47 protein-coding genes and 2 pseudogenes (1 of these 49 running past the window's edge) are annotated in these 57,671 nt (G+C 70.2%); 27 read left to right on the top strand and 22 right to left on the bottom strand.

The genetic code is table 11. The features are described from left to right. The 6 genes from ACIQD6_RS35290 to ACIQD6_RS35265 all read right to left on the bottom strand — a co-directional run. Positions 1–155, bottom strand: the start of a protein-coding gene (locus ACIQD6_RS35290) for an ABC transporter ATP-binding protein (RefSeq protein WP_401890898.1). 1,765 nt of this gene lie to the left of the window's left edge; the window shows 155 of its 1,920 coding nt (coding positions 1–155); the start codon lies at positions 153–155; the stop codon falls past the left edge of the window. Between the two features lie 80 nt (positions 156–235). Then, on the bottom strand, positions 236–1,528 hold the full coding sequence (locus ACIQD6_RS35285; protein WP_401890894.1) for a glycosyltransferase: 1,293 nt from the start codon (positions 1,526–1,528) through the stop codon (positions 236–238). Next, positions 1,525–2,334: an alpha/beta fold hydrolase gene (locus tag ACIQD6_RS35280; RefSeq protein ID WP_401890891.1), complete on the bottom strand. Its 810-nt coding sequence runs from the start codon at positions 2,332–2,334 to the stop codon at positions 1,525–1,527. Before ACIQD6_RS35280 ends, ACIQD6_RS35285 begins: the two co-directional genes overlap by 4 nt. Before the next feature lie 3 nt (positions 2,335–2,337). Then, positions 2,338–2,709, bottom strand: coding sequence for an acyl carrier protein (locus tag ACIQD6_RS35275; protein ID WP_401890889.1), 372 nt, complete (start codon positions 2,707–2,709; stop codon positions 2,338–2,340). Between the two features lie 104 nt (positions 2,710–2,813). After that, a complete protein-coding gene (locus tag ACIQD6_RS35270; RefSeq protein ID WP_401890886.1) occupies positions 2,814–7,376 on the bottom strand; it encodes a beta-ketoacyl synthase N-terminal-like domain-containing protein in 4,563 nt (1,520 codons plus the stop codon). A 5-nt stretch (positions 7,377–7,381) separates the two neighbouring features. Then, positions 7,382–14,572, bottom strand: coding sequence for an SDR family NAD(P)-dependent oxidoreductase (locus ACIQD6_RS35265; RefSeq protein ID WP_401890883.1), 7,191 nt, complete (start codon positions 14,570–14,572; stop codon positions 7,382–7,384). An 812-nt stretch (positions 14,573–15,384) separates the two neighbouring features. Between ACIQD6_RS35265 and ACIQD6_RS35260 the strand changes: the two genes are divergently transcribed. From ACIQD6_RS35260 to ACIQD6_RS35250, 3 genes are all read left to right on the top strand, one after another. Next, on the top strand, positions 15,385–16,371 hold the full coding sequence (locus ACIQD6_RS35260) for a glycosyltransferase family 2 protein (protein WP_401890882.1): 987 nt from the start codon (positions 15,385–15,387) through the stop codon (positions 16,369–16,371). Between the two features lie 92 nt (positions 16,372–16,463). Further along, positions 16,464–18,017, top strand: a complete 1,554-nt coding sequence (locus ACIQD6_RS35255) for a DUF6056 family protein (RefSeq protein WP_401890879.1) — start codon at positions 16,464–16,466, stop codon at positions 18,015–18,017. A gap of 50 nt (positions 18,018–18,067) precedes the next feature. Next, positions 18,068–18,445, top strand: a complete 378-nt coding sequence (locus ACIQD6_RS35250; RefSeq protein WP_401890877.1) for a hypothetical protein — start codon at positions 18,068–18,070, stop codon at positions 18,443–18,445. 120 nt (positions 18,446–18,565) lie between these two features. On the opposite strand, the gene ACIQD6_RS35245 is transcribed toward ACIQD6_RS35250, so the two are convergent. After that, a complete protein-coding gene (locus tag ACIQD6_RS35245; RefSeq protein WP_401890874.1) occupies positions 18,566–20,119 on the bottom strand; it encodes a DEAD/DEAH box helicase in 1,554 nt (517 codons plus the stop codon). A 175-nt stretch (positions 20,120–20,294) separates the two neighbouring features. Next, entirely contained in the window at positions 20,295–20,498 is a 204-nt protein-coding gene (locus ACIQD6_RS35240; protein WP_069779708.1) for a cold-shock protein, read from the bottom strand. A gap of 484 nt (positions 20,499–20,982) precedes the next feature. Here ACIQD6_RS35240 and ACIQD6_RS35235 point away from each other — a divergent pair, with 484 nt between their 5' ends. From ACIQD6_RS35235 to ACIQD6_RS35220, 4 genes are all read left to right on the top strand, one after another. After that, entirely contained in the window at positions 20,983–21,618 is a 636-nt protein-coding gene (locus ACIQD6_RS35235; RefSeq protein ID WP_401890928.1) for a DUF6629 family protein, read from the top strand. A gap of 180 nt (positions 21,619–21,798) precedes the next feature. Beyond that, positions 21,799–22,206: a hypothetical protein gene (locus ACIQD6_RS35230; RefSeq protein WP_401890870.1), complete on the top strand. Its 408-nt coding sequence runs from the start codon at positions 21,799–21,801 to the stop codon at positions 22,204–22,206. An 81-nt stretch (positions 22,207–22,287) separates the two neighbouring features. Then, positions 22,288–24,198, top strand: a complete 1,911-nt coding sequence (locus ACIQD6_RS35225) for a glycoside hydrolase family 15 protein (RefSeq protein ID WP_401890867.1) — start codon at positions 22,288–22,290, stop codon at positions 24,196–24,198. A 193-nt stretch (positions 24,199–24,391) separates the two neighbouring features. Next, entirely contained in the window at positions 24,392–25,114 is a 723-nt protein-coding gene (locus ACIQD6_RS35220; protein ID WP_401890865.1) for a VOC family protein, read from the top strand. A gap of 40 nt (positions 25,115–25,154) precedes the next feature. Here the strand turns inward: ACIQD6_RS35220 and ACIQD6_RS35215 are convergent, their stop codons facing one another. Next, positions 25,155–26,336 carry a DUF475 domain-containing protein gene (locus tag ACIQD6_RS35215; RefSeq protein WP_401890862.1) on the bottom strand — a complete coding sequence of 394 codons (1,182 nt, stop codon included), beginning with the start codon at positions 26,334–26,336 and terminating at the stop codon, positions 25,155–25,157. 715 nt (positions 26,337–27,051) lie between these two features. Here ACIQD6_RS35215 and ACIQD6_RS35210 point away from each other — a divergent pair. The 6 genes from ACIQD6_RS35210 (at position 27,052) to ACIQD6_RS35185 (ending at position 31,745) form a co-directional block, all read left to right on the top strand. Further along, positions 27,052–28,641: an ATP-binding protein gene (locus ACIQD6_RS35210; protein ID WP_401890859.1), complete on the top strand. Its 1,590-nt coding sequence runs from the start codon at positions 27,052–27,054 to the stop codon at positions 28,639–28,641. 2 nt (positions 28,642–28,643) lie between these two features. Further along, positions 28,644–29,054, top strand: a complete 411-nt coding sequence (locus ACIQD6_RS35205) for a roadblock/LC7 domain-containing protein (RefSeq protein ID WP_401890856.1) — start codon at positions 28,644–28,646, stop codon at positions 29,052–29,054. Next, positions 29,051–29,416, top strand: a complete 366-nt coding sequence (locus ACIQD6_RS35200) for a DUF742 domain-containing protein (RefSeq protein WP_401890854.1) — start codon at positions 29,051–29,053, stop codon at positions 29,414–29,416. The genes ACIQD6_RS35205 and ACIQD6_RS35200 overlap by 4 nt, the downstream gene beginning before the upstream one ends. Continuing rightward, entirely contained in the window at positions 29,394–30,002 is a 609-nt protein-coding gene (locus ACIQD6_RS35195) for a GTP-binding protein (RefSeq protein ID WP_401890853.1), read from the top strand. The genes ACIQD6_RS35200 and ACIQD6_RS35195 overlap by 23 nt, the downstream gene beginning before the upstream one ends. Continuing rightward, on the top strand, positions 29,999–31,273 hold the full coding sequence (locus tag ACIQD6_RS35190) for a cytochrome P450 (RefSeq protein WP_401890851.1): 1,275 nt from the start codon (positions 29,999–30,001) through the stop codon (positions 31,271–31,273). The genes ACIQD6_RS35195 and ACIQD6_RS35190 overlap by 4 nt, the downstream gene beginning before the upstream one ends. A 112-nt stretch (positions 31,274–31,385) precedes the next feature. Next, positions 31,386–31,745 carry an SH3 domain-containing protein gene (locus ACIQD6_RS35185; protein WP_401890848.1) on the top strand — a complete coding sequence of 120 codons (360 nt, stop codon included), beginning with the start codon at positions 31,386–31,388 and terminating at the stop codon, positions 31,743–31,745. A 142-nt stretch (positions 31,746–31,887) separates the two neighbouring features. On the opposite strand, the gene ACIQD6_RS35180 is transcribed toward ACIQD6_RS35185, so the two are convergent. Next, the gene (locus tag ACIQD6_RS35180) at positions 31,888–32,382 is read right to left on the bottom strand and encodes a DUF5954 family protein (protein ID WP_401890846.1); all 495 of its coding nucleotides are present in this window, start codon (positions 32,380–32,382) and stop codon (positions 31,888–31,890) included. Between the two features lie 212 nt (positions 32,383–32,594). Between ACIQD6_RS35180 and ACIQD6_RS35175 the strand changes: the two genes are divergently transcribed. Next, positions 32,595–33,437 (top strand): class I SAM-dependent methyltransferase, encoded by an 843-nt coding sequence (locus ACIQD6_RS35175; protein ID WP_401890844.1) that lies wholly within the window; start codon positions 32,595–32,597, stop codon positions 33,435–33,437. Between the two features lie 54 nt (positions 33,438–33,491). Here ACIQD6_RS35175 and ACIQD6_RS35170 read toward each other — a convergent pair whose 3' ends face one another. Beyond that, positions 33,492–34,751 carry an FAD-binding protein gene (locus tag ACIQD6_RS35170; RefSeq protein ID WP_401890841.1) on the bottom strand — a complete coding sequence of 420 codons (1,260 nt, stop codon included), beginning with the start codon at positions 34,749–34,751 and terminating at the stop codon, positions 33,492–33,494. Between the two features lie 317 nt (positions 34,752–35,068). On the opposite strand from ACIQD6_RS35170, the gene ACIQD6_RS35165 reads away from it, so the two are divergent. Then, a complete protein-coding gene (locus ACIQD6_RS35165) occupies positions 35,069–35,758 on the top strand; it encodes a YoaK family protein (protein ID WP_401890839.1) in 690 nt (229 codons plus the stop codon). Positions 35,759–35,829: 71 nt separating this feature from the next. On the opposite strand, the gene ACIQD6_RS35160 is transcribed toward ACIQD6_RS35165, so the two are convergent. After that, positions 35,830–36,399: an NUDIX hydrolase gene (locus tag ACIQD6_RS35160; RefSeq protein ID WP_401890837.1), complete on the bottom strand. Its 570-nt coding sequence runs from the start codon at positions 36,397–36,399 to the stop codon at positions 35,830–35,832. Positions 36,400–36,594: 195 nt separating this feature from the next. Here ACIQD6_RS35160 and ACIQD6_RS35155 point away from each other — a divergent pair, with 195 nt between their 5' ends. From ACIQD6_RS35155 to ACIQD6_RS35140, 4 genes are all read left to right on the top strand, one after another. Next, positions 36,595–37,422 carry a sulfite exporter TauE/SafE family protein gene (locus tag ACIQD6_RS35155; RefSeq protein WP_401890835.1) on the top strand — a complete coding sequence of 276 codons (828 nt, stop codon included), beginning with the start codon at positions 36,595–36,597 and terminating at the stop codon, positions 37,420–37,422. Between the two features lie 50 nt (positions 37,423–37,472). Next, on the top strand, positions 37,473–38,636 hold the full coding sequence (locus tag ACIQD6_RS35150) for an ABC transporter permease (RefSeq protein WP_401890833.1): 1,164 nt from the start codon (positions 37,473–37,475) through the stop codon (positions 38,634–38,636). A 202-nt stretch (positions 38,637–38,838) separates the two neighbouring features. After that, positions 38,839–39,366, top strand: coding sequence for a DUF4232 domain-containing protein (locus ACIQD6_RS35145; protein ID WP_401890830.1), 528 nt, complete (start codon positions 38,839–38,841; stop codon positions 39,364–39,366). 326 nt (positions 39,367–39,692) lie between these two features. Further along, positions 39,693–40,460, top strand: a complete 768-nt coding sequence (locus ACIQD6_RS35140) for a VOC family protein (RefSeq protein WP_401890925.1) — start codon at positions 39,693–39,695, stop codon at positions 40,458–40,460. A gap of 60 nt (positions 40,461–40,520) precedes the next feature. Here the strand turns inward: ACIQD6_RS35140 and ACIQD6_RS35135 are convergent, their stop codons facing one another. Beyond that, a complete protein-coding gene (locus ACIQD6_RS35135; RefSeq protein ID WP_401890922.1) occupies positions 40,521–40,955 on the bottom strand; it encodes a UBP-type zinc finger domain-containing protein in 435 nt (144 codons plus the stop codon). A gap of 297 nt (positions 40,956–41,252) precedes the next feature. On the opposite strand from ACIQD6_RS35135, the gene ACIQD6_RS35130 reads away from it, so the two are divergent. Then, positions 41,253–42,164, top strand: coding sequence for a hypothetical protein (locus ACIQD6_RS35130; RefSeq protein ID WP_401890828.1), 912 nt, complete (start codon positions 41,253–41,255; stop codon positions 42,162–42,164). Positions 42,165–42,195: 31 nt separating this feature from the next. On the opposite strand, the gene ACIQD6_RS35125 is transcribed toward ACIQD6_RS35130, so the two are convergent. After that, entirely contained in the window at positions 42,196–42,582 is a 387-nt protein-coding gene (locus tag ACIQD6_RS35125) for a MerR family transcriptional regulator (protein ID WP_401890920.1), read from the bottom strand. A 212-nt stretch (positions 42,583–42,794) separates the two neighbouring features. Here ACIQD6_RS35125 and ACIQD6_RS35120 point away from each other — a divergent pair, with 212 nt between their 5' ends. Further along, positions 42,795–44,300, top strand: coding sequence for a SulP family inorganic anion transporter (locus ACIQD6_RS35120; protein WP_401890825.1), 1,506 nt, complete (start codon positions 42,795–42,797; stop codon positions 44,298–44,300). Between the two features lie 93 nt (positions 44,301–44,393). Here ACIQD6_RS35120 and ACIQD6_RS35115 read toward each other — a convergent pair whose 3' ends face one another. Next, positions 44,394–45,185 (bottom strand): polysaccharide deacetylase family protein, encoded by a 792-nt coding sequence (locus tag ACIQD6_RS35115; protein ID WP_401890822.1) that lies wholly within the window; start codon positions 45,183–45,185, stop codon positions 44,394–44,396. A gap of 519 nt (positions 45,186–45,704) precedes the next feature. On the opposite strand from ACIQD6_RS35115, the gene ACIQD6_RS35110 reads away from it, so the two are divergent. Beyond that, positions 45,705–47,426: a PHP domain-containing protein gene (locus tag ACIQD6_RS35110; RefSeq protein ID WP_401890820.1), complete on the top strand. Its 1,722-nt coding sequence runs from the start codon at positions 45,705–45,707 to the stop codon at positions 47,424–47,426. A gap of 303 nt (positions 47,427–47,729) precedes the next feature. After that, positions 47,730–48,215: a hypothetical protein gene (locus tag ACIQD6_RS35105; RefSeq protein ID WP_401890817.1), complete on the top strand. Its 486-nt coding sequence runs from the start codon at positions 47,730–47,732 to the stop codon at positions 48,213–48,215. 24 nt (positions 48,216–48,239) lie between these two features. Here the strand turns inward: ACIQD6_RS35105 and ACIQD6_RS35100 are convergent, their stop codons facing one another. Next, on the bottom strand, positions 48,240–48,569 hold the full coding sequence (locus ACIQD6_RS35100) for an alpha/beta fold hydrolase (protein ID WP_401890815.1): 330 nt from the start codon (positions 48,567–48,569) through the stop codon (positions 48,240–48,242). 194 nt (positions 48,570–48,763) lie between these two features. Between ACIQD6_RS35100 and ACIQD6_RS35095 the strand changes: the two genes are divergently transcribed. Both ACIQD6_RS35095 and ACIQD6_RS35090 read left to right on the top strand, forming a co-directional pair. Beyond that, positions 48,764–49,288 (top strand): DUF4158 domain-containing protein, encoded by a 525-nt coding sequence (locus ACIQD6_RS35095; protein ID WP_401890917.1) that lies wholly within the window; start codon positions 48,764–48,766, stop codon positions 49,286–49,288. Positions 49,289–49,380: 92 nt separating this feature from the next. Further along, a complete protein-coding gene (locus tag ACIQD6_RS35090) occupies positions 49,381–49,713 on the top strand; it encodes a hypothetical protein (RefSeq protein WP_401890813.1) in 333 nt (110 codons plus the stop codon). Positions 49,714–50,109: 396 nt separating this feature from the next. On the opposite strand, the gene ACIQD6_RS35085 is transcribed toward ACIQD6_RS35090, so the two are convergent. The 6 genes and pseudogenes from ACIQD6_RS35085 to ACIQD6_RS35060 form a co-directional block, all read right to left on the bottom strand. Then, positions 50,110–50,826 carry a TIGR03619 family F420-dependent LLM class oxidoreductase gene (locus tag ACIQD6_RS35085; RefSeq protein WP_401890810.1) on the bottom strand — a complete coding sequence of 239 codons (717 nt, stop codon included), beginning with the start codon at positions 50,824–50,826 and terminating at the stop codon, positions 50,110–50,112. 143 nt (positions 50,827–50,969) lie between these two features. Next, entirely contained in the window at positions 50,970–51,827 is an 858-nt protein-coding gene (locus tag ACIQD6_RS35080; RefSeq protein ID WP_401890807.1) for an MBL fold metallo-hydrolase, read from the bottom strand. A gap of 298 nt (positions 51,828–52,125) precedes the next feature. After that, on the bottom strand, positions 52,126–52,626 hold the full coding sequence (locus tag ACIQD6_RS35075; RefSeq protein ID WP_401890914.1) for a zinc-binding dehydrogenase: 501 nt from the start codon (positions 52,624–52,626) through the stop codon (positions 52,126–52,128). 201 nt (positions 52,627–52,827) lie between these two features. Then, a pseudogene (locus tag ACIQD6_RS35070) lies at positions 52,828–53,135 on the bottom strand (alcohol dehydrogenase catalytic domain-containing protein); the annotation flags it as partial. Positions 53,136–53,546: 411 nt separating this feature from the next. Next, positions 53,547–54,638 (bottom strand): Gfo/Idh/MocA family protein, encoded by a 1,092-nt coding sequence (locus tag ACIQD6_RS35065; protein WP_401890804.1) that lies wholly within the window; start codon positions 54,636–54,638, stop codon positions 53,547–53,549. Positions 54,639–54,766: 128 nt separating this feature from the next. Further along, on the bottom strand, positions 54,767–55,738 hold the full coding sequence (locus ACIQD6_RS35060; RefSeq protein WP_401890801.1) for an aldo/keto reductase: 972 nt from the start codon (positions 55,736–55,738) through the stop codon (positions 54,767–54,769). Positions 55,739–55,941: 203 nt separating this feature from the next. Between ACIQD6_RS35060 and ACIQD6_RS35055 the strand changes: the two genes are divergently transcribed. Both ACIQD6_RS35055 and ACIQD6_RS35050 read left to right on the top strand, forming a co-directional pair. Next, the gene (locus ACIQD6_RS35055; RefSeq protein WP_401890798.1) at positions 55,942–56,598 is read left to right on the top strand and encodes a MarR family winged helix-turn-helix transcriptional regulator; all 657 of its coding nucleotides are present in this window, start codon (positions 55,942–55,944) and stop codon (positions 56,596–56,598) included. A gap of 102 nt (positions 56,599–56,700) precedes the next feature. Then, positions 56,701–57,581: pseudogene (locus tag ACIQD6_RS35050) on the top strand (transposase); the annotation flags it as partial. Positions 57,582–57,671 lie beyond the last annotated feature (90 nt).

The following is a 57,671-nucleotide window of genomic DNA, read 5'->3' as shown; positions in this document are numbered from 1 at the left end:
ACCAGCCCGGCGGCGCTGGCCGCCAGGACCAGCAGCAGGGTGGCGACCAGTACCGCCCGGTGCGGACGGGCGTAGCGCAGCAGCACACGCAGTGGGGCGGAGGTGGGTGCCGGAGGGGACTCGGCCCCCTCGGAGGATTGTGGAGCCGTTGTCATGGGAGGTCCCGGGGTCGCGGATCGTGAGATGGCCGGTCGGGGGGAGGCGTCCGGTCGGGAGATGTCCCGTCAGGAGGTGTTCAGTGGGGCGCGGGCACGTGCGGGCGGGTGCCGGTGTGCGCGTCTGCGTGCGGGTCCGTACCTGTGCCCGCATACGTGTGCGTGTCCGTGTCCGCGTGGGTCTCCGAGTGCCGCGCGGCGATCCGCTCCAGATGCCCGGCAGCGGCCACATGGCCGCCGGCCGCGCGGAAGGAGCGTCCGAGCGCCTCGGCCGCCGCCCGGTGCCCGCTGTTCTCGTCCAGTACGGTCTCGATCGCCGCGCCCAGCCGGTCGGCGTCCACCCGGTTGAAGCGGACGCGCACACCGGCGCCCGCGTCGGCCACCTGTCCGGCGACGATGGGCTGGTCGTCGCGGATCGGGGCGAGTACGAGCGGCAGTCCGTGCCAGAGCGACTCGCAGACGGTGTTGTGTCCCGCGTGGCAGACGACGGCGTCGACCCGTGCCAGCAGGTCGAGTTGGGGCACATGCTCGCGTACGAGCACACCGGGCGGCACCGGCACCGACGCCTCAGCGAGTGTGCGGCCGGGGTCGACCACCACACCCCGCACCCGGTCGCCGAGCCGGCCGAGCGCGGTGACCGCCTCGGTGAGGAACCGGCCGCCCGCGTCCGCGTTGGCCGTACCGAGCGAGACGAGCACCGTGCCGAGGTCGGGGGCGGGCTCGCGGTCCAGCCATTCCCACGGGAAGTCCGCGTGTGCCGCGCGGGCGGCGATGGCCGGTCCGACCAGGTGCACCCGCTCGTTCGGCAGCGGGGCGTCGCCCAGCAGCTCGCGCCCGGTGAACGCGATGACACCGTACGGGGAGAACCGGGGGTCCACCGTCCGCGCCGGGTCTCCGATCCGTACGCGCAGGTCACCGAGCAGCTCGCTCAGCCAGGCGCCCACCTTGGGCATCCCGGCCAGTGGGTCGATGAGTTCGGCCGAGGTGGTGGCGGAGGTGGCGTACGGAATGCCCCGGCGTTCGGCGACGAGCGCGCCCGCCACGGCGTGCTGGTCGGTGAGGATCACGTCCGGCCGGAACGCGTCGATCGCGGCGTCGATGCCCGGCGCCATCGCATCGGCCAGCGGCACGAAGAACTCCGCCCACAGGAACCGGAACGCGGCGGGCCCGGTCAGTCCCGGTGGCCTGCTCAGTCCCTCTGAGGGCATCGTGCAGTCGAACGCCGTGGCGTCCGCGCCCACGAGGCGGTGGATCTGGTCGGCATGACCCGCCCACGCCACCTGGTGGCCCCGGCCGGAGAGTTCGTTCGCCACCGCGACGAGCGGGTTGACATGCCCGACCAGCGGGGGGACGACGAGCAGGAACCGGGTCACCGCACCGCCTCGACGAGCGTGTGTTCGCGCACCCACTCCAGGACCAGGTCCCGGGTCTCTTCGGTCCGTTCGACCAGCACGGAGTGTCCCTGTTCGGCGAGGACCACGGTGCGGCACGAGAGCAACTTGCTTTCGAGGTCCGGCACTTGTCCGCTCAGGCCCGACTCGTCGCCGAAGATCGCCAGGACGGGGCAGTCGAGAGCGGAGAGATCGTCGTCGATGACACGGCCGGAGGGGACGTCCTCGGCGAGTGTGGTGGTCCGCAGGATACGGCTCGCGCCCCGGGAGAGCCGTGCGGTGTGCGCGCCGTGGTTGTCCGAGATCCAGCCGATGACATCCTCGCGGGAGAGCTGGCGCTTGGCGTCGTCGAGACCGACGGCCATGTGCCGGGTCCACTCCGCGACCGGGGGCTCGGACTCGATCATGGTGACGGTGGCGACCCGGTCGGGGTGCCACGCGGCGGTTCCGGCCGCGATCGTGCCGCCGAAGGAGTTGCCGACCAGATGCACCCGGCGGGTCTCGCCCAGTGCGTCGAGCAACCCGACGAGGTCGCCCACGAAGGACTCCAGCCGGTAGCCGCTGTCCGGCCGTTCGCTGCGTCCGTGCCCCCGCAGGTCGTACATGATCACGTCGAAGCCGGCCGCGGCGAAAGCGGGGCCGAGCGTGAAGTAGTAGCTGGCCAGGCTGTCGGTGAGCAGGCCGTGCACGAACACCACGACCGACGGCTCGCTGCCGTCCGCCGGGCGGTCGGCGGCGGGGAGCCGCTGCACATGGGTGGTGATCTCGCCGGTACGGATCTTGGTCATGGCTCAGACCTGCCCACGGGTATCGGAACCGGCAGCGGTGTCAGCGTTGGCGGTGGCGCGCAGCGATGCCACGACGTAGTCCACCAGCTCGCCGACGGTGAGCGCGATGATCTCGTCGAGTTCGAGATCGGCGATGAAGAGCGCGAGGTTGACCCGGTCGCCGTAGTGCTCGCGCAGCACGCCGGCGAGCGTCACCAGGTCGATGCTCTCCAGTTCGAGATCGTCGTGGAAGGTGGTCTCCCGGGCGATCTCGACGTCGTCGAGACCGCCCTCCTCCAGCAGCTCCCGCAGCATGTCGGTGATGTCGGCCAGCACGGCCGCGCCGTCGCCCCCGCGGGGTTCCGCCGCCGTGAACTCGATCGCCTCAGTGCTCATCAGAACTCTCCTGTCGTCGTGGTGCCGGGTCCGGTGTCACCGGTCTCCGTGTCACTGGTCGTCGCGCCGCTCGTAAGTCTCTTGGCGTTTTGGTCACCCGCGTCTCAGTCACCCACGTCACCGGTCGTCTCCTCGCCGCTGGTCCAGGCGACGATGTACCGCCGCTCGGGCAGACCGTCCGGATTGGCCAACTCCTGCACGCTCACCTCGTACGGCCGGCCCTCGGTCTCCACCCGCAGCCGGTCCGTGTCGGCGGCCACCACGCGGAAGTCCGTCGGACGACCGCGCAGACCGGTGCCCCGCGCCTTGGCGACGGCCTCCTTGGCCGTCCAGAACCGGGTGAACCAGACCGGTCCGCTGCCGGGCGTTCCGGCCACCAGCTGGTCGAGCAGGGCCAGTTCCGGCGCGTCGCACGCCGTCACGGCGGTGGACCTCGGCCGCTCGGCGATCTCCTCGATGTCGATGCCGCACGGTCCACGCCGGGCGACGGCGACACCCATCTCGTGGCGGTGGGCGATCGACACGGTCATCTCGCCCACCGCGCGCCCGTGCACACCCTCGACCAGGGGACGCCCCTCGTCGTCGTTGCGTACGGCGATCTCGGCCGGGTAGATCTCGCCCGCGCCCTCCCGCCACAACAACCCGCGCACCGCGTCCTTGGCGGCGATCCTGCCGAGCAGCCACTGACGCCTGCGGACGGGCGGAAGCTCGCCGTAGCGGGCGCGTTCGGCGCCACCGAGCATGTTGCGCATGATCAGCTCGCGGGTCGCCAGGTCCGGCCAGCGCTCGTGCACCGCCGTCCAGCCCTGGGGCTGCCGCGCGGACAGTGTGTTCTCGCCGGGAAAGCGGTCCACCGCGCGGATGGTGGGGTCGGTGTCGAAGCGGCGGTCCTGCCAGCCGGTGAACTCCGCCCACACCCGGCCGCCGTTGACCAGTTGCATGTCCGCCGTGAGCGTGGTGTCGGTGACGTCGGTGATCCGGATCGTGCAGGTCAGCCGCTCCCCCGGCCTCGGGTCGGGACCGTGGAAGCGGATGCGTTCCATCCCTACGGGGAAGACGGTGGTGCGCTCGGTGAGCGTCGCCATGATCCAGTAGCCCAGCAGCTGGCCGACGTTGTCCAGCAGAGCGCCAGGGGCCTCCGGCGCGGTGAGGATTCCCCGCACATGCCGGTCACCGAGCGCGGTCAGTTCGCTGACGCCCTGGAAACGCGGGCCGTGGAACATCCACCGCTCGCTGTAGAGCTGTTCGGCCCGCATGCCGGGCACTCGCTCGGCGGCCGGGTCGACCGCCCAGGCGTCCGGCGGCGGGGTGTGACGGGCCGCCAGTTCGACCACCGCCCGGGAGAAGCCGGTCAGGCTCACCTCGACCCGGTCGGGAGCCAACTGCCGTACTACCACCAGCACATCGACGGCCGGGATGGCCTCGATCCACTTCAGCAGCCGTACGTCGTGGACCGCGACCGCGCGCATTCCGGGGACCGCCCGTTCGGCGATCTCCATGAGGTGCCCGATCACCGTGGTGGCGGGCACGATCGGCCAGCGGTCGGCTTCGTCGGGCCATCCGGGCCGCTGCCGGAAGAAGCAGTGGTCGAGGAGGTACGGCATCTCGGCGACGTCCACGCGCAGCACCTCGGTGACCTCGCCCGGAGCACGGGCGGGGACCGCGGGTGCCGGTGCTCGGACAGGTGCCGGTGCTCGGACGGGTGCCGGCGGGGCCGCCGCGCGTACGGCGCGGTGCGCGGCACCGGCCCTTGCCCCGCCGTGGGCGTTGATGAGTTCGTTCGCGACAGCGGCGGTGTCGTTCAGGAGCGCGGACAGCTCGGCCGCGACGGGGAACCGGTTCCCCGCCCGCCCCAGCAGGTCCAGTGCCCCACCGTCGGCGACAGCGGGAGCCGGAACGTGGGCGGGAACGGCCGGCCGGGGCACGACCGCGGCGAAAGCCTTCCGGGTCTCCTCCGGCAGCGACACCAACGCCCCGCCGAGATCGAGCCGTACCCCCGGACCCGACGGCCGGACGCTCGCGGCGGCGGTCGTCGCGGCCGTATCCGCCGTGCTTCCGAGCAGCGGGCCGACGTCGGGCGCCGCGCCGTCCACCCACAGCGCGGTGACCACGCGGCGCAGCTGCGCCAGGCTGTCCCGTGCCGTGGAGTGCGCGGAGACCACCAGCCGGTCCTGGCCGGCCAGGGTGTCGTCGATCAGCGAGCCCAGCTGACCCGCGCCCAGCTGGATGAACGCGCGGTACCCCGCGTCGTGCATCGCGGAGATCAGCTGCCGGAACCGCACCGGTTCGAGCAGGTGCCGGACGAACAGCTCCCGTACGGCGCCGGGTTCGGCGGGGTAGAGCGCGGCGGTCGTCGCCGACCACACCGGTGTGCTCTGCGGGTGCAGCGTGTAGGTCTCGGCGGCCCGCCGGATCGGGGCCAGGTACGGCGCGAGCATCGGGGTGTGGAATCCGGAGCGGAACGGCAGCACCTGCCCGATCACACCCCGCTGCCGGAGCCGTTGGACAAGGTCGCCGACGGCTTCCTGCGGACCGCAGATCATCGACTGGTTCGGTGCGTTGTCGTGCGAGAGCACCACATCGGTACGGTCGGCCAGCTCGGCGAGCACCTGTTCGGCGGGCATGCCGAGAACGCCGAACACCGCGCCGGGCACGCGCAGCGCGTCCGGGTCGAAACCGGCGAGGAAGGTGTCGACCTCGTCCGCGGCGTGGATGCCGCCGCAGGCCATGGCGGTCCACTCCCCCACACTGTGCCCGGCGACCGCGTCGGGCACCACGGCGAGCCTGCGCAGCGCGGTGTCGAGCAGGCGTCCGAGCTGGAACACCGCGGCGCCGTGCCGCCCCACATCGCCGACCCGGGCGTCCTCACCGGTCGTCCAGGCGAGGCCGAACCGCTCGGCCAGTCCGCCCACTTGGGCCTCGAACTCGGCTTCGAGTCCGGGGAAGACGAACGCGGTCCGCCCGCCGCCCGGTCCGAGCAGGGGGCTCGGGGTGAACCACACATCGCTGCGTCCGCGCCAGGCGACGCCCTTGCCCACGGCCTTGCGTGCCAGCTTCAGCCGGCGCGCGGTCGGGTCGACGATGCCCAGGCGGACAGGGCCGGCCGCGGCCGGGTCCGCGCGCTCGTCGAGGCCGCCGGCCAGGACCGCCGCGTCGTCGGCGGCCAGCAGAGCGGCCAGCTCCGACGGATGGTCCGCCGCGAGCCGCAGCACCCGTTCCGGCTCGGTCACGACCGTACGCGCGGTGCGCGGGACCGGCGCGGTGGCCGGCTGTTCCAGGACGACATGGGCGTTGATGCCGCCGAAGCCGAAGGCGTTGACACCCGCCCTGCGCGGCACACCGGTGGCGGGACTCGCCCACGGCCGGGCCGTCGCGAGCGGGGCGAACCGGGTGGCGTCGAGCGCGGGGTTCGGCTCGTCGCAGTGCAGGGTCGGGGGCAGCACACCGTGGTGGATGGCGAGTGCGGCCTTGATGAGTCCGGCGACACCGGCGGCCGGCATGGTGTGGCCGATCATCGACTTCACCGAACCGATGGCAGCCCGGTCTTCTCCCGCGGCCGGTCCGAACACCTCGGTCAGCGTGGTCAGTTCGGCCCGGTCACCGGCCGGGGTGGCGGTGCCGTGCGCCTCCAGCAGCCCGATGGCGTCGGCCGCGCGCGGGTCGAGGCCCGCCGCGTGCCAGGCCTGCCGGACCGCGCGGACCTGACCGCCCGGGTCGGGGTTGAACAGGCTGGCGGAACGGCCGTCCCCGGCGACACCTGTCCCGGACACCACGGCATAGATCCGGTCGCCGTCGCGCTCCGCGTCCGCCAGCCGCTTGAGCACCACGACGCCGGTGCCCTCACCGATGAGGACGCCGTCCGCGTCCCGGTGCAGCGGCCGGATCCGCTCGCTCGGCGACAACGCCCCGAGCTGGCTGAACACACTCCACAACGTGATGTCGTGGCAGTGGTGCACACCTCCGGCCAGCATCACGTCGCAGCGCCCGGTGGCCAGTTCACGTACCGCGTGGTCCACCGCCACCAGTGAGGAGGCGCAGGCGGCGTCCACGGTGTAGGCGGGACCGCGCAGATCGAGCCGGTTGGCGACCCGCGAGGCGGCCAGGTTGGGTACGAGCCCGATCGCCGACTCCGGCCGTTCGGGGCCGAGTTGTCCGGCGAAGGCCGTCCGTACCTCCTCGATCCGGTCCTCGCCGAGTTCGGGCGCCACCTCACGGAGCGTACGCACGAGCTGGTTCGCGGTCCGCACCCGCTGGTCGAGCCGGACGAGGCCGGGCGTCAGATAGCCGCCCCGGCCCAGGACGATCCCGACGCGCTCCCGGTCGGTGGGGAGTACGGAGTCGCCTCCGGCGTCCGCGAGCGAGCCGTGGGCGACCTCCAGCGCGATCAGCTGGTCCGGCTCGGTCCCCGGTACGGAGGTGGGCATGATGCCGAACCGGGTGAGGTCGAACTCGGCGTCCTGGTCGACGAATCCGCCGCGCCGGCAGTACATCCGGTCGCTGCGCCGGGGCCCGTCGGGTGCGTAGAACTCCTCGTCCCAGCGGTTGGCGGGCACCTCGGTGATCGAGTCGACGCCGTTGACGATGTTGTGCCAGTAGCTGTCCAGGCCTCTGGCACCCGGGAAGAACACATCCATGCCGACGATGGCGACCGGCGTGCGGGAGTCCACCGTGATCACCAGCCCGACGCGGTGTAGACCGTCGCGTGCACCGAGGGTGCGCCCCAGGCGAGTTCGCGCAGCAGGCTCAGCGGCCCCTCGTCGGGGTCGATCAGCTTGATTCCACGGGCCGCGTACGAGCGCATCAGCTCGGGCGTCACCATGCCGCCGTTGGTCTCCGCCGCCGCCCACGGCCCCCAGTGCACGGTGAGGCCCCGGCGCTCCTCGGTGGACCAGCGCCGTCCCAGCTCTTCCAGCGCGTCGTTGGCGGCGGCGTAGTCGGACTGGCCCCGGTTTCCCAGCGCGGCGGCGATGCTGCCGAACAGGACGGCGAAGCGGGGTCCGTCGGGCAGCGCGTCGACCGCGTCGAGCACCACCCGCGCGCCGCCCACCTTGGTGGTGAAGACCCGGCGGAACGAGTCGACCGGCTTTTCGGCGATCAGCTTGTCCTCGATGACTCCGGCCGCGTAGACGACACCGTCGAGCCTGCCGTGCTCCGCGTGGATGTCCTTCACCGTGGCCCGTACCGCCTCCGCGTCGAGCACGTCGACGCAGTGGTAACGCACCTCGCTGCCGAGCGCCCGCAGCCCGTCGACCGTGCCGCGCACCTCGCGTTCCGTCAGCACGGCGGACACCTTTCGCTCGACCTCGGCGGGCGAGGTGAGCCCGGCGGCGAGGAAAGCGGCTCGCAGCCCGCCCCGGTCCACGGCCCCGGCGGTCGCCGGGTCCTCCGTCCCGGCGGGTACCGGCGTACGGCCCATCAGTTCGATCCGGCACCGGCTGACGGCCGCGATCGTACGGGCGAACCGCGCCGTGATCCCACGGGCGCCGCCGACCAGCAGGACGACCGCGTCGCGGTCGAGTCCGGCGGCCTCGGCCTCCGCGACGCCGTCACCCGCCGGTCCGGCGCCGGTGGCGGCCAGCGGGCCCAGGTCGGTGGGGGTCAGCCGCAGCGCGCGCCGGGCGCCCCCCTCGGTGAGGACGACGGGCTCGCGGTCGGTGGCGGCGAGTTCGGTGACGAGTGCCCCGGCCACCTCCTCCGGGCCGGCGTCCGCCCCGACCTCGACCAGGGTCGCGGTGAGGTCCGGGTACTCACGGGCGACGCTGCGGAAGAAGCCGCGCAGTCCGCTGGCGGCGCCTTCGGTCCTGCGCTCGACGGCGAGCAGCCGGCGGGGAGCGCCGGCCAGCACGGCCTGGAACAGCGGGAACGCTTCGGGCAGGGGCGAGTCGGCGGCGTCGAGGGCGTCCAGGTGAATCACCGCGTCGGCGGTGGTTCCCGTCTCCGGCAGCGCTCCGGCCGGTACGAGTTCGGGCTTGGCACCGGCGGCGCGCAGCCGCTCGGCCAGGACCGGGGCCAGTTCGCCGCCGCCCAGCAGCAGGACCGTACTGCCGCTCTCGACGGTGCCGGTCACCTCGGGCAGGTCGGCCTCGGTGAACTCCAGCCGCTGCGGGGCCACGATCTCGGCCTCGGGCCCACTGGTCGCGGGGGCCGCGGGGCTTCCCGGGGGGACATCCGCCGGGCCGGTGCTCGCCCCGGGTGCGGCCGGGCCGCCGAGCCGGGTGAGGAGCAGTGTGGCGATGCTCGAAGCGGTACGAGCGGCGCTCAGCCCGTCCAGATCCGCACCGGCGTCCATCGACAGGCCCAGGCGAACCGCGAGTTCACCCGCGATCTCCGTCCGCTTGATCGAATCCACACTCAGATCCGCCTCCAGATCCAGATCCGGCTCGATCATGTCCACCGGATAACCCGTACGCTCCGCCACCACCCCCAACACCGACGCCAGAACCGACTCACGATCCGGCGCGGAACTCACCGGAGCCGCCACAGCCGCGACCGGAGCCGGTGTGGCCCGCTCGCCGAACGCGGTGACGAGCAGTGTGGCGATGCCCGAGGCGGTACGTGCCGCGCTCAGGCCGTCCAGATCCGCACCGGAATCCATCGACAGGCCCAGGCGAACCGCGAGTTCACCCGCGATCTCCGTCCGCTTGATCGAATCCACACTCAGATCCGCCTCCAGATCCAGATCCGGCTCGATCATGTCCACCGGATAACCCGTACGCTCCGCCACCACCCCCAACACCGACGCCAGAACCGACTCACGGTCCAGCGCGGGACTCACCGGAGCCGCCACGGGCGAGGCCGGAGCAGTGGGTACGGCGAGAGCCGTACCCGGGGCGGGCTCGGAGTACGCGGCGGGAAGGGCCAGGGGAGCGGCGGCCTGGGCGAAGGGCGCGAGGGGCTGCCCGGCCGGGGCCGCCACGGGGCCACCCAGGTAGCTGAGCATCACATCGCGCTGCGCCGCGACCAAGTCCCTGCTGGTGCGCAGGAATTCGGCGACGAGTGCGTCCGGGCCGGACACCGGCGCACCGTGGGGGGTGTGGTTCTCCGGCACGATCAGCTCCGTAACGGTTCGGGCGGGGTGCAGGGCGTTGGGGGGAATGGTTCCGTCGGCGCGCCGGAGGAGCTGGCCGTCCACGGTCCAGCCGGCGGGCCGGTCGGGGGTCGTGGTCTCCGGGTCCACCGCGTCGCGGCCCTGGAAGAGCCGGCCGGTGCGGACGTCGACGCCGCTGACGGCGAGTCGGGCCAGTGCGGTGAGGAGGCCGGGCAGTCCGGCTCCGCGGCCGCCGTCCAGGGGGATCGCGTGGTGCGGGCGGTCACCGAGGACGGCGGAGACCAGCCCGGTCAGTACGCGGCCGGGCCCCACTTCGGCGAAGACCCGGGCGCCCGCCGCGTACATGGCCTCGATCTGTTCGGCGAACCGTACCGGCGCGCCGATCTGCTCGGCGAGTCCGGCCCGTACCGCCGCCGGATCCGCCGGGTACGACGCGGCCGTGCGGTTGGCCCAGACGTCGAAGCCCGGCTCGTACACGGTCATGCTGTCCAGCCGCTCGGCGAACGCGTCGCCCGCGCCTGCCAGCATCGGACTGTGGAAGGCGCAGGCCACCTGGAGCTGCTTGGCCGGGTAACCGGCGTCCCGCAGGCGTGCCACGGCGGCGGTCATCGGTTCCGTCGGTCCGGAGATGACGGTCTGCTGGGGCGAGTTGCGGTTGGCGGCGACGACGTCCTCGGCGAGCCCGGCCTGCCGCAGGACCTCCTCGACCTGCTCGGGCGTGGCGGTGACGGCGGCCATCGTGCCGGCGTCGCGCCCCTCCACCTGGGCCAGGATGGCTTCGGCTCGGGCGGCGCTGGCGCTGAGGACGTCACCCGGCGCGAGCGCGCCGGCCACACCGAGCGCGACGAGTTCGCCGTAGCTGTGTCCTGCCGCCATGGCCGGCCGGACGCCCAGTGTGGCGAGCAGCTCCGCCGAGGCGAGTTCGACCACGCCGAGTGCGGGCTGGGCGACGGCCGTGTCGGTGATGCGGGCCAGTTGGCCGGCCTTCCCCTGCTCGTCGAAGGCGGCCGGAGGGTAGAGCGCGTCCGCCCAGCGCGCGCCGAGCTGGAGGTAGCGCTGCAACTCGGGGAAGGTGACGAAGAGTTCGGCGAGCATGCCCGGGCGCTGGCTGCCCTGTCCGGGGAAGAGGAAGGCCAGTTCGCCGGTGCCCGTGTCCTCGGTGATGCCCGTGTCGTCGCCGGTGCCCGTTTCCTCGGCGGTCGCGGCGTGGATGCCGCTCACCGGGTCGTGCTCTCCGTCGGCCGCCCGGCGCAGCAGTTCCGGCAGCCCGGCGAGGCTGTCCGCGACCACGGCGATCCGTACCCGTTCACCCCGGACGGCCGCCTGGTCACTGCGGCGGGACGTGTGAGCCGCGTAGTCCCGCAACCTCCACTGCCCGCCGCGCTGTACGAGGTCCAGCAGGGCGCGCGCGGCCCGCCGGGCCGCCTCGGCGTCCCGGCCCCGGAAGGTGAAGAGCTCGGCCGGCCACGCGTCCAGTGTGTGCGCGGGCGGCGGCTGGTCGTAGGCGCGCAGGACCACATGGAAGTTCGTGCCGCCGAAGCCGAAGGCGCTCACGCCGGCGACACGGTCCGCGGGCTCGGCGGCCCACGGCCGGGCGGCGGTGTGGAAGGCGAAGGGGCTGCTCTCGCCGTCCCAGGCCGAGTTGGGCTGCCGCAGGTGCAGGGTGGGCGGTTTCACCCCGTGGTACAGCGCCAGGGTGGTCTTGATCAGTCCGGCCAGTCCCGCCGCGCACTTGGTGTGGCCGATCTGGGACTTCACCGAGCCGACCGCACAACTGCCGGGCCGGGCCCCGGATTCGGTGAACACCTCGGTCAGAGTGGCCAGTTCGGTACGGTCGCCGACGACCGTGCCGGTGCCGTGCGCCTCGATCAGACCCACGTCGGCGGGGGAGATCCCGGCGTTGCGGTAGGCGCGGGTGAGCGCGGCGCGCTGTCCGGCCGGCCGGGGCGCGGTCAGCCCCAGGGCGCGGCCGTCGCTCGCGCTGCCGACGCCGTCGATGACGGCGTAGATCCGGTCCCCGTCGCGCTCGGCGTCGGTCAGCCGCTTGAGGACCACGCAGGCCACGCCCTCGCCGAGCGCGATGCCGTCGGCGTCGCCGTCGAAGGTGGCGGAGCGGCCCGTCGGGGACAGCGCGTGCACGGACGAGAACAGCAGATAGTCGTTGATGCCGTTGTGCAGGTCGGCGCCGCCGCACAGCACCAGGTCACTGGTGCCGGTGACCAGTTCCTTGCAGGCCACGTCCACGGCGGTGAGCGAGGACGCGCAGGCGGCGTCGACGGTGTAGTTGGCGCCTCCGAGGTCGAGCCGGTTGGCGATCCGCCCGGCGATGACGTTGGCGAGCATCCCGGGGAAGGAGTCCTCGGTCAGCCGGGGCAGCTGCTCGTCGAGCGCGGGCGGGATGGTGCCGAGGTAGCCGGGGAGCACCGTGCGCAGGGTGGTCGCGTTGGACAGGTCGCTGCCCGCTTCCGCGCCGAACACCACGGAGGTACGGGCGTGGTCCGTGCCCGCCCCCTCGTAGCCCGCGTCGGACAGCGCGCGCCGCGCGGCCTCCAGTGCGAGCAGTTGTACCGGTTCGACGGCGGCCAGCGAGGCCGGCGGTATGCCGTAGCGCAGCGGGTCGAAGGGGATCTCGGGCAGGAAGCCTCCCCAGCGCGACGGGGTGCGTTCGCCGTCGCCGTCCGGCGCGTAGTACCGCTCCGGGTCCCAGCGGTGGGCCGGGACCTCGGTCACGCAGTCCTTGCCCGCGACGATGTTGGCCCAGAACTCGGCCACGTCCGGCGCGCCGGGGAACATGCCCGCCATGCCCACCACGGCGACGCGCAGCGGCTCGGGGGCGGTTTCCTCAGTGTCGGTGGTGGTGTCGAGGCCCAGTTCGCCGCGGAGTTCGGCGGCCCGGGTGCGCAGCCATCCGGCGGCGCCGTCGGCGACGGACGTGTGGAGCGCGGCGACGGTGGTGCGGGAGTCGCGCAGCACGCAGACCTCTCCCGCCATGAACATGCCTTCGTCTGCCTGACGCTCCTCGTCGACCGGCCGCAGTTCGTCGCCGACCCGTTCGATCCCCTTGCTGGCGAGGCGCAGCCGGCCGACGTTGAACTTCTCCAGGTGTTCCCAGATCTCGCGGTCGGGCACGCCCTGTGCGCGCAGTTGGTCCTTGAGACCGGCGAAGTCCTCGGTGATGGCGCTGTGCGCGCAGCGGGTGGCGTGGCCCGGCGCGGTCTCCAGCAGATCGGTCCGCTCCGCGTCGACGATCCGCCGCTGGAAGAGCGGTTGGATGGCGCCCGCGTCGACCGCTTCCTCGGTGAAGAGGTACGCGGTGCCCATCAGCACTCCGAAGCCGGCTCCGGCGCGGGTCAGCGGGGCGGCGAGGGCCGCGGCCATCGCCGCCGAGCGTTCGTCGTGGATGCCGCCCGCGAACAGCACCGTCAGTCCGGCGGCCGCCTCCGCGCCGGCCTCCGCGATGAAGTCGAGCAGGATGTCGGTCTGGGCCTCCCAGAGCGGGAAGCTGTTGCGCGGCCCCACGTGGCCGCCGCACTCGGCGCCCTCGAAGATGAATTTCCTCGCGCCGGCCGCGAGGAACTGCCGTAGCAGCCCCGGCGAGGGGACGTGCAGGAAGGTGGTGATGCCTTCCGCCTCCAGGGCCGCGGCCTGGGCCGGCCTGCCGCCCGCGATGATCGCGTGGGTCGGCCTCAGCTCCCGTACGACCTCCAGTTGGGCGGCCTTGATCTCCTCGTCGGCGAAGCCGAGCACACCGACGCCCCACGGGGCGTCCCCGAGGGCGTCGCGTGTGCGCTCCAGCATCGTCCGGGTACGGTCCGCGCTCGCGAGGGCCAGCGCGAGGAACGGCAGCCCGCCCCCGGCCGCGACGGCCGCGGCGAAGTCGGGCTCGTCGCTGACCCGGGTCATCGGCCCCTGGGCGATCGGCAGCCGTGTGCCCAGCGCCTGGGCTCCCGCCGATCCGGCGGCCAGCGCGGCGGCGGGTGCGTCGTCCTCGACCGCGGCGGCGATCGCCGCGCGGATGCCCCGTACCGCTTCCCCCACCGTGGCCCAGCGGCGGGCGAAGGAAGCGGCGAGGAAGACATCCTGGCCGACGGGGAGGAACTGCGTCCGGAGATCGCCGCCGCCGATCCTGGCCGCGAACTCCCCTGCGTCGTCCGGGAGTTCGGGTGTACCTGGGCCACGCCGGCGGAGTACCCGTATCCCGTGGTGCAGCACGGTCTCGGAGCCGTCGAGGCCGGTCAGCGCTCCGGCGATCTCCGTCGGCAGCCCCGCGTCGTCGTACAGCGCGAGCTGGGTGTCGAGCACCACGCCCGCCGCCCCTCCGGCGACAGCGGCGGCGGCGGTGTGCGGCCCGATGCCCCCGCAGGCCCAGACCGGCAGTGTGACGGAGGGATTGGCCAGCACCTGCTGGAGCAGGACGAAGGTGCTCAGCTCACCGGCCCGGCCCCCGCTCTCGGCGCCACGGACGATCAGTCCGGCGGCTCCCGTTCCGGAGGCGTGGAGCGCGCCCGCCAGGTCGGTCGCTTCCACCAGAACCCGACGGCCGGCGAACTCCTCGGGCGACCGCCCGGGGTCCGCGAGCAGGACCGTGTCCACGAGATCGGGCAGGTCGGCGACGGTGACGGTGCAGCCGGAACGTATCCGCACTCCGAACGGCAGTGTCGACCAGCGGCAGGTCCGCTCCAGTGTGTCGGCGACACCCCTGGGGTCACCAACGGGCAGTTCAAGCACGCTCAGTGCGCCGGCACGAGCGGCCACGGCTGTCAGACGTGGTGACGAACGGTGCAGCGGATTGACCGCGATGACCGATTTCGGCATGGCGATCCCAAGGGGCTCGCCGGATCCCGGCATCCGCATTGACGTCTCCCGAATCGAGGGGAAGTTGACTGGTCGGTAGTCAACTGGCTGTGCTCGCTCAGGGTCAACTGGTCACGCTGTGCGACAAGTTACGATCCGCCGATTATCGGTACACATTCCGTAGCAGGCGATATTCAATGAGCGGGCAGTAAACGGACCTTTTCCAGGGCCGACATCCCGGCATCACGCGCGGGATATCGCTCCGACATGCCCGTGAAATGCGAAGTCTTCCCCTGAGGCAAGGACTGTGCTCAAGGTCACAGCAACCATGAGGCCCCATGAGAGCGTCCGCCCGAAGCGCCTACACGGCGTGACACACACCGGTGCACCCCGTGCCACGGAAACACTCGCACGTACACCCGCATGCCAGACGTACCCACCCAGACCAACGGCAACATGACCTGACCACCCATCGGACAGCTGTCGGACCGTTACCGGACAAACCACCATGTGGCCCCGAAGGTACGTTCCAGCCGCCTCCACGCCATGCCGCCGCGACACTTGAGCGGAAGATCGATAAATCCTATGGTTGCCACGGCATCGGATACACGGCGCGAAACCGGAGGAAGAAGAGTGAGGAATAATCCATCACCCCTCTTTCCACGGACCCGCACTCCATCGGCGCCGATACACGCCCGGTGAATCCGAAGGCACTTCGAAGGAACGCCCGCCCCATTCCGTGACACATCCGGATCACGGTGCGAGCGACGCCGGACAACACCCCTCACCTGCTGGGAATGTCAACTGTCACGGGCACGTGGAGCGAGATGACCATGCTTCAGGTTTCAGTCGTCGTACCGTGTTTCAACGAGACCGAGGTGATCGATGCCTTTCACGCCTCGCTGATCACCGCCCTCGAACCGACCGGGCAGACTTTTGAGATCTGCTACGTGGACGACGGCAGCCGCGACCGGACCCGGTGGCAATTGCGGGAGCTCACCCGATCGGACCCACGGGTCCGTTACACCTCCTTCAGCCGCAATTTCGGCAAGGAGGCCGCCATGCTCGCCGGACTGCGGATGTCCCGGGGCCAGGCGGTGGTTCTCATGGACGCCGACCTCCAGCACCCGCCCGAATTGGTCCCCCGCATGCTGGAATTGCACCGGCACGGCTACGACCAGGTCGTGGCACAGCGCGACCGCACGGGCGAGGGCGTCCTGCGCACCGCGCTGAGCAGGATCTATTACCGGCTGGTGCGTCGCTGCATGGACGTGGAAGTGGTCGACGGGGCAGGAGATTTCAGACTGCTGTCGCGCCACGCGGTGGACAGTGTGCTGTCGCTGCCGGAGAGCAACAGATTCTCCAAGGGAATCTTTTCCTGGATCGGATTCGACACGGCCGGCTTCACCTACCGCAATGTCCGACGCGCGGCCGGACATTCCAAATGGGGCGGCCGGAATCTGCTCAACTACGGTATCGACGGGCTGCTCTCCTTCAACAGCCGTCCGCTGCGCCTGGCGATCCACACCGGCCTGTGGCTCTTCCTCTCCGCGCTCGCCTATGCCCTGTGGATCATCACGAACGTCGCACTGAACGGTGTCGACGCACCGGGCTACACCAGTCTGATGACCGGCATCGTGGGGTTGAGCGGAATCCAGCTCGCCACACTCGGCATCATCGGGGAATACGTGGGCCGGATCTATCACGAGACAAAACACCGGCCGCACTATGTCGTCCGCGAAACAGACGCGTCTCCCGGCCCGTTGCCGTCCGGCGGCCCGTCGGCGTCATCCGTCGGGCAAGCGCGTTCGGAGTCATGAGGTCCCCCGATTTCCGCGACGTTCCCACCGGTTCACGGAGCTCACCGAACTCACCGGACCACCCCGAAACAGACGGAAAGGCAGTGGCGCACATGACCGTGGGCACATCCAGCGTCACCGCCGCCGGGGCGCCGCACGAGAGATCCCGGCCCGGAGGCGGGAACAGCCGTGCCGGAAGGGCGCGTTCATGGGCGGCCTTCTGGGTGCTGGGGCTCGCACTGCTGCCCCTCGGGCTCCTCGGCCGCGCCACATGGCTCGGCCGCCATGTCCGCCCCGGCGCGGACGAGTGGTGTTTTCTGCCCAGTGTGCGTGACCACGGCGTCTCCGGTCTGGTCGGACGGTTCTACTTCTCCGACAACGGCCGCCTCGGCAATGGTCTGCTGGTCGGGCTGTACGCGAAGTCCGGGGTCGCCGGCCATCAGTGGTTCGGGCTGGTCAGCGGCGCCCTGATACTGGGTTTGCTGTGGTCCGTGACCGTCCTGTTCCTGCACCTGGCCGGGCGGACGGCACCGCACGGATTCCCGCTGCTCGTCGCGTCCCTGATGACAGCGGTGTTCCTCCTCGCGACGCCCAACACCTACAAGACGTTCTACTGGCCCGCCTCATCCGTCTCGCACACGGTGGCCCCCGTCCTGGCCTGCGCCTGCGCGCTCCCCCTGCGGTGGGCCCGCTCGCGCGGCGGCAGGACGGCCGCGCTCGGAGCCGCACTCGTCACGGGCTGCTTCATCGGCACACTCTCGGAGGAGACCTCGGTCGTCTCATTGGTGGTGCTCGCCGCGGTGGTTCTCCTCAGCGGCACCACCCTCACCGCGCCCGTACGGGCCTACGCGCGCGCCTGGTGTCTGACCGGCATGGCCGGGATCACGCTCGGGACGCTTGTCCTGCTCACATCCCCGGGATCGCTCAACCGGCGTGCGCGGTACGGCGCGGGCACCACCTCCATGTTCGCCCCCGAGTCACTGGCGCGATCCCTGCGAGCGTTCACGGAGATCCTGGGGACTGTCGTCCCGACTTGGCAGTACGCCGGTGTGTTCGCGGCCGGATGGCTGTTGGGACTGCTGGGACCGCCGACCCGGGGCGGGAACCGGGCCGGCCGGGACCGGGAGCAGGGCCAGGGCCTCGGGGCTGCACCGCTCCTGCTGCCGTGCCGGCCGCTCCTCCTGAGCTCCGTCGGTGTCCTCACGTTCCTCGTCTCCGGCTACCTCTGCACCGTCATCACCTACCCCCTCTTCGGTGCCGGGGTGGTGAAGGCGTCACGGACGTGGAACGACTACCTCCTGCTGTACGTCCTGTTGCTCACCGGCGCCGGAGCCCTTCTGGGCCGCGCGGTACGACGCCACGCGTGGCGTACGCGCCTGGTCACGGCGTCCGGGGTGGTGGTGTGCGTGGCCGCGTGCGCCGGACTGGCCGTCCCTCTCGACCACTTGGGCCACGACATGCGCGTACGGGCCGAGCAGTGGGACCACCAGGACCGGTGGCTGCGCACCCGGGCGGCCCACGGCGCTCGGGTACTCCCGTACAAACCGCTTCCGGTAGGCGGAATGGCAGAGCCCTTCCTCGGCGGCGGACACCGGACCTGGCCGGCCGCGTGCGTCGCCGACTACTACCACCTGACGCGGATCACGCGCGCGAAACAACTTCCCTGACCCGGCCGGCCCGGCCCCGATGCCCCGGCCGCGTAGTAGAGTCGGCGCTCATGTCGAAGCCTGATCATCTGCTTGTTGACATCGCCACCACGGTGGAGTCCGAGCAAAGCAATCAGATGTCTCTCACCGTGGTCGTCCAAGGTGCCGTCATCACGGGACGGCTGGCTCCCGAAGTGGTCTGGAGGGAGAGAGTGGCCGAGGTGCTGGCGGACTCGGCGCGTCTGGGCCCGTTCGCCGCCATCTTCACATCGGCCCGTGCCGGCGCCCGCTCGGGGCAGCGGGACGAACCGCCCACCCATCTGCACTTCCACGTCGCGCGCATCCTCCAGGGCAGTGTGGGCATCCCCGAGACCGGTGGGATGTACCGCATCGCCATCAAGGACGTGAGTGCCTGGACGGTAGGAGACTTCAGCTACTCCGACGGCTGAGACCGTCCGTTTCCCCGTCGATCCCCTCCATGAGCAAGTCCGAAGAGCCCCGGTACCGACTGGTACCGGGGCTCTTCGGTGGTTCACGGTGCGGTCCGGGAGACCGGATCGCGCCGGTGCCTATGCGGCGTTGCCGCGCGGGGACTGGGCCGGCGAGGTGCCCGTACGTCCCCTGGACGGCGCGGAGGAGCGGCGGCCCTGGCTACCGGAACGGCCGCCACGGCCACGCGACGAGGAGGAACCGCGCTTGGGCCGCTCGGCGGCCGGCACACTCACGGTGACAGGGACACCCGAGGGCGCCTGAGCACCGGTGATCCGGTTCAACTCGGCCTCGCCGGAGCGGACCTGGGTGGTCTGCGGGGTGATCCCGGCGTCCGCCATCAGGCGGCTCATCTCGCGGCGCTGGTTGGGCAGGACCAGGGTGACGACGCTGCCGGACTCGCCCGCGCGGGCGGTACGGCCGCCCCGGTGCAGGTAGTCCTTGTGGTCGCTCGGCGGGTCGACGTTGACGACGAGGTCGAGGTTGTCGACATGGATGCCACGTGCCGCGACGTTGGTGGCCACCAGCACCGTGACATGGCCGTTCTTGAACTGGGTCAATGTACGGGTGCGCTGGGGCTGGGACTTGCCGCCGTGCAGCGCGGCAGCCCGTACACCGCTGTTCAGCAGGTGCTCGGTCAGCCGGTCCACGGCGTGCTTGGTGTCCAGGAACATCAGCACCCGCCCGTCACGGGCCGCGATCTCGGTCGTGGTCGCGTACTTGTCCGCGCCGTGCACATGGAGGACGTGGTGCTCCATCGTGGTGACCGCCCCCGCGGACGGGTCGACCGAGTGGACCACCGGGTCGTGCAGGTAACGCCGCACCAGGAGGTCGACGTTACGGTCCAGGGTCGCCGAGAACAGCAGCCGCTGCCCGTCGGTGCGCACCTGGTCGAGCAGTTCGGTGACCTGGGGCATGAAGCCCATGTCGGCCATCTGGTCGGCCTCGTCCAGCACGGTGATGGCCACCTGGTCCAGGCGGCAGTCACCACGCTCGATCAGGTCCTTGAGGCGCCCCGGCGTGGCGACGACGATCTCGGCTCCGCCACGCAGCGCGCTGGCCTGCCGCCCGATCGACATGCCCCCGACGACCGTCGCCAGCCGCAGCTTCAGCGAACGGGCGTACGGCGTGAGCGCGTCGGTGACCTGCTGCGCCAACTCCCGTGTCGGGACGAGGACCAGGGCCAGCGGCTGGCGGGGCTGGGCGCGCTGCCCGGCGGTACGGACGAGCATGGCCAGGCCGAAAGCGAGGGTCTTGCCCGAGCCCGTACGCCCGCGGCCCAGGACGTCACGTCCGGCCAGCGAGTTCGGCAGCGTGGCCGCCTGGATCGGGAAGGGCTCGTTCACGCCGAGGCCGGTGAGAACGTCCAACAGCTCGGCCGGCAGGTCCAGTTCGGCGAACGACGCCACCGCGGGCAGGGCGGGGGTGATCGTGACCGGGAGAGCGAATTCCTTCGGCGCCGCCGACCGGCGCCCGTAGCCGCCGGAACGGCCGGGGGCTCCCGAACGGCCCTGCGAACCCGACCGGTTCGGAGCCTGCGAACCGAATCGGCCGCCCCTGCCGGAGCTGGAACCGGCGGGTCCTCCCGTACGCGTACGGGAGGAGCGGTCGTTCGTGCGTGCGGTGCGGTTCATTGAGAACCTTTCTCGATGCGGCACGTATCGAGAATTCCTGGCAGGAACAACCGCACGAAGAATCGCAAGAACGAGCCGGATTACATACAGAAACGGAGTCACGTCGGCGCGCTCCGCACAAAGCAACGAGCTGGGGCCCGCATGTGCGGGCCCCAGCTGCGTCATTCGACCTGCGTCAGGCGGGAACGATGTTCTCCGCCTGCGGGCCCTTCTGGCCCTGCGTGACGTCGAAGGTGACCTTCTGGCCTTCCTGGAGCTCACGGAAGCCCTGGGTCGCGATGTTCGAGTAGTGAGCGAAGACGTCGGCGCCGCCGCCGTCCTGCTCGATGAAACCGAAGCCCTTTTCGGCGTTGAACCACTTCACGGTGCCACTGGCCATGTCTGAATCTCCTTCGGGGCATTGCCCGGGGGCCCGCACTGTGCGAACCCCGCATCGCCGCGATGATTACCCCGTCCGGAAAACAACACCGGAAATACAAAAGCGCACCCACCAGCACATTGAGCCGGTAAGAGCACTTGAAGTCTTTGGGAACCACAAACGCAACTGAGATCAACAGTAGCACGGTGCAAGCGGGCGGGTACGGCAGGTGTTATCGCTCCACCTGTCACGACATAAATCCTCACCGCACATCGGGTTGAATCCTGTAGCGACGACCGTAGATATTCAGGAACCGGCGGAAACGTTAACCTCCCAGGAGAGGCATATCTGTGACCGGCGGACCAGATTTCCGCGCACTGGAGCCGGAGGTTCACACGGAGGTTCCACGGCTGATTCGGACACCGCATCCGGGCACCGGTCGCGGACGGCGCACGATACGCGTTATCTGATGGTCCATCGCTGTTCGATGCTTCTGGGTGGCTTCATGTGCTGGAGCGCGACCGCCGACCTCGTGGCGGGCGCCGGTATCGCCACGATCGGCGTGGTCTGCGTCGCGCGGGTGCGCCGGGCCCGCGACCTGCCGCTCGCCGCGCTGCCGCTGCTCCTCGGCGCCCATCAGATCGTCGAGTCGGTCGTGTGGCGCTCCGGCGGCGGCTCGGGCCCGGCCACCCTCGCGTGGGCCGTCATCGCCCTGCCGCTCCCGCCGGTGTGGGTGCCGCTCGGCGTGCTGCTCGCCGCCCCGGCACGGCTCCGGCGCCGGCTGCTGGTCCCGGCGCTCGCCGGGTTCGTCACCGCCGCGGCGCTCGCGTACTGCCTCGCCACCCGGACGGTCACGGCCGATGTCCGGGGCCACACCGTCGGGTACGCCCTCGACGTTCCGTACGCCCCCCTGGTCGTCGTGGGCTACCTTCTCGCCACCATCGGCTCCCTGCTGCTGGGCGGTGATCCGGCGGTACGGCTGCTGGGCGTGGTCGTGGCGTGCGGCGCGGTCCTCTGCGCCGCGCTCTGGCGCCTGGAGTTCATCTCGACCTGGTGCGCCCTCGCGGCTCTGGCGTCCGTCCTCATGCTCCTACGGGTACGAGGGCGCGGGGCCGGTCCTGCCCCACCGGCCCCCGAATGACGCATCGGACCTGCTGAGGTTCGACCGCGGACCCTGCGTCGGCCCCATCGCGGATCGTCGCCGCGGCGAGTGAACACGCCGGGGGAATTGCCCGTATCCCTCTGCGTACCCCGTATTTGTTCCGCGGTGCGCGGCCTTCCCCGCCAGGTCCCGCCCGCCCGAGACCCAGAGGACCCGCTCATGAATGACCCCGTCAACGGCCACGGCAACGCCCCGCTCCACGCTCTCCCCGGCGGGGAGGCCGAACTCCGTCTGGTGGTGCGGCTGGCGTGGGAGGACGTTGCCGCGCTGGGGCAGGAGGCCAGTCGGCTCGCCGCCCAGATCAAGCGTCCCGTGAGCCTCGACGAAGCCGCGAGCCACCGGCTGCGCACCCGGGCCGCGCACCACGCGAAGCCCGCACAGGACTGGCCGACCACCGCACCGGCCGCCACACCGTCCGCAGCGCTGCCCACCGCCGCGCCGCCCACCGCGGCCTCCACCGTCTCGTCCCTGACGGCCCGGACACCCGGTGAGCACGCGCGGCAGGCGATCGAGAAGATCAACGGCACCGCCGGCGGTGAACCCGGCCACGGGCAGACTTCCGCGTGACGCCCCGCACGGCGTCCCGAAGCCGTACGACGCCCTAGAACCGGCGTGCGGGCGCACGGCCGGTGCGCGAGACTCGACGGGATGAACCACGACGATCAGGAGACGACGTCACGGCCCCAGGGCGAGTGGGGCGAGGAGTATCTGCCGATCGCCGGGCACGGCCTGATCGGGGACCTGCGCACCGCCGCCCTGGTGGGCACCGACGGCCGCATCGACTGGTTCTGTGTGCCCCGCTTCGACTCCCCCAGTGTCTTCGGGGCGCTGCTCGACGCACGCCGGGGCGGCTTCTGGACCATGGAGCCGATGTACGAGAGCGCCACCTGTGACCAGTTCTACTTCCCCGACACCAACATCCTGATCACCCGGATGCTCACCGCCGACGGCATCGTGGAGGTCCAGGACTTCATGCCGATCCGGCGGGAGCGGGACCCCGAGCACCGGCAGCGACTCGTCCGGCGGGTGGTCAACGCACGCGGACGGATGCGGCTGGCGGTGCGGATCGCGCCGCGCATGGACTACGGCCGGGACCGGCACCGGCTGGACCGGACACCCGACGGCGTGCGGTTCACCGGCGAGTCCCTCGCTCTCCTGCTGCGGGCCTCCGTCGGGCTGGACCTCGACGACACCGACGCCTACGCGGAGTTCGACCTGTCCGAGGGCGAGACGGCGCTGTTCGTCCTCGAAACGACCGACGCCTCCGACTGCCCCGGCGCCTCGGACTTCTCGGGCCCCTCGGGCGCCGGTACGGGCACGGTCGACGCGGTGGCCGCCGAGGAGCTCTTCGAAGCCACCGTGGCCTTCTGGCGCCGCTGGCTGAGCCAGTCCATGTACACCGGCCGCTGGCGGGAGATGGTCCACCGCTCGGCGCTGACCCTCAAGATGCTGACCCACGAGCCGACCGGCGCCATCGTCGCCGCGCCCACCCTCGGACTGCCCGAGCAGGTGGGCGGCGCACGCAACTGGGACTACCGGTACGTGTGGATCCGCGATGCCGCCTTCTCGCTGTACGCGCTGCTGCGGCTGGGATTCACCCAGGAGGCCCAGGGGTTCATGGACTGGCTGACCGAGCGCCTGCGCTCGGCGACCGACGGCCGCGAGGGCCCGCTGCGCGTCGTGTACTCCATCGACGGTAACGCCGATCTCCCCGAGGAGACGCTCGATCACCTGGAGGGCTACCGGGGCTCGCGCCCGGTCCGTACCGGGAACAACGCCAGCGGTCAGCGGCAGCTGGACATCTACGGCGAACTGATCGACTCGATCTACCTGTTCAACAAGTACGGCGCGGGTATCTCGCACGAGAGCTGGACGGATCTCTGCGCCATTCTGGACTGGCTGCTGGAGCACTGGGACAGCGTCGACCAGAGCATCTGGGAGACCCGGGCCGGCCGGCAGCACCACACCTATTCGCGGCTCATGTGCTGGGTCGCGGTCGAGCGCATGATCAGGATGGCGCGCCAGCGCGGCCTGCCCGGCGATCTGGGCCGCTGGACCTCCGTCCGCGACCAGATCTACCACCAGATCATGGCGCGTGGCTGGGATCCGCGGGCGCGCACCTTCGTCCAGCGCCTGTCCTCGGACGCCGACGGTCCTCCCGAGAACATCCTGGACGCCTCGCTGCTGCTGATGCCCATGGTCAAGTTCGTCTCGCCGGTGGATCCGCGTTTCCGGTCCACCGTGGACGCCATCGCGGGCCGGCTGGTGGTGGACAGTCTGGTGTTCCGTTACGACCCGGAGCAGGCCCCCGACGGGCTGGACGGCACCGAAGGCACCTTCTCCATCTGCTCGTTCTGGTGGGTGGAGGCGCTCGCCCGTACCGGCGAGGTGGAACAGGCACGGCTGGCGCTGGAGAAGATGTTCACCTACGCCAACCATGTGGGCCTGTACGCGGAGCAGATCGGGCTCACCGGTGAGCACCTGGGCAACTTCCCGCAGGCGTTCACCCATCTCGCCCTGATCAGCTCGGCGATCAACCTCGACCGCGCCATGGGCTGAACCCGCGCCGAATCCGCGGGCTCCCGGCTCCGCCTCCCGGCGGTGCCGACATGCGCGGTGGCACGGCCGGAGGAAGCATGACCACGAGGAACGGATCAGGTGCGTCCCACCCACGAGACACGCGAAGGGAGAGGACCAGAGCATGCCGGCGTCGCGTCATCCCGTGCCCGGGGCCCCGTGCTGGGTGAGTCTGATGGCCCGTGATCTCCAGGCCTCCCAGGAGTTCTACGGGTCGGTCCTCGGCTGGACCTTCCGGCCCACGTCCCTGGGCGACGAGTTCTCCGTCGCGCTCGCCGACGGGGCGCCCGTCGCGGGGATGGGGGCGCTCGCCTCCAGCCTCCAGGCCGCGGTCGCGTGGACTCCGTACTTCGTCGTGGACGACGCCGACGCGACCACGGCCCGGGTCCGGGAACGAGGCGCCACGGTGGCCGTGGGCCCCCTCGCCATGAACACCGGCCGCGCGGTCCTCGCCGCCGACCCGGACGGCGCCGTGTTCGGACTCTGGGAGGGACGGACCATCCCCGGCTGGTCCGTGGGGCAGGGCAGTGGGCCCGCCCGGCTGGAACTGCGGACCCGGGACGCGTTCTCCGCCGCCATCTTCTACGGCCAGGTCCTCGACTGGGGGTCGGACGAACAGGACAGCTGCGAGGTCCGGTACGAGAACGAACAGGTGCTGGTGCGCGACGGCACGCACATGGTCGCGGCGCTGCGCGGCGGAGCGGTCGAGAGCGCCCCCGACCCGCAGGTCCGGCCGCGCTGGCATGTGTCCTTCCGGGTGGCCGACGTGGACGCGGCGGTCGAGGCGGCCGGCGCCGCCGGAGGCATCGTCCTCGCCTCACCGGTCACCGCCCGCGGCGGGCGCGAGGCCACGGTCCGTGACCCCGACGGCGGTCTGTTCACCGTCACCACCGTCTGACACGGCCCCGGCAGCCGGACCGGGTCCCCGGGCGGACCGCTTACGGGGTGTCGCGCTGTGCCGGGTCGCGTCGTCCTTTGTCGCGTTGTGCGGCGTCGCGCGCGTGGCGGTGGTTGCGGCGGACCGAGGACCAGAAGGACCAGCCGATCAGAACGACTCCGACGAGGCCGGTGACGACCTCGCTGATCTCGTACCGGATGGTGACGAGCAGGATCACGGCGAGCGCGCCGATCGCGTAGTGCGCTCCGTGCTCCAGGTAGACGTAGTCGTCGAGGGTCCCCTGGCGGACCAGGTAGACGGTGAGCGACCGGACGTACATGGCGCCGATTCCCAGGCCGAGGGCCATCAGCACGATGTCGTTGGTGATGGCGAAGGCGCCGATGACACCGTCGAAGGAGAACGACGCGTCGATGACCTCCAGGTAGAGGAACGTGAAGAACGCGGCCCTGCCGGTCAGCGCGGCCACCGAGCCGCTCCCGCCGTCGCTCCTCCCGGCGGCCCGCGCGGCCGCCGCTCTCTCGGCGGCCGCCTCCTCGGCCTCGTCCTCGCGTTCCTCCTCTTCCTCGATCCGGTTCTCGAAGAAACTGGAGAGACCGCTCACCACCAGATAGGTGATGAGACCCGCGACGCCGGAGGTCAGTACCGTCTGGGCCTTGTCGGCGTGTTCACCGCCGTGCTGATGGGCGTGGGTGGCGACCGTCATCGACGCGACGAGCAGTACGACCAGCGCGACGCAGACCGCGAGCATGTCGACCTTGCCGAGCTTGGCCAGGGGCCGCTCCAGCCATGCCTGCCACTTGATGTCCCGGTCCTCGAAGATGAAGTTGAGGAAGATCATCAACAGGAAGACACCACCGAAGGCGGCGATCGACGGATGCGCGTCGGTCACCAGCTGCTGGTATCTGTCCTTGTCGTTCAGCGCCAGTTCGACCGCCTCTACGGGGCCGATCTTCGCGGTGATCGCGACGATCAGGACAGGAAAGACGAGCCGCATGCCGAAGACCGCGATCAGCACACCGATCGTGAGGAAGATGGTCTGCCAGAAGGCGCTCATCCTCTTCAGGATCCCGGCGTTGATCACCGCGTTGTCGAAGGACAGCGAAACCTCGAGGACCGCCAGGACGGCGACGATCCCCAATGCGGCCCAGCCGTCGTAGAGTCCCCCGGCCGCGAGGCCGGCGGCGGTGACGGCGAACGACCACCCGAACGTCTTCAGAACCACTGGCCACCCATTCCTTCCTGTACCACCGCGCACGCGGCGCCCCCGGGTCCCTCACGTCTCTTCCCGGGTACCCATGGGCGTCTTTCGCGACCCTCACCGAGGGGCCCGGCAGGCTCTCACCGTAGGTGATCACGCCTCTCGTCCGCCCCGCGAATCACCCTCCGCCCCGATCAGCCGCACGACGCGGTGCGCGGTCACGCGAAGACGCACGGGATCGTCGGCGGACGCTCACCGTGGCGGTGTCCTCACCCTTTCCGCTCCATGTGATTTCTGATGCGCACGCGCTTCATGTGATTCTTGCGTTTCGCCTCCTCCGCGCATTTTCCGGAAGCACCTCCGCCGCTTTTGCCTTTTCTTTGCCTTTTCGTCAACCATTTCCCTCCCTGTCACCCTGGGAACAAAAGCGCGACCTCCCGCGAATCACCCCGAGTACCAAGCCGAATAGGTGAGTCTCGCGACGTGATTTCCCGCTTCTCCGCATTATTGATGTGCCACCGGTGGTGGCCGGTCGGCGATACGCTCTGCCAACAACATCTGGTGAAGAGATAGTTGATCTCATGATCAAGTCACAAGGCCGTGGTGAACCCGACAGAGCCCACTGCCCGATGCCCTCGCACCCGGCAGTCATACTGCCCTCGCGCCGCCTTCGCTCCCCGTGACGACTTCCGGGTGATATCCGCCAGACCATGATTCTCAGCCAACTCGAAGGTTTTCCATGGCACGTTCCCCCGCGCCCTCTCCTCAGTCCCGCAGGTCGCAGTGGCTTTGGCCGACAGCACTGGTGGTCGCCCTCGCCGCGTTCTCCGGATCGGTGGTGCCCATCGCGCACTTCGATGCCGGCGCGGCCGTGGCGTACGGCGTGGTTTCCCTGCTCGTGCTGATCGCTCTGGCGAGCCTGCGCACACAGCACCTGCGCGCCGAGTCCGACGTGGCCCGCTACCGGGACGAGATCCGGGGGCGGGAGGCGGACGCCGCCCGGCGCGACGCCGGCTGGCGGTCCTATCTCGAGCAACGCGCCAGCCAGCAGACCGAAGTGGTCCGGGAAGAAGTCGAACATCTCGTCAAGGAGCGGCTTCCCGCCGCGCTCACCAGGACGGAGATTCCCGCACCGCTGCACAGCGGTGAGTGGCTGGGCGAGGCGGTGTCGGAGTGGTTCGACCGGCTGCTGACCGAGGTCTCCGAGGCGGTCGACAACCGCGAGGAGTCGCAGCGGCTGGCGCTGGTCGAGCTGGCGAGCCGGGTCCAGACCTCGGCGCACCGGATCCAGGCCGCGGTGACCGGGCTGGCCGACCGCCACCCCGGTGACGCCGATCTCCTCGAGACCACGATGCGGGTGGACCACGCGGCGACGCAGCAGGCCCGGCACGCGCAGAGTCTCAAGGTGCTGTGCGGCGAGTGGCCCGGACAGCAGTGGCAGAAGCCGCTGGCGATGGTGGATGTGGTCCGGGCCGCGTCCGGGCGGATCGTGGCCTTCAACCGTATCGAGGTCACCGGCGACCCCGACGTCGGTGTCACACCGTCGATCGTCGAACCGCTCATCCACCTCCTGGCGGAGTTGCTCGCCAACGCCACCGAGTACTCACCGCCGCGTACGGGTGTGCCGGTGACGGTGCGTACGGTGCAGCGCGGCGCGGTCGTCGAAGTGGACGACGGCGGACTGGGCATGGACGAGTACCGGCTGTCCGAAGCGCGCGAGATCGTCTCCGGCCGCCGGCTCCTGGGCGTCGGCGAAGTCGGCGAGATCCCGCAGACCGGCTTCGCCGTCGTCGGCCGCTTCGCCGACCGGCACGGCTTCGACGTCGACCTGGGACCGTCGCCGTACGGCGGTATCCGCGCCGTGGTCCTGGTCCCCGCGCACGCGCTGGAGACGCTCGCCCCGGCCGGTACCGCGCCGCCCGCCCGGTCCGCGCCCCCGACGCTCCGGTTACCCCATCCCGCGTCCCCGCCCGACACGGTCCGCACCCCGTACGGGCCGGCTCTCACCGGGCGCCTGGCGGTGACCGGCGCCGTACCGCCGGTCGCCGGCTCGGTGATCGTGGGCACCGCGGGACCCGAGGCGCCGTCCGATCCCGGACAGGCCGTCCCCCGGCTGCCCCAGCGCCGTTCGCGACGCGACGAATACGCTCCCGCGGTCGAGGCGGCCCCCACCGCCGTCACACCGCCGGGCACACCGGAGGAGGCCGGTGACTGGATGGAGCAGTTCCTTGAGGGCGGCCTGTCCGCCCCGCCGTCCGGCTCCGTTCTGTACGAGGGCCAGGACGGCCCTTCCTCCCTCACCGCCGATTCCCCGGAAGGACAGAGCTGAGCATGAGTTATGTGGAGAACCCGGAGCAGCGCGGCTGGATGATCGCTGAGGTCGCCGCGGTGCCGGGGGTACGAGAGGTGATCGTCTTCAGTGCCGACGGTCTGCTCCTGGCCAGTTCCGAGGGGATGGACCGGGACTCGGCCGACCGTCTGTCGGCGAACTGTTCGGGCCTGCAGTCCCTCGCGCGCAGCCTGGGACGGGAGTTCGGTGAGGAGGGCGGAGCCGTCCGTCAGCAGATGGTGGAGTTCAACGGCGGTTTTCTGTTCATGCGGAGCGCGAAGGGGGCCCACCTCGGGGTGGTGACGGGCCCTGTGGTGGACCCGAAGCTGGTCGCCCGGCAGATGCAGGCGCAGGTCATGAAGATCGGCGCCGGAAACCTGAGCAGTCCGCCCCGACGGGAATCCGCTCGGTGAGTGGGCCGGACGGTGAATACGCGGCCAGTGCGTTACGTCCTTATGTCATCACCAAGGGGCGCTCCCGACCCAGCAGTAACACCGTAGGTATCGAGGCCCTCCTCATCGCGGCGGATCCCGTGCCCGAGCTGCCGGTCTCCGCGACACGGGAGGAACGTGCCCTGGTGCGGATGTGCGAGCGGCTGCTGTCCCTCGCGGAGGCCGCCGCCCATCTCGAACTGCCGGTCAGCCTGGTGAAGGTGCTGGCATCCGATCTCGTCGACAGTGGTCATCTGTCGGCGCGTTCCAGCATTCCGCAGGCTGTTCTGCCCGAATCGCAACTGCTTCAGGAGGTACTGGATGGTCTCCGTCGGCTCCGCTGACCGCTATTTGCCCGACACTGTCCAGCAGGCCGTCAAGATCCTCGTGGTGGGCGCGTTCGGCGTCGGGAAGACCACACTGGTCGGCTCTGTCAGCGAGATCGAACCGCTGCGCACCGAGGAGGTGATGACCGAAGCCAGTGTCGGCGTGGACGATCTGGCCTGTACGGACACCAAGACGACCACCACCGTCGCCATGGACTTCGGCAGGATCACCCTCAACTCGCGCCTTGTCCTCTACCTGTTCGGCACCCCGGGCCAGCGGCGGTTCTGGGACCTGTGGGACGGGCTCGCGGAGGGCGCTCTCGGTGTGCTCGTGATCGTCGACACCCGCAGGCTGGAGGACAGCTTCGACGTCCTGGAACAACTGGAGCTGCGCGGACTGCCGTTCGCGGTCGCCGTCAACCAGTTCCCGGACAGCGAGATGTACGGACCCGAGGAACTGCGGCGCGCACTCGACCTGTTGCCGACGACACCCGTGGTGATGTGCGACGCACGGGAGCGCACCCCGTCGGTGAACTCGCTGATCAGCCTGGTCGAATACGTACTGAACGTCGGCGCCGTGCGGGCCAGGGAGACCGCCTCATGAACAGTCTCCCGCCGGACTACCCGCCGCCGGAATGTCCCGCGCACGGCTACGGTACGGACCTGCTCCCCCTGTCCGCGGCGACCGGCGCGACCGAGCCACGCGAGGTCTACCGCCAACTGCGCGAGGACTGGGGCAATGTGGCCAAGGTGGAGCTGGAGCCGGGCGTGCACGCCTGGCTCGTCATGGGCTACCGGGAACTGCTGACCATCACCCGCCAGGAGCAGGTCTACTCCCGCGACGCCCGTAACTGGCGGGACCTCAACGACGGTGTGGTCTCGCCGCGTTCGGGACTGCTCCCGATGATGGCCTGGCGGGCCAATGTGGTCGGGGCCGACGGCCCCGAGCACCGTCGGCTGCGTCAGCCACTGGACGACGGGGTCGCACGCATCGACCAGCGCAGGGCACGCCGCCAGGTCGAGTCGGTGTGTACGGAGCTGATCGCGGAGTTCTCCCAGCACGGCCGGGCGGACCTGGTGAGCGAGTACGCGACGATCGTGCCGTTGTTGTCCATCGCGTCGCTGTTCGGCCTCGACAGCACCGAGGGCCAGGAGCTTCGGCGCGCGCTCATCGCGCTGTTCGGCAGCGCCGGCGACTCGCAGGACGGCAACCGTCACTTCGAGGAGATCCTGATCGACACGCTGCGCGAGCGGCAGAACACCCCGACCGACGATCTCACCACGGCCTTCATCAACCACCCGAATCTCAACAGCGAGGCGGAACGCCTCCAGTCGATGGTGGTGATGATCTCCTCAGGTACCGAGGGCGTCAACGCCTGGATCTCCCACACCCTCCGGCTGATGCTCACCGACCCGCGGTTCGCCGCCCGGCTGCACGGTGGCCGGCTCGGTGTGGACGACGCACTCGACGAGGCGCTGTGGCGCGATCCCCCGATGAACAACATGCCGGCCCGGTACGCGCTGCGCGACACGGAGTTGGGCGGCCGGCTCATCCGGCGCGGCGACGTTCTGATCCTGGGGATCGCCGCCGCCAACGACGATCCGGCGATCCGTCCCGACGACGACAGTGCGGGAGACCCGGGCAACCGTGCGCATCTGGCCTTCTCGGCCGGCCCTCATGTGTGCCCGGCACAGGTGCCCGCGCGACTGATCACCCGTACCGCGGTGAACACCGCTCTGCATCTGCTGCCGGACATGATGCTCAGCATCCCGCCCGACAAGGTGGCCTGGCGTCTGTCGCCCTGGACCCGGGTCCCGGTCTCCCTGCCCGTGGAGTTCTCCGCGGCCCGCATCCCGATCCGGTCCTCCCGGTAGGCCCGATCCCGCCGAAAATCGCTTGTGATGACTCCTCGTCACGCTCGTAACATTCTCAGACGTACCCGGGCGGGCCCCCATGAACAGGACGCCCCCGAGCCTAGGAGACCGTGTGAACAAGCTCAGGATGTGGACGGCGGCCGCAGTGCCCTTCGTACTGGCAGCGAGCACTCTGATGGTGACGGCTCCGTCGGCCGGCGCGACGGCCCAGGCGTGTCAGAGTCCGGGCTGGTCGAACAAGTCGACCGGTGTCGGACACGCGAAGGGCGCCTCCGAGCCGGTCCACACCGGTCCGAACGCGGGCTGCACGATCATCGCGTACGTCGGTCAGAACATTCAGATGGATTACGACTGCTGGTTCAAGAACTCCGCCGGCAACAAGTGGACGCATGTCCAGAGCAGCGTCGACGGCTGGGTGTGGAACGGGAACCTGGACGACGGCGGCTCCGTGGCGGCCGGCAGCAAGTGCTGACCGGCTGAGGGGCCTTGGCCGGTGCGGCACGCCGACAGCGGTCATCGTGGGGGACACGGTGACCGCGCCGCCCGTCGCCCGGCGGGGAATCCCGACGGCCGGACGCCGTCGAACGGGCATGGCGCCAGTGGCGCGCTCGCGGTCAGTCGTGCAGAGGCTGTCCCGGCCCTCTGGGTCCCGGTCTCTCATCGAGCATCTCCGGGAACTCCCGGTCGTGCCGCTGTGGAGTCTGCGGACCGTGGTCGGTCATGATCACGGTCTCCTCGACGCGTACGAGCCGGTATACGTCGTCGCCGATGATCACCTGGTCCTCTCCCTCCGCCACCGCCTCGGCGGCACGCGCGAAGCGCGAGCTCAACTCGCCCCCGTCCAGGGCCCGTACACGCAGGACGTCACGGAGATCGGTCCGCGCCTCGTCCTCAGTGGGAAGGGCCGGAAACAGCTGCCGCCAGCCCCGGTCCTCGTGGAGCATGGCGGCATACGCGGTGTAGTGCGAGACCGCCGTACGCTCCCACACCGGGCCGTCCACCGGGAACTCGCGTCGCAGCGCCTCCTCCCGCTGTCCCAGCTCCAGCAGCCGCCGGGCCGCCGCGTCGTCGAATGCCTCGTCCGCTGCCTCTTCCGAGTTCGTGCTCACACGAGCAGACTGCCTCATCGCCACGGCCCCCGAGGCTTCAATACGAGGATTATCCCTGGTAAATCCGGCCATGTTTCGGCGCGCTCGCACTCAACCGTCTCCGCCGTCCCACCGCCGGAACGTGAACCGGTTCCGATCCGTACGGGGCCCGGGAGCGCGCTCCTGGCGGTCGAACGGTCGCATGAGAGAGCCGAGTACGGGAGTATCCCGCCATGGACCACGGAATGAAGCAGGCCGTCACACTCACCGGTGTCCCCGAGACACTGCTGTGGAATCTGTACCATCGCGCGTTCGCGGCGCGGCAGCCGGACCCGGTGCTCCAGGATCCCAAGGCGGTCGAACTCGTCGGCACCGTCGACTACCCGTTCGCCGAGACCTTCGGTCCGCCGAGCCCCTTCCTCGCCCAGGGCCAGGCACTGCGCGTGCGTACCTTCGACTCCGTGGTGCGGGACTTTCTCGCCGAACATCCGACCGGCACGGTCGTCGCCCTGGGCGAGGGGCTGGAAACCCAGTTCTGGCGTGTGGACAACGGCCGGATGAGGTGGATCGCCGTCGAACTCCCGGAGACGGCCGCCGTCCGGCGGCGGCTGCTGCCCGACGGCGACCGGCGCCGTACTCTCGCCTGCTCCGTACTGGATCGGGCATGGCTCGCCGAGGTCGACACGGCGGACGGGGTACTGGTCACCGTCCAGGGCCTTCTGATGTACCTGCGGCCGCCCGAGGTCCGGGAACTGATCGCCACCTGCGCCGAGCGCTTCGCCGGTGGGTCACTCGTCTTCGACGCGGTCCCGAGGTGGTTCAGCGCCGCAACCGTGAACGGCGCGATGAGGAACGCCCAGGGATACGCCACGCCCCCGATGCCGTGGGGCATGAACGCCGGTGAGCTGCACAAGGTGTACAGCGCCCATCCTCGGATCAGGGACGTACGTGAAGTACCGCTCCCCCGGGGCCAGGGCGTGTACTTCGGTGCCGTGGCCCCGGTCGGGCGTCTCATTCCGGGCGTACGGAATCTCCGCCCGACGATGACCGTACTGGCGCGCTTCGCGGAGCGCTGAGCTCCTGGATCAACCGGGCGCCGGTGCTGGGCGCCGGGCGTGGGGCACTCGCCGTCATCCACGGCCGCCCGGGAAGTACCGGTCCACGAGGTCGTTGCGGAAGGTGCCCCGGGGGTCGAGCTTCGCCGTCAGCGCCTCGAAGTCCGCGTAGCGCTCGTACAGGCCTCTCACCCGCTCCGGGCCCATCGTGAACAGCTTTCCCCAGTGCGGCCTGACGTCGAACGGTGCCAGCGCCTCCTCGATGGCGTCCAGCACCGGCGTCACAGCGGCGGTGTCCGGGATCCAGGTGAAGTGGAAGGCCACCGAATCGCGTCCGTACACCGGGCTCAGCCACAGACTGTCCGCCGCGACGGCGCGGATCTCCCCGATCTGGAGGACCGGCGCGATGCGCTCGCCGATCCGGGCCAGCGCGTCGAAGGCCGCGAGGCCGTCCTCACGCGCGACGAAGTATTCGCTCTGCAGCTCCTCGCCGCTGCTGGGTGTGAACTCGGGCCGGAAATGCGGCAGTCGTTCGTGCCAGGGCCCGGGGACGCCGGACTGCTCGGTGCAGGTCGCCGGGTCCATGCCGGGGACCGGGTGGCGGGGGCCGTCCGCGAGCGCGGCGCCGAGCCAGTTGTCCGGTGCGGGCCCCGGATCACCGTCGCCGACACGCTGCTTCAGCCACACCTGGTCAATCCGCGCGGTTCGCCAGCTGGTGAAGAGACTGACGCTGTAGGCGGCGGAGAGTACGTCGTCGAACCGCTCGCGCAGTTGCCCGTGCGAGAGCCCTTCGTACGCCCACTGCCGGATCTCGTACCCCGGCACGAGGTCGAGCGTCATACGGGTGACGATGCCGGCCGCACCCAGGGCGACCACGGCCCCGGCGAAGTCCTCGTCGCCCCGGTCGAGCCGGAGCAACTCGCCGTCGGCCGTGACGAGTTCCAGCGCACGGACCGCCGAGGCCAGCGTGCCGTTGCCGACGCCCCCGCCGTGGGTTCCGGTGGAACAGGCTCCGGCGACCGAGATGTGCGGGAGCGAGCCGAGGTTGTGCAGCGCCAGACCCGCTTCATGTACGGCACCGGTGAACTGGGCGAACCGCAGGCCCCCGCCGACCGTGACCGTGGCCGCCGCCTCGTCCACCTCCACGATCCGGGGCAGTGCGGCCACGGAGACCAGATCACCGCGCGTGTCCGCGATGGTGTTGAACGAATGGCCACTGCCCAGCGCGCGCACCGAACGGCTCCCGGCGACGATCTCCCGTAGCCGCTCGACGGACGAAGGGGCGTGCACGCGTGCCGCGTTGAAGGTGATGTTGCCGGCCCAGTTCCGCGTCATCGGAGCGACCCCAGTGGCGGAGGCGGCGGGATCGGCCGGAGCCGACGGATCCGCGGAAGCAGCGGGAGCGTCTGGTGCGACGGGAACATCGGGGGATCCGGGCGTGTGGGGCACGGAGTTCTCCTTCGCTGCGTTCGGACGTGGCGGCCATACCCGCCCACGTTCTTCATACCCCATGTACCGACGGCGGCGACCTGTGTGGTGACAACGAGCGGGCCGCCGCGCCGGAGCCAAGGGCTGTCCCGCAATCCCCGGCGGGACAGCCCTTAGGGTGTGGGCTGCTTCGAGCCCCGAACGGAAAGTAAGAAGGTGTCTCCGTGCCCGAGGAACTGCCCGTGGACCGGCGATGGGCCGTGGGGGCGCTCCTGATCATGACGTTCGCGACCGGCCTGGTGGACGCGGTGAGCTTTCTGCGGCTGGGTCATGTCTTCGTCGCCAATATGACCGGCAACGTCGTCTTTCTCGGGTTCTCCGTCGCGCACGGATACGGGCTGCCGGTGGTGGCGCCGATCGTGGCGATGGTGACGTTCGTGCTGGGCGCGTTCCTCGGCGGCCAGCTCAGCAGGCTCCTCGGCGCGAGGCCACGGCTCTGGCTCGGCGGCTCCTTCGCCGGCCAGGCCGGCGGGCTCACACTGACGGCGCTGCTGATCGGCACCGGCGTCCTGCGCCCCGAGGGGCGGCTGTTGCTGGTGATCATCGCCCTGCTGGGCGCCTGTTGCGGTCTCCAGAACGCGACGGTGCGTCTGCTGGCTCCCCGGGATCTCACGACGACCGTGCTCACCCAGACCCTCACCGCCCTCACCGCGCAGAGCGTGCTCGGGGCCGGGACCGGCACCGCTCCGCACCGCAAGGTGGGATCGCTGCTGGCCATGTTCGCCGGAGCGGCCACCGGAGCACTGCTGCTCCAGGTGACACTGGCGGGAGTGGTCGGCCTGGCGGCCGTGCTGGTGGCGGGCGCCGCATGCCTCTTCGCGCTGGCGCCGGTGGCGGACACCTCCCCGGTGTGAGCGGGTCGCGGCCGGTACCGTACACCTGCCCGTACCCACATACCCACCCGAGCGTCCGCCCTCCGCCCTCGTCAGCCCTGCTCCGCCCCCGCCAACAGCCGCTCCACGCGCCGCAGTCCCTCGCGAACATTGGGCTCGGAGGTGTGCTCCCGGGCCTCGGACGGGGTCATCCAGCGCAGCGGCGCGTCGGGCTTCTCCGGGCGGGCCGCGTCCGGTTCCGCCGTGGACAGGACGAAGCGCAGGTCGGCGTGTTCATGGGCGGGCTCGTCGCCGCCCGCGGCGACCGGCACGATCACCACCTGCACGGCGGACCCGTCGGGATACGGAACGAGGTCGCCGAGACCGGTCTCCTCGCGGGCCTCGCGCATCGCGATGTCGAGCGGGTCGCTCTCTCCCGGGTCGCCGTGCCCCCCGACCTGCAGCCATGAGTTCTGCCGCGCGTGCCAGCGCATCAGCACCCGTCCGCTCCCGGGATGCACGATCAGCGCGGACGCCGTCGTGTGCAGGGGGATGGACCGCGACCACGGATCGGCGGCGCTCTCCGCGAGTTCGCGTACGCGGAGGATGTCGACGGCCTCCGCCGGATCCCGCGGCCGGTACCGGGACAGCACGTCGATGATCGGTCGTCCGACAGCCCGCATTTCGTTCTCCAAACCCGTCGACTCGCAGCGTCCGGCCCGTACGACGCGTCGTAGAGCACCGCGGAGTCTACGGATGCGGCTGTGTTCGCCCGTATCCATTTTCCGCGTAGCGGCTTACGGCTCAGGGTCCGCTCGCCGGCTGGAAGCACCGCGCCCGAACCTCCGCCGACAGCTGCGCTTAGCATCGGTTGTCGTATGGACATCACATGGTGGGGATTCGCCGCGCTCGCCGCGGCGGCAGCGCTCGTCGGCTTCTCGAAGACCGCGGTGAGCGGCGCGAATACGGTCAGCCTGGCCGTGTTCGCGGCCGTTCTGCCGGCCCGTGAGTCGACGGGCGTCCTGCTGCCCATTCTGATCTTCGGTGATGTGATCGCCGTGCTCACCTACCGGCGGCACGCCCACTGGCCGACCCTGTGGCGGCTGTTCCCGGCGGTCGCCGCGGGCGTCGTCCTGGGCACGGTGTTCCTGTTCTGGGCCGATGACTCCGCCGTCCGCACCTCGATCGGGGCGATCCTGCTGCTGATGGCCGGTGTCACGATGTGGCGCCGTCGCGGTGTGAAGGAAGCGAAAGGCACGAAGGACACGAAGGAAACGGAAGAGGCCGGGAAGAGCAGCGGGCGTGACATATCCGGGCCCCCGGAGAACGGCGGTGCGGGGGCCTCGCCCGGCGGGCGGCTCAAGGCCCGTTCGTACGGTGTGCTCGGCGGGTTCACCACCATGGTCGCCAACGCGGGCGGACCCGTCATGTCGCTCTATCTGCTCTCCGCGGGCTTCAGGAAACTCGGCTTCCTCGGCACATCCGCGTGGTTCTTCCTGATCGTCAACACATCCAAGGTGCCGTTCAGTGTGGGGCTCGGCCTGATCGACGCCCGGTCTCTGCTGCTGGACGCCGCTCTCGTGCTCTTCGTCATCCCGGGCGCGCTCATCGGCAAGGCCTGTGTGGACCGGATCGACCAACGGCTCTTCGAGCGGCTGGTGATCGCGGCGACCATCCTCGGCGGTCTTCAACTGCTGCTGCGCTGAGCCTGCCCGCCGCGGCGGGATTCCCGATATGCGTGGTTTACGGTGCCTCCATGGACCCGGATCGTGAAGACCGTCCGCATTCGGGCGGCGCGCACGGCAGGCGACCGACCATGGCCGGTCGATGGGCCGCCTTCACCGCCTCGCCCTTCCTCCCCGCGACGGTTCTGCTGTTCATCCTCGCGGCGGCGGCCGGACTCTTCGCGGGTTCGTACACGTACAACATGGCGAATCCGACGCCGCGCCGTATTCCCGCGGCCGTGGTCGGCCCCACCGGCACACCGAGTGCCACCGCCTTTGTGAACGGCATGGAGAAGCAGCTCAACGCCTCGCTCGAACTCCGCCACTACGCGACGGACACGGCAGCGCGCCACGGGGTGGAGCAGCAGGAAGTCTTCGCGATCCTGACGTTCCGCGAGGGCCGTGCGGGGTTCGACGTGGCCGGCGCCGCCGGGGCCTCCGTTGCGCAGCTGCTGACGGATACGGCTGCCGCGGTGGCCAAGGCCGCGCACATCCCGTTGACGATCCGCGACATCAAGCCCCTACCGGAGGGGGATCCGCGGGGGCTGGCGCTCTTCTACATCTCGCTCGCGGCCGTGGTCATCGGTTTCCTCGGCGCCATTCAGCTGAGCATCCACGCGCGCGGCCTCGATCCGGCGGAGCGGATCGCGTTCATCCTCGCCTACGCGCTGCTCGGAGGATTCGCCATCGCCGCGGTGGTGGACTGGTGGCTCGGCGCGCTCGATCTCCCGTTCGTGGAGTCATGGCTGATCCTGGCGTTCACCATGTTCACCTCCGGCATGGTCTTCACCATGTTCAACACCCTGATGGGGCGGTGGGCGATGCTTCCGACCTGGGGGTTGCTGGTGCTGCTGGGCAACCCGTCCTCCGGGGGTGCCGTCTCCTGGCCCCTGTTGCCGTCGGTGCTGGGCCACATCGGACGCTGGCTGCCGCCGGGAGCCTCGGTCAACGCCCAGCACACCGCCGTGTACTTCGGCAGCGCACAGCATGTGTTCCCCTTCCTGGTCCTGACGGGCTGGGCCCTCGGGTCCACCGCCGTCTTCTGGTTCTGGCGTGATCGTCATCCCGGTGGCCGGGAGCACACACCGGCGCACGCCGCCACCTCGGCGACCGGTGCCGAGCAGGACACCGGACAGGACGCGGGACGGAACGACGGACGGGACGACCAGCGGAACGAGGACGCCGGAGGGGCGTGACGTCGCTGCCCCGGATCCCCTGATCGAATACCGCCGGTCCGTACAACCACCAGGCTCGTCCGCGTGTCATCTCAGGCAGGCGGCACAGCACGACCACAGCCGGAAGCACCCGCGTCCGGCGCTGCGCCGCGCTCGACGGTCCGCCGACCCGCCGGTCCTTCGATCGACCGGTCCACCGAAACACCGAAACGGGGAACCATCCATGCGTACGCGTCCCGCTCTCGCCGCCGCCGCGGCGGCCTCTCTCGCCGTGCTCCTGACCGCGACCGGTGCCTCGGCCGCCGTCTCCGCGCCAGCCGCCCCAGCGGCCGCCACCTGCGGCGAGGCTTCGGTCACCGTGACCGCGACGCGGTCCGAAGCGGCCGATGTGGTCCGTATCAGCGTCACCAACAAGAGCGGCCGGGCCTGCGTCGTCGACCGTATTCCCACCGTCACCTTCGGGGACCTGGACGGCGCGGCCCAGCCCGTACCGCCGGCGGAGAGCTCGCCCTACCGGCTCGCCGCCGGAGGGTCCGCGTACGCCGCGGTGCGTACCGTCGACCCGGCGGCCGAGGATCCCCGTACCGTCGCGTACCTGACGGTCGCGGGCGACCCGTCGCACCACGGCACGCGGTTCGACGCGTCCTCTCTGGGATCGCCCGAGGGCATCAGGGTCTGGGAGCCGGTCACCACGCTGTGGCAGCCCACCCGAGCGAAGGCGGACGCGGCCCTCGCCGCCGCCCGGCACTGACCCTCCCGGGCCACGGTCCACAGCAGGCTGCCCACGGGAACACCACGGCGGCCGTACGTCCTTGAGAGGGCGTACGGCCGCCGTGACCGTTGCCTTCACTCCACCGGCTACGGACAGAATCGGTACAACTGCGCACAGGAACGAAACAGTCCGCGGCCTGGCAGAGTAGAGAAGACGATCAGCGGCAAGACGTAGTGGCAGCCAGGTGTTCTGTCCGGCGGAGATCGGCCGGACAGGACCTGGGTCGCACAGAGCCTGGGTCGCACAGGGCCCAGGACAATCGAGAGTCGGACGTGGGCGGAGTGAGCGGTGTGCAGCAGGAAAAGATGGACTCGCGGACGGTGGCGGGGGCTCCCTGCTGGGTGACCCTTCTGTCGCGTGAGATGTCCGCCTCTCAGGCTTTCTACGGTGACGTCCTGGGCTGGACCTACCGGTCGGCGGGGCTAGGGGACGACTTCTGTGTCGCCCTGTCCGACGGTCTGCCGGTCGCGGGCATCGGGGCGCTGGCCTCCTCGCTCCAGGTCGCCGTTTCCTGGACGCCGTACTTCGCCGTGTCCGACGTGGACGAGGCGGCGGCCCGGATCAGGGAACGGGGCGCCACCGTCGCGGTGGGGCCGCTCGCCTTCCACTCGGGCCGGGCCGCACTGGCGACGGACCCCGACGGCGCGGCCTTCGGTATCTGGGAGGGAGTGGTCCGGTCCGACTGGACGGTGGGACGCGGCAGCGCACCCGCCTGGCTGGAGCTGCGTACGCGCAACACCGCCGACGCCGCCCGGTTCTACAGCCAGGTCCTCGGGTGGGCACCCGAGACCGAGGGCGGTTTCACACTCGTACACGAAGAGGATCACGCGGTGCTGCGGCAGGACGACCAGGTGGTCGCCAAGATCCGTGGCGGTGGCGTGCGGGCCACCCCCGACCCGCAGATCCGGCCCCGGTGGCATGTGTATTACCGCGTGCCCGAGGTATCCACGTCCGTCTCGGCGGCTTTGAACGGCGGCGGCGCGCTGGTTTCCCCGCCGAATGCCTCACCCACCTTGCGGGAGGCGACGCTGCGCGACCCGGACGGGGCGCTGTTCACCGTGACATCGGGCTGAACGAACCGAACACACCGAGCGAGGTGAGCGGGCTGATCTGGCTGATCTGGCTGATCGGACTCAACGAGCCGAAGGGTCCTTGAGTCGCGTCCTCGCCGCCGGAGCACCAGGCCGGGCGGGGGGGGGCGGGCGCCCCCCCCCCGCCCCCCCCCCCCCCCGGGGCCCCCCCCCCCCCCCACCCCCCCCCCCCCCCGGGGCCCCCCCCCCCCCCCCCGGCCGCACCGGCGGGACTCCCTCGACCTCGAAGACCACCTCGTCCTCGTAGCACCACCACCAGCCCTCACCGGGCTCGTACGACCGGATGAGCGGGTGACCGGACGCGTCATGATGCGCGGTCGCATGCTTGTTCTTGGACGAGTCGCAGCAGCCGATATGCCCGCAGCCCTGGCATTCCCGCAGGTGAACCCAGCTGTCGCCGAGAGCGACGCATTCAGGACAGCTGTCCTTGCTGTCCGGGGTCACCGGCTCGACATCCGCCAGATGACTGCAGATCATCCCGCCGAAGCCCTCATCGTTCGTCGCCATAACGCCGCCGCCCGTCCGACCGCACAGGTCATTTCGAGTCAGTCGCCCTCTCACCGTACGACCGGTCCCCCACACCCGCCACCGCCACCGTCCTCGTCCCGGGCGGGACGGCGGCCGGGCCGCTGTCCGGGCATCTTGACAGTCCTCACACATCGGAGAACTCTGGACATTCGGCACTCCACCGGTGCCGACGGGGGATCGGGGGGCAACAGGGTGAGACATTCGTGTGCGCGCGTATCGGGAAAGGCCACCGCGTTGAGCGCGGTCGTGGCACTCGCATTACCGCTGGCCGCGTGCGACTCGGGCGGTTCAGGGGGTGACAGCGGCGGCCAGGGATCTCCGGCCTCCGCGAGCACGACCGCACCCACGCCGAGCCCGACGCCGACCGTCGACCCCGCCGCGTACCGGCGTGCGCTCGACACCACCCTCGGCCCGCTCGACAAGGCCCTGCGCGTCGTCGACCGCGCGCGCGAGGGCGGTGCGCTGAACAAGGCCCTCGGTACGGCGGCCACCGCCGCCGTCACCGCCGCCACCCAGCTGGACACGGCCGAGACTCCGGACGACGCCCTCACCGGCAATGCCGATCTCGCCGCCTCGTTGCGCGGCCTGGGCCGGAGTCTCACCGACGCGCAGGCGGACGAAGGCCGGTGCGCCACCTCGCCACGCGTCGAACTGGGCGCGGCCGACGGCCTCCAGCCCGTACGGGACGCCGGAAGCACACTCGACGGCCTCGGCTATCCCGTACATCTGAAGCTGCCCCGGACCGAGCAGCCGAAGAAGCGCCGGCTCGGCAACGGGTCCTTCGTGAAGGACGGTTGGCGAGGCGGGCTGGGCCGGCTGACCATCGACAACGGCACCGATTCCGACGCGGTGGTGTCCCTGACGCGAGGCAAGCGGACCACCTTCACCGTGTACATCCGCAAGGGCTCCAGCACGACGGTGCGGCGCGTCGGCGACGGTACGTACACGGTGTACTTCACCGCGGGCGAGGACTGGAGTTCCGCCAAGAAGTCCTTCACCCGCGATTGCAGCTTCGAGAAGTTCGACGACAAGGCGAACTTCAAAACCGTCCAGGTCACCGGCGGTACGCAGTACACCGTGCTGACCTTCTCGCTGCAGAAGACGATCGGCGGCAACGCCACGACCACCGAGGTGCCGGCGGACGAGTTCCCGTCCTGACCGGCCCTCTTTCCGCCCTGTACGCCGGCGGTCAGCCGTCGCGCGGCGCGGTCCGCTCGCGCAGCGTGGCGGCGAAATCCTCGGCCCGCGCCAGCTGGGTCCGCAGGTCGGCCATCCGTTCGGCGGTGATCTGCTCGAACTGCCCTACGCGCGCCAGCAGTTCGTCCCGCTCGTCCGGGGTGAGCGGCTCGTCGGAGTCGAGCCGGTCGGTGGCGGCGAGCAGCGCACGCATCTCGTCCAACGAGAACCCCAGGGGTTTCATACGGCGGATCACCATCAGCCGGGCCACATCGGAGTCGGTGTAGAGACGGAAGCCGCCCTGGGAGCGCGCGGAGGGGGTGACGAGTCCGGTCTCCTCGTAGTGCCGGATGGTCCGCAGGGACAGTTCGGTACGCGCGGCCACCTCGCCGATACGCATGATGTGTTCGAAGTCCACGCCTGGGATCCCGACCCTTTCCGCTCCTGTGCTCGCGCCGCCGGTACGGCCCGACGCCCGTGCGGCCGGTAGGGCCCGCACCAATCTCTACCCTAACGTTAGGGTAGAGTCGGCCGGGCCGGGGGCAGCCACGCCGTGCCGGTGCCGAACAGCACACACAGCACGTACAGCGCGAACACGTCAGGTTGCCTTCCTTGTCCACTCCCGTACAGTCCACCGCCGCGCGACTGCGCGCCTTCCGCCCGTCCTGGTCCCGCTCACCCAAGGTGCTGCGTACGGAGGTGCTGGGCGGGCTGGTGGTCGCACTGGCCCTGATCCCCGAGGCGATCTCGTTCTCGATCATCGCCGGGGTCGACCCGAGCGTCGGCCTGTTCGCCTCGTTCACCATGGCCGTCACCATCGCGGTCGTGGGCGGGCGCCCCGCGATGATCTCCGCGGCGACCGGCGCCGTCGCCCTGGTCACCGCACCGCTCAACCGCGAACACGGGCTGGGTTATCTGATCGCCTGTGTCATCCTCGCCGGTGTCTTCCAGATCGTGCTCGGGGCGCTGGGCGTCGCCAGGCTGATGCGGTTCGTGCCGCGCAGTGTGATGGTCGGCTTCGTGAACTCGCTGGCCGTTCTGATCTTCATGACGCAGATTCCCGAACTCCGCGACGTGCCCTGGGCGGTCTACCCGCTCTTCGTCGGGGGACTGACGCTCATGGCGCTCTTCCCGAAGGTCACCAAGGCGGTCCCGGCGCCGCTGGTCTCCATCGTCGTCCTGACGGCGATCACTGTCGCCGCCGGCATCGCGGTCCCCACCGTCGGGGACAGGGGGGCGCTGCCCTCGTCCCTGCCGGTGCCGGGTCTGCCCGATGTGCCTTTCACTCTGGACACGCTCACCACCGTGGCGCCCTACGCACTGGCCATGGCCCTGGTCGGGCTGATGGAGTCCCTGATGACGGCGCGCCTGGTCGACGACATCACCGACACCCCTTCCAGCAAGACCCGCGAGTCCGTCGGGCAGGGCATCGCCAATATCGTCACCGGTCTCTTCGGCGGCATGGGCGGCTGCGCCATGATCGGGCAGACGATGATCAACGTCCGGGTGTCGGGCGCGCGCACCCGGCTGTCGACCTTCCTCGCCGGCGCGTTCCTGATGGTGCTGTGCATCGTCTTCGGGCCGGTCGTCTCCGACATCCCGATGGCCGCGCTGGTCGCGGTCATGGTGATGGTCTCGTTCGCCACGTTCGACTGGCACTCCATAGCGCCGGGGACACTCAAGCGCCTGCCCGTCGGTGAGATCGCGGTCATGCTGGTCACCGTCGCCTGTGTCCTCGCCACACAGAATCTCGCGGTCGGCGTTGTCGTCGGCACCGTCACCGCCATGGTCATCTTCACCAGGCGGGTCGCCCGTACAGCCGATGTCACCGCCGTGACCGACCCCGACGGGAAGTCGGTCGTGTACTCGGTCACCGGCGAGTTGTTCTTCGCGTCGTCCAATGAGCTCGTCGCCCGGTTCGACTACGCGAACGACCCGGAGACGGTCGTCATCGACCTCTCCGCCACCCACATCTGGGACGCTTCCTCCGTCGCGGCGCTCGACACCGTCACCGCCAAGTACGCACAGCGCGGCAAGACGGTCGAGATCACCGGGCTGAACCAGCCCAGCGAGCGGCTGCACAAGACCCTCAGCGGTGAACTGACGGGCAGCCACTGACCGTTGGCAGCGCCCCCTGGTCGATTACATGGTGTCATTGCCGGTGCGCGGGGTACGGCGAAGCGCCCGGGCCGCGAGCGACTGCACCCGTCGTCAGGGCTTGTAGACCTTCCCCGGCTCGGCGTGTCCCGGCGCCATCAGCTGGGGAACCGTCACAAAGGTGTAGCCGCGCCTCTTCAGCTCCTCGATGATCCCGGGAACGGCGGGCACGGTGCCGTCGTAGATGTCGTGCAGCAGGATGATGCCGTCCCGGCCCGCCTGGTCGAGGGTGCGCTTCTCGATGAGGGCGGAGTCCGTCGTCGAGTAGTCCTTGGCGGTGGTGCTCCACATGATCTGCGCGAGACCGAGTTCGCGGCTGACGTCCGAGACATCGTTGTCGGTACGGCCCTGCGGCGGGCGCATCAGCGTGGGCCTCTTGCCGGTGAGCTTCTCGATGGCGTCCTGCGTACGGGAGAGTTCCTCCCGTACCTCGTCGGAGCTACGGTCCGTCAGGATCCGGTGCGACCAGGTGTGGTTGGCCACCTCGTGCCCCTCGTCCGCGATACGGCGGACGAGCTCGGGATACCTGTCGACATGGTTCTTGCCAAGCAGGAAGAAGGTCGCGGGCACCTTCTCCTTCTTGAGGATGTCCAGCAGCCGAGGCGTGTGTTCGGAGGGGCCGGCGTCGAAGGTGAGGGCGATGCACTTCACCTTCTCGCAGTCGACCGGGCCGGCCTGGGCCTTCATCCCGGCCTTGACCTGCACCCCACCCTTGGCCTCGCTTCTGGCGTCGGCGGCCGAGTAGGTGTCGTACGAAGTGCAGGCACTGAGCACCAGGCCGAGCGACGCGACCGCCGCCAGGGCGCCGGCCGTACGTGACCTGAGCCTCGATATGTTCCATGACATGACAAATCCCTCTTCCTGAGGGCGAGCGGCCCATGGAAGGGCCGTGACGGGGTGGCACCGAGCCGTGCCGGGGCATGTTCGGGGGCCGACGCGCGCAGCGGGCGCCGGTGAAGCGAGCGTGGGTCAGGGAAACGCGGGTCGGGAAAGGGCCGCGAACGGGGGCCGGTCGGCCGCTACGTCGCGCGGAACGCCGGATTCAAGGGCCCGGACAGGGCATGGCCGAGTGACATACCGAGCACTATACACAGCACGTATACACGCGGTGTATAGCCGGGCGGACTCGGACGCCCTCGCCCGTCACGGATCCCACCGCGAGACCGGCAACTCCCCCTTACGGCGCGCACCAACTCCGAGAAATCGCCACGGCCTTCCCGTCGCCTCCCGCGACCATCCACCCGACCCCACGACATCTCGTGCGGCATTCAACATCCCTCGTACGCACTGTCTTCACCGGGCCTTCACCCCACCACTCGAACATCTGTCCCGCTGGGCATCACTGGCATCGGCGAGGAGCAGGACATGGGCCACGGCCATCACCACCCGCACGGTCACACGCACCACACGCACGACACCCCGGCGGACGCGGAACCGCTGCCCCCGGCCCTCGACATGAGCGTGCCGGACGGCGAGCTGTCCCCCGGTCAGCTCTCCCGCCGTTCGATGGTGCGCCGCGCCGGCCTTCTCGGCGCGGGCCTGGCGGGAGCGAGCGTGCTGGGCGGCGGCGCCTCCGCGGCCGCCGCCGCGCAGACGAGCGGTTCGGGCGGGGCCGGTGGCCGGGGCAGGGGCAACGGCTTCCTGTGGCTGGCGGGCGACCACCACATCCACACGCAGTACAGCAGCGACGGCAAGTACCGCGTCGCCGACCAGGTGCGGCAGGGCGCGCGGCACGGACTGGACTGGATGGTCATCACCGACCACGGCAGCGAGACCCACGCCAAGATCGGTGTCGACAAGGTCAATCCCGACATCAAGGAAGCCCGCGCCGGCCACCGGGACCAGCTTGTCTTCCAGGGCCTGGAGTGGAACATCCCGGGTGCCGAGCACGCCACCGTCTTCGTGCATCCCGGCCGGGGCGAGGTGGAGGTGCTCAAGAAGTTCGAGACCGACTACGACGGCAGCCTCCACCCGAGCACGTCCGCGCCCACGAACGAGGCCCTGGCCATCTCCGGCCTGCGGTTCCTCGCCGACCAGGTGCGCCGCCGCAAGGTCGACGACATCCTGATGCTCGCCAACCACCCGGCCCGCCAGGGCATCGACTCGCCCCACGAGATCCGCGGCTGGCGCGACGCCACCCCGGACGGCCACCGGATCGCGATCGGCATGGAAGGCGCCCCCGGGCACCAGGCCGGCGGTCTGCCCAAGCCGAAGGGCAGCGGCGGGGCCCGCGGCCTCTACGGGAACGGTCCCGGCCCCAACTCCTTCGCCGCCTACCCCGCGGAGAGCTACCGCACCTGGGGCGGCTTCGACTGGATGACCTCGACGGTCGGCGGCCTCTGGGACAGCCTCCTCGCCGAGGGAAAGCCCTGGTGGATCACCGCCAACTCCGATTCGCACAACGTCTACGCCGAGCCCTCCGTGGTGGGTCCCGACGACGACTTCGCGGGCAACGGCAAGCACGCCGACCCGGTGTACGGCGACGGGCTCGACCTCGCGCAGAACGACTACTGGCCGGGCCACTACAGCCGTACGCATGTCGGCGCGGAGCGGTTCTCGTACGCGGCGGTCATGGACGCCATGCGGGCGGGCCGGATCTGGGTCGACCACGGTGGCCTGATCAGCGGCCTGGACGCGCGGCTCAAGGGCGGCGGGCGCTGGGCCACCCTCGGCGGAGCGCTGCGCGTCAAGCGCGGTACGGACGTCGAGCTGAGCATCGACATCGCACTGGCCAACGGCGCCAACTGGGCGCAGTTCGTGCCGACACTGGCCCGGGTCGACGTCATCCAGGGCCAGGTCACCGGGCCGGTCGAGGACCGGGACACCTTCACCGCGCCGACCGCCGGGGTCGTCAAGTCCTTCGAGGTCAACAAGTCGAAGGGCACCATCCGGCTGACCTACCGGCTCGGCCGGGTCTCCGGACCGGTGTACGTCCGCCTGCGCGGCACGGACGGCAACCGCACCGCGGTGGGGCTGAACGGCGCCAAGGTCGACCCGGTGGGTCCCGCGGCCGATGTGCCGGGCGACGCCGACCCGTGGAAGGACCTCTGGTTCTACTCGAACCCCATCTGGGTTCTTCCGACCTGATTGTCCGGGCCGGGAACATTCGCCGGTGGGCAGCCGTTGGACCCAGTGAGGGTATGGATGGAACTGAGTCCCCGGGCCCCATATGAGAATCGCCCATGGGGAAGATCGTTCGGCTGAAGCCCCATGGAGCCTATCGCCGCGAGGCGACCGCCATCCGCACTCTCCCTTCGACGACCCCGACCGGCGCCCCCCGTCCGGTCGGGGTCTCTCGTCGGTCCAGACAGAGGCTCGGTCCGGGCACACGGCTGGGTCCGGGCACACGGCTCGGTCCAGGCACACGGTGGAGAGGCAGCGGCGGCGCGGATGACGACGGCTGGAGACGAGACGGAACGGCCCGGCGGCTTCGAGGCGGCCACCGGTGACGGCCCGGCGGCCGGAGGAACGCCGCAGGCGCGGGCGGCCGAAGTCCGGGTCGCCTTCGAGGGATTGCTGCAGATCCGGCGCCTGACGCACACCGGCGCCGGTGACCCGGCGTCCGTACCGGCCCCCTGGGAGCGGCAGCGTCCGGTCCGGGCCGTCGCGCTGGCGCTGGAGGCGTCCGGCATGGCGGCGTCGGCCGTGGACGCCTCGGGCCGGCGGACGGCCACCGGGTTCCGCGTCGGCCCCGGCGAAGAGGCCGGCACCGTACGGGTGGAGTGGCTCGGCCCGCACGGCGGCGGGGCCGCCCAGGAGGAGGAGCAGGCCCTGGCCGCGTGCGCCGCCGCGCTGGGGCGCCTGGGATGGGAGGCCCTGCTGTACCGGGGCCCCAGGCGACGGCGGTTCCTGGAGGTCGAGCCGGCCGGCACCTGAGAGGCTCCCGGCGCGCGCCTCCGGTCAGGCGGGCCCGGTGGCCGTCCGGGACGGATCGCGCAGGAACGCGGCGAGGTGTTCGTCGGTCGGGCCGGGAGCCTCCTCGGGCAGATAGTGGTCGCACGGCAGCGCGTGTCCCCGCACGTCGTCGGCGTACTCACGCCAGACGGACGGAACGTCGTACTGCCGCCCGACAAAGCTGTGTTCACCCCAGAGCGCCAGCACCGGGCAGGCGATCCGCCGTCCGGCGGCGGCGTCCTCGTCGTCGTGCAGGAGGTCGATTCCGGCGGCGGCGCGGTAGTCCTCGCAGGAGGCGTGGATGGGGTGTGACCGAGATACGCGCCAGAGGGGCAACGGGATGATCTTGAAGCCCTGAGCACCCTCTGCCCGTCACCCATTCGGCTCAGTGTCGTTGGTGGTGATGTTGAGCGTCGTCTGGGGCCTGGGGTGGGTTGTGACATCGATTGAACGGACCGCGTATCCGCGGTTCAAGCGGCTCATCACCGCGCATGAGCTGCACCTGATTCTTCTCTCCGAGCCGCGATGAGCTGAAGTGGGCGGCCGATGCCACGGACTGCGATGAGCATCTGCTGGCGCTGCTGCTGATGCTGAAGTCGTACCGGCGCATGGGGTGTTTCCCGGCGTTGGAAGACGTCCCGGAGATGGTGGTGGACTTCGTCCGGCGGGCGGTGGAGCTGCCGGAGGGCACGCTGCCGGTGTACCGGGCGGAGCGGACCGCCAAGCACCACCGGGGCCTGGTCCGCAAGCAGGCCGGCGTGACATACGACCAGGTCAGGGCTCGCGGGATCGTCGAGCAGTCGATCCGCAAGGAAGCCACGGCGAAGAACCGCCCGGCGGATCTGATCAACATCGCGCTGGAGAAGGTGGTGGAGGCCGGGCTGGAACTGCCCAGGTTCTCGACCTTCGACAAGATGGCCTCGAAAATCCGGACCGAGGTGAACGCCTCGATCCGCACGGGCATCCACGACCGCATGAGCGCCGCTCAGCGGGCGGGGCTCATGCGACTGCTGGAGGACCGCGACAGTGACGGGACGACCTGTTCAACCGGCTGAAGAAGCCCGCCAAGGGCCCGACCTGGTCGCACTTCAAGAACCTGACCAAGCGTCTGGAATGGCTGGACGAGCTCGGCGACACCGACGTGTGGATGGACGGAGTCGCCGCGGGGAAGGTCACCGACTTCGCCGGGGAAGCGGACGCGGCGGACGCCTCGGAGCTGCGGGACTTCCTCCCCGTCAAACGCATCGCGCTGGTCGCGGCCCTGACGCACAAGGCGCGGATGCGGGTGCGGGACGACCTGGCGACGATGTTCTGCAAGCGTGTGGCGACGAAGATCAAGAAGGCCAAGGCGGAGCTGGAGGAGATCCGGCTCGCCGAGCGGGAGATCGTCGAGTCCCTGATCGGGAACTACCGCACGGTGCTCAAGCACATCGACGAGGCGGCCCGGCCCAGGAGGCGCTCACGAAGGCCACGGCCATGACCGCCGAAGTCCGCCAAGCCCTGGACGGTCTGGATGAGGAGGCGCCGGTGGACGAGGTTGCGACGCGGCTGGAGGGCAGGGTCTCCCCGGCGGTCCTCGCCCTGGTGAAGGCTCAGGTGGTGCAGGCCGGCGGGTTCGGCGCGGTCACCCGCGCGGTAGACGGCTTCGGAGGGTTCGCGAAGCAGTACGAGCAGATCGAGAAGGTCTCCGCCCATCACGGCAACTTCTGGGAAGTGCTGCTGTACGGGCAGATCGGCCGGGACCGGGCGGTGATGTTCGACCTTGCCGACAACGACAAGCTGAAGTTCACCGCGACCAGCGAGGACAGCCGGGTGCTGGACGCCCTTGCACACGCCCAGCGGCACCAGGCGGCCCGCGGCGAGTACATCACCGCCTTCAACGAGGAGGGCAAGGAGGTCGGCATCTCCTTCGCCACCCAGAACTGGCGGAAGGCGGTGGTCGACAAGACCCGGACCGGGCAGTTTCGGGCACCGCAACGGGAAGTACGCCGTCCGCGCGGCGGGCCGCCCGGCGTTGGGAGGCCGGGGCGAAGCCGGACAGGTAGATCGGGGGCCGGGGGCGCTGGAGCGGCTTGGGCCCGATGTGGGCGGCGGGGAAGGCGTAGTGCCTGCCCTCGTGTCGCGCGACGGGCTCGGTGGTCCACACGGCTTCCAGCACCTCCAGACACTCGTCCAGCCGCGCGCCCCGCTCCTGCCAGGGAACGCCCACTCCCTGGTACTCCTCGGGCGACCAGCCGGTTCCGAGGCCGGGAATGAGACGTCCCCCGCTCACCACGTCGACACCGGTCAGCGACCGGGCGAGTAGCAATGGGGAGTACCAGGGTGCGATGAGTGTGGATGTGCCCAGCAGTACTCGTTCGGTGACGCTCGCGGCAACGCTCAGCGCCACGAACGGGTCGAGCATGGTGCGCAGTTGCCACGGAATCGTGTCCGTGCCCATGTAGCCCACGCGCGGATTCACGCCGGCCAGTACGCGGTCACCCACCCACAGGCTGTCGGCACCAAGTTCCTCGGCCTGTCGGGCGAAGCCGGCGAGCTTGTCGAGCTGGTCAGACATCGCGCCGTACTGAGGAAGCGAGAAACCGACGTGCATGTGAACTCCCGGGGAGACAACGGTCATTTGACCGACAGAACAGGGAAGCGTCAGCTTCGGCTTTCGGTACGTAGCTGTGCGCGGTGCGACGGATCGACAGAGTCCGCCGCACCGCGCAGATGCTCGTACTGTTCAGGACGGTGTCAGGTCAGGAAGACCGCAGGATTCTCGCCCCGCAGGCGGTAGTCGGGTCGGGGCCGTTCGAGGCGGATCGATTCCAGCACGGTGTACGCGTGGTACTTGGTCTGGGTGGTGGCTCCTGCCAGCCGTTCCCACCAGAGCCGGCCGTCGCTCGTTTCCTTCTCGAGGACGTGGCGGGTGGTGTAGTTCGTCATGGAGCTGATCCAGTTCTCGGTACCGACGAAGATCCTGTCCCAGCCGGTGCCGGTCACGATGTCGGCGAGCGCATCCGAGCGGCTGAACCGCTCGACCGCCGCAGTCGCCCCCTCGAGCACGTCGGCGAAGTACTCCACGCACAGCTTCACCTGCTCGTAGGTGCCGTAATGCATGTGGTGCCCGCCGACGAAGTAGTCGAAGTCGTATTCGAGGATCTGAGACTGAGCCTCGTACCAGCCGGAGATGTTCTGCGAGGCGTCGCAGTGCATGAACGTGACGCTTCCCGGACTAACGATGTCCACGGCTGTGAGCACCTTCTGCTGGGGTGCGTAGATGAAGATGTTGCCGGGGCAGTGGTTCTCTCCCTTGTAGGAGAGCTGCAGGCTCACGCCGCCCACTTCGAGAACGGGTTCGTCGTCGAACGTCCTCGTCGGCAGGGGACGCTTCGGGTCGGGGAAGCGCTCCAGGAGTTCCTTGGTGATGCGGTGGGCGACGATCTCGACGTCGGGACCGAACACGGAGGCCGCGCCGATGTGATCGGCGTGCCAGTGGCTGTAGATGACGTGGGTCACCGGTTGGTCGGTGACGTCCTCGATCGCCGCCAGCATGTTCTCGCCCAGCGTCGGGGGTGCGTCGATCGCGACCACGCCCTCCTCGGTCACCACGAATGCGGCGTCGTAGGGTCACCACGAATGCGGCGTCGTAGCCGGCACTGGTGACCCAGTAGAAGCCGCCGCGCAGTTCTTCAACGTGGTAGCCGTACTTCTGGAAGTGCTCGCTCTGGAAATATGGGGGGGTAATACCCCTCGGGGTCCAACGGGTCGTCCGCCCCCGCACGAGGGAACCCATAGTGGTCGATCCCGTAGAAATTCGGGGTTTCTTCGACGCTGATGGGTATCTGACTGCTCTGGCACATCGACGGGACGCCTCTCTGTGTTCTCGGAAATCTGTCGAACGGGTGGGCTATCCCGGTGACGTGAATCGAAGGATCGCCTTGGTAACGCGGCCTGAGCCTGCATCCTCGAACGCGGTGTTGATATCGGCGAAGTCGTAGAAGGACAGCAGCCGGTCGATGGGGAACCGGCCCGCTCGATAGAGCTGGGCAAGATCGTTGATCAGTAGCGACGAGACAGCGTCTCCCTGGATGATGCCCTGCAACGACTGGCCGAGCGTGAGCCGGCCGGCGTCGATCATGGCGCCTGCGCCTTCATGGAACGCCACGAAGCCGAAGCGGCCCAGCGGTGCCAGGGCGCCGACCCCGGCGTCGAGGTTCTCCGCGCGGCCGCTCGTGTCGAGGACGTACTCCAGACCGCGCTCGTCGACGGCGCGGAGCGCGCCGGTCAGATCCTCGACCTGGTCGGGGTTGACGAGGTGCGTCGCTCCGAGATCGCGGGCCAGCTCGATGCGGCCGGCGTCGACGTCGACAGCGACGATGGTGGTAGCACCTGCGACATGTGCCGCCATGACCGCCGCCAGGCCCACCGCGCCCCCGCCGAAGACCGCGAAGGACGCCCCCGCCGGAACAGCGAGGGCCTTGAGCACGGCCCCCGCGCCCGTCTGCAATCCGCACCCCACCGGCGCCATGACGTCGAGGGGCAGATCGCGGGGGACCTTGATCGTGTTCCGTTGGTGGGTCAGGGCGTGGGTGGAGAACGAGGGCTGGCCGAAGAAGTGGCCGTGTGGCTCAGTTCCGTGGGCGACGTGGAGACCGTTCGAGCCGTCCAGGCGGGCACCTGCGAAGTTGGCTGCCCAGACGTTGTCACAGTAGGCCGCGTGAGAGGACATGCACGGCTTGCAGCGGCCGCACGAGTGGTAGGAGAGGACGACGTGGTCACCGGGCTCGACGGTGGTGACAACGGCCCCCACTCGTTCGACGACTCCCGCGCCTCGTGCCCCAGCACCACCGGCAGCGGCGTCGCCATTCGCTGCGCCCGCACGTGAGCGTCGGTCGCGCATATTCCGGTCGCGACCATGCGAACGAGTACCTCGTCGGGCCGCGGGTCCTCGATCTCGATGTCGCGAAATTCGAAGGGCCCATCCTGCGCTTCGAGAACGGAGGTGCGCGCGGAGGTGGTCATACGTCGTGAGCCTGCCGCGAAGCGCCGCGAGCGCCATGGTGACAAGGGACTGAAATCATCAACGACTCCCTGATCGGGGTTGTGGGCCTCAGGAACCCTTCAGCGGGTCCGAACCTATGTCGGCTGCCCGTACTCGCGGATCGGTCGCCGTATCCGTCACGGCCCGGTTCTCGAAGGCTGCCGCCATGGGGCCCCTGGTGTCCGCGACCTTGATCGCGGACACCAGGGCCTGACTGGGTGGGGCGTCTCCGTCGGCTGTCCGTGCATCTCCGGCAGTGGTGCACGGTGCCGCGGGGTGTGGTGGCGTCAGTGCCGGACGCCGGTCTGAGCGGCTTGTTCGACTCGGACGATGAGTCGGCTGTTGTGGGCGGCGTGCTGAAATCCCGGGGTGTGGTGGGTGCCGTTCGTGATGTCGCGGGCCAGGCTGGCGTAGACCTCGCCGACGTTGATGGAAGCGCCCGTCCAGATGTCGGCGGCGGTGGGTCCCGTGCCGGTGGCGACGAGGCTGTCGGGCGGGGTGAAGTCGACGCTCGACGAGAGGGTGAGGTCGCCGACCTGAACGCCTGCGGGGTGGTCGCCGGTCAGCTTCAGCCAGCCCTCCGATCCGCGTACTTCCAGGCTGAAGTGGGCGTCGGGGGCGGGTACGCCCGCCAGGATCTGCACTCCGACGGGCGCCCCCGAGGAGGTCTTGGCGATGGCGTCGAGGTGATCCGGGACCTCGCGGACGGAAATCGCGCCGGTGTCCACCAACTTCACCTGTGGCCAGAGGAGTTCGGTGCGGGCGTCGATTTCGGTGATGTCGCCGAGAACGGCTTCGACCACATCCAGAACGTGGCCCGCGGCGATGGTGAGGAAGCCGGCTCCGGACGCTGCCTTGTCGAAGTATTCGTACGCGCTCACCGACTCCGGGCCGTTGCCGAAGGTCGTCGCGGCGACTCGCGCCGAGAACAGCCGCCCTAGCCGGCCCTGAGCGATGATCTCCGCCGCGCGGCGTACCGAGGGATTGAGCCGGCCCTGCAGGCCGATCGCGGTGTGCAGCGAGCCGGCCGCGTCAGCCATCTCTTCCGTCTGCGCAACGGTCGCGCCCAGTGGCGACTCCGCATACACGGCCTTGTTCGCCGCGAGAGCCGCCAGGACGAGCTCGCGGTGAGCCGGGACCTTCACCGCGACGGTGACGAGGTCGATCGAAGGGTCACCGATGAGCTCGTAGGGGTCCGCGAACCAACGCTCGGCGCCGAACGCCTCGGCAGCGCTGCGCGCGCTCTCCTCGTGCCGCGTCGCCACACCGGCCAGGTGGAAGTCGGGCTGCGCCGCCAGCGCGGGTATGTGCGATGCCCCCGCCCAGCTCGCCTTCGTGTCCGCACCGATAATGCCGACTCGGATCAGATTGCTTGACATGATGTGTCGTCCATTTCTTTCGTTGCAACGAGATGTGGCTGGATTCGCCCGGTGCGCCGCTTGAGGTCTGGGCTCGAAGTGCTCGATCGGCGGATCGCGCGGGGCGAATCGCCGGTCTCGTGCATCTCTCACTGGTCGATGGCGGCCATGTCGGGCTCGGCGTGGCGTTCGCCGGACGCCGGTGTCAGGTTGTTCAGGCGGGTTATCTGGCCTGCGGTGAGACGGATGCCGTCGGCGGCACTGTTCTCCTGGAGGCGGTCGACACGTTTCGTCCCCGGAATGGGCGCGATGCCGTCTCCCTGTGCGAGCAGCCAGGCCAGAGCGACCTGCGCGGGCGTGGCGTCGACTTCGTCGGCGACCTCGCGTACTTGGTCGACGATGCGCAGGTTGCGCGTGAGGTTGTCGCCGGTGAACCGGGGGTTGGTGCGACGCCAGTCGGCGGCGTCCAGACCGTCCAGGGTGCGGATGTCACCGGAGAGAAAGCCGTGTCCCAGCGGTGAGTAGGGAACCAGGCCGATACCGAGCTCACGCAGCGTGGGCAGCACTTCGGCCTCGGGGTCTCGTGTCCACAGCGAGTACTCGCTCTGGACAGCGGCCACGGGATGAACCGCGTGGGCCCGGCGGATGGTCGCCGCTGCCGCCTCCGACAGGCCGATGTGGAGGACCTTGCCCGCCTCGACCAGCTCCTTGAGCGCTCCCACCGTCTCCTCGATGGGAATGCCGGGGTCGACCCGGTGCTGGTAGTAGAGGTCGATGTGGTCGGTTCCGAGCCGCCGCAGTGAGCCGTCGACAGCCGTGCGAATGTTGGCGGGGGTGCTGTCCGGGCCCGGCCGGCCGGTGTGGGAGACGAGGCCGAACTTGGTAGCGAGAACAACTTCGTCCCGGCGGCCCTTGATCGCGCGACCCACCAGTTCCTCGTTGACGTAGGGCCCGTACACCTCGGCGGTGTCCAGATGGGTGACACCGAGGTCGACGGCGCGATGAATGGTGCGGATCGACTCGGCTTCGTCCCGACCGGCGCCGGTGTAGTACGCCGACATCCCCATGACACCCAGGCCGATGCGCGAGACATCGAGCCTGCCGAGCGACGTGGACTGCATCTGTTGTCCTTTCGTGAATCTGTCCGCCGGCCCTGCGTTTCCGTGTGGGGCAGGCCTCAGCGCCGCAGAAGGGTGCGTAACGGCGTCGATGGCACATTGCGCCGCTATCGGTTACGCGCTCGGTCGGCAGCGGAGGGAACTTGACGCGTCAAGTTCTACTCCTTCGAACTTGACGCGTCAATAAGTGCGTCTAGGATGTCCTCATGGCGAGCACGGCAGATGACACGAACGGCCAGCGCCGCCGGCGTCCACGGAACGGGTCGACATCCGAGGCGACGGCGCTTGCCGAAGAAAGCTCCGGCTCGAGGAAGTCCGCTGGTCCGGTTGCCGAGACGCGATGGCTGAACGGCGACGAGCTGGCGGCGTGGCTGGCCAACTCCGCGATCATGATCAGCCTGCCGGCTGCGCTGGATGCGCGAATGCAGCGCGAGGCTCAACTGACCTTCTTCGAGTACATGGTGCTTTCGGTCCTGTCCGAGCAGCCGGCTCGCACCATGCAGATGAGCGCCCTGGCCGCGCGAACGGCTGCGTCACTGTCGAGGCTGTCCCATGTCGTCGGTCGGCTTGAGAAGCGCGAACTGCTCGCACGGAACCGGATCCCTGGTACCGGAAGGCGCACCACTGCGACGCTGACCGAGGCCGGTTACGAGGCAGTCGTGACAGCGGCGCCGGGACACGTCGCCGCAGTCCGCGAGTACCTGATCGATGATCTCGAGCCCCAAGAGCTGGCGGCACTGCGCCGCATCGGTGCCGCAGTGGACGCGGCCATCAAGCGCGAGCAACCCGACGCGGGCTCTGCGGCTTCACCTCCGCCCGAATCACCGACGATCCACAGCGGACCGAGGCGTACCGCGGACTGATGGAGGAGCAGCGCCACGCGGTCCGCCAGCACGTCCGCGGCGCGGTCCTCGGCGTTCCAGGTCCTGTGGGGGTCGTGATCATTCGGTTGGTAGAACACTCGTGTGGCGAGGCGTGAACTGAGCGATGACGAATGGGCGTTGGTGGAGCCGCTGCTCCCGATAGGCGCCTACGGCCCGTATCCGCACCGGCTGCGGGATCACTTCGAGGGCGTGATCTGGAGTTTTCGCTCCGGGGCCCAGTGGCGGGAGGTCCCGGAGGAGTTCGGGAACTGGTCCACGGTCTACGACCGGTTCCGCCAGTGGCGCGACGCGGGCGTCTTCCAGGCCCTGATGGAGGCGGTGATCGCTGAGGCCGCACGGCGGGACCAGGTGGACCTTTCCCTGGTCAGCGTGGACTCCACCACAGCGAGAGCGCATCACGACGCGGCCGGCATGAGGGTGGACGCCAAGACGCTGTCAGCGCTGGAGAAGGCACTGGCGGAGGAAAGGGGGGCCGCGGCAAGGAACAAAAGGATCAAGGTGCCGCAGAACCTGGCGATGCGGCCGAAGCCGCCCGCCGGGACGAGCGCCGACGCCTGTACCGACGACGCCGGGCACGGCTGAAAGCAGCCGCCCTGGGCCGCTCACGCGGCGGGCTGACCAGCAAGGTCCCCGTGGCAGCCGACCGCCGCTGCCGCCCACTGGCCCTCACCCTCACCCCGGGGCAGGCCGCCGACAGCCTCCGGTTCGTCCCGGTCCTGGCCAAGGTCCGGGTCCGCGGCCGGGCCGGCCGCCCCCGCACCCGCCCCGACGCGGTGGCTGGCGACAAGGCGTACTCCTCCCGCGCCAACCGCGCCCACCTGCGCGAACGCGGCATCAAGGCCGTCATCCCGGAGAAGAAGGACCAGGCGGCCAACCGGAAGAAGAGGGGACGGCGCGGCGGACGGCCGGTCACCCACGATGCGGACCTGTACAAGGACCGCAACACCGTCGAACGCCTGATGTGCGCCACGAGGCGCCTTGTTGTATCCCCGGCTCAGCCGGGAGGAATTGGAGGGATATTCCTGGGCCTGATGGCTCACCTGGATCCGAAA

This window comes from Streptomyces sp. NPDC088400 (assembly GCF_044753355.1).
GTDB lineage: Bacteria > Actinomycetota > Actinomycetes > Streptomycetales > Streptomycetaceae > Streptomyces.
This window is presented reverse-complemented; position numbering and strand designations above follow the sequence as displayed.

Bases quoted from the DNA above. Each gene is read 5' to 3' on its own strand.
- ACIQD6_RS35280 (WP_401890891.1), bottom strand. From the start codon at position 2,334: ATGACCAAGATCCGTACCGGCGAGATCACCACCCATGTGCAGCGGCTC.
- ACIQD6_RS35275 (WP_401890889.1), bottom strand. From the start codon at position 2,709: ATGAGCACTGAGGCGATCGAGTTCACGGCGGCGGAACCCCGCGGGGGC.
- ACIQD6_RS35265 (WP_401890883.1), bottom strand. From the start codon at position 14,572: ATGCCGAAATCGGTCATCGCGGTCAATCCGCTGCACCGTTCGTCACCA.
- ACIQD6_RS35260 (WP_401890882.1), top strand. From the start codon at position 15,385: ATGCTTCAGGTTTCAGTCGTCGTACCGTGTTTCAACGAGACCGAGGTG.
- ACIQD6_RS35255 (WP_401890879.1), top strand. From the start codon at position 16,464: ATGACCGTGGGCACATCCAGCGTCACCGCCGCCGGGGCGCCGCACGAG.
- ACIQD6_RS35250 (WP_401890877.1), top strand. From the start codon at position 18,068: ATGTCGAAGCCTGATCATCTGCTTGTTGACATCGCCACCACGGTGGAG.
- ACIQD6_RS35245 (WP_401890874.1), bottom strand. From the start codon at position 20,119: ATGAACCGCACCGCACGCACGAACGACCGCTCCTCCCGTACGCGTACG.
- ACIQD6_RS35240 (WP_069779708.1), bottom strand. From the start codon at position 20,498: ATGGCCAGTGGCACCGTGAAGTGGTTCAACGCCGAAAAGGGCTTCGGT.
- ACIQD6_RS35235 (WP_401890928.1), top strand. From the start codon at position 20,983: ATGTGCTGGAGCGCGACCGCCGACCTCGTGGCGGGCGCCGGTATCGCC.
- ACIQD6_RS35230 (WP_401890870.1), top strand. From the start codon at position 21,799: ATGAATGACCCCGTCAACGGCCACGGCAACGCCCCGCTCCACGCTCTC.
- ACIQD6_RS35225 (WP_401890867.1), top strand. From the start codon at position 22,288: ATGAACCACGACGATCAGGAGACGACGTCACGGCCCCAGGGCGAGTGG.
- ACIQD6_RS35220 (WP_401890865.1), top strand. From the start codon at position 24,392: ATGGCCCGTGATCTCCAGGCCTCCCAGGAGTTCTACGGGTCGGTCCTC.
- ACIQD6_RS35210 (WP_401890859.1), top strand. From the start codon at position 27,052: ATGGCACGTTCCCCCGCGCCCTCTCCTCAGTCCCGCAGGTCGCAGTGG.
- ACIQD6_RS35205 (WP_401890856.1), top strand. From the start codon at position 28,644: ATGAGTTATGTGGAGAACCCGGAGCAGCGCGGCTGGATGATCGCTGAG.
- ACIQD6_RS35195 (WP_401890853.1), top strand. From the start codon at position 29,394: ATGGTCTCCGTCGGCTCCGCTGACCGCTATTTGCCCGACACTGTCCAG.
- ACIQD6_RS35190 (WP_401890851.1), top strand. From the start codon at position 29,999: ATGAACAGTCTCCCGCCGGACTACCCGCCGCCGGAATGTCCCGCGCAC.
- ACIQD6_RS35175 (WP_401890844.1), top strand. From the start codon at position 32,595: ATGGACCACGGAATGAAGCAGGCCGTCACACTCACCGGTGTCCCCGAG.
- ACIQD6_RS35170 (WP_401890841.1), bottom strand. From the start codon at position 34,751: ATGACGCGGAACTGGGCCGGCAACATCACCTTCAACGCGGCACGCGTG.
- ACIQD6_RS35160 (WP_401890837.1), bottom strand. From the start codon at position 36,399: ATGCGGGCTGTCGGACGACCGATCATCGACGTGCTGTCCCGGTACCGG.
- ACIQD6_RS35155 (WP_401890835.1), top strand. From the start codon at position 36,595: ATGGACATCACATGGTGGGGATTCGCCGCGCTCGCCGCGGCGGCAGCG.
- ACIQD6_RS35150 (WP_401890833.1), top strand. From the start codon at position 37,473: ATGGACCCGGATCGTGAAGACCGTCCGCATTCGGGCGGCGCGCACGGC.
- ACIQD6_RS35145 (WP_401890830.1), top strand. From the start codon at position 38,839: ATGCGTACGCGTCCCGCTCTCGCCGCCGCCGCGGCGGCCTCTCTCGCC.
- ACIQD6_RS35140 (WP_401890925.1), top strand. From the start codon at position 39,693: ATGGACTCGCGGACGGTGGCGGGGGCTCCCTGCTGGGTGACCCTTCTG.
- ACIQD6_RS35135 (WP_401890922.1), bottom strand. From the start codon at position 40,955: ATGATCTGCAGTCATCTGGCGGATGTCGAGCCGGTGACCCCGGACAGC.
- ACIQD6_RS35125 (WP_401890920.1), bottom strand. From the start codon at position 42,582: ATGCGTATCGGCGAGGTGGCCGCGCGTACCGAACTGTCCCTGCGGACC.
- ACIQD6_RS35115 (WP_401890822.1), bottom strand. From the start codon at position 45,185: ATGTCATGGAACATATCGAGGCTCAGGTCACGTACGGCCGGCGCCCTG.
- ACIQD6_RS35110 (WP_401890820.1), top strand. From the start codon at position 45,705: ATGGGCCACGGCCATCACCACCCGCACGGTCACACGCACCACACGCAC.
- ACIQD6_RS35105 (WP_401890817.1), top strand. From the start codon at position 47,730: ATGACGACGGCTGGAGACGAGACGGAACGGCCCGGCGGCTTCGAGGCG.
- ACIQD6_RS35090 (WP_401890813.1), top strand. From the start codon at position 49,381: ATGGACGGAGTCGCCGCGGGGAAGGTCACCGACTTCGCCGGGGAAGCG.
- ACIQD6_RS35085 (WP_401890810.1), bottom strand. From the start codon at position 50,826: ATGCACGTCGGTTTCTCGCTTCCTCAGTACGGCGCGATGTCTGACCAG.
- ACIQD6_RS35075 (WP_401890914.1), bottom strand. From the start codon at position 52,626: ATGGCGGCACATGTCGCAGGTGCTACCACCATCGTCGCTGTCGACGTC.
- ACIQD6_RS35065 (WP_401890804.1), bottom strand. From the start codon at position 54,638: ATGTCAAGCAATCTGATCCGAGTCGGCATTATCGGTGCGGACACGAAG.
- ACIQD6_RS35060 (WP_401890801.1), bottom strand. From the start codon at position 55,738: ATGCAGTCCACGTCGCTCGGCAGGCTCGATGTCTCGCGCATCGGCCTG.
- ACIQD6_RS35055 (WP_401890798.1), top strand. From the start codon at position 55,942: ATGGCGAGCACGGCAGATGACACGAACGGCCAGCGCCGCCGGCGTCCA.